The sequence below is a fragment of the Massilia sp. UYP32 genome, assembly GCF_050434365.1.
In the GTDB taxonomy this organism is placed as follows: Bacteria; Pseudomonadota; Gammaproteobacteria; order Burkholderiales; family Burkholderiaceae_D; genus Telluria; species Telluria timonae.
The window spans coordinates 1-57,671 of record NZ_JBNDIK010000034.1 but is presented as its reverse complement, the minus strand read 5'-3'; the positions used below and the strand labels follow the sequence as shown (position 1 = coordinate 57,671).

The window sequence follows — 57,671 nt, the reverse complement described above, 5'->3', positions numbered from 1 at the left end:
CGAACGAATCGCACCGGCTACTAATGCCGAGAGCACCACCATCTTCAAGGAACACCTGCAATGACGCCCCTGCAAAATCATCGTAAGAAAAATCTGCCAATCATTGCCGCAATCGTGGCCGTCGGTGTCGTGCTGGCCCTGGCCATCCTGTTCTGGAACAAGGGAAGCGCTGAAGGTAGCGCCGGCGAAGATGCCCATGGCCATGCCGAGAGCGGTCAGAAGGAGGGCGCAAAAGAAGCCGGTGGAGCAGGCGACGAACGCGCCGAGGATGAGCACAAGGACGAAGGAGTGGTCAAGCTGCCGGTCATGCAGGCAGAAAAGGCCGGAATTACGACCGCCGTTGCCGGTGCGGCCACGATCGAGAACATTGTCAAACTGCCTGGCGAAGTCCGTGTCAACGACGATCTGACAGCTCACGTAGTGCCGCGCCTGGGCGGCGTCGCCGAATCAGTGCCGGCGCAGCTGGGGCAAACGGTCAAGAAGGGCCAGGTGCTAGCCGTCATTTCAAGCCCGGAGCTGGCTGACCTGCGTAGCGCCGCGAGCGCGGCACAGGTAAGGCTCGGCCTGGCCAAAACCATCTATGAGCGGGAAAAGAAACTGTGGGAGGACCGTATCTCTGCCCAGCAGGACTTTCAGCAGGCCGAACAGGCACTTCGCGAGGCCGAGCTTACCTTGCAGGCAGCGCGCTCGAAATTGGCAGCTCTTGAAGTGGGCTCCGGAGGCGGCGCATTGAACCGGTACGAGTTGCGTGCGCCGTTCGACGCTGTCGTCGTTGAAAAGCACATCACGCGGGGCGAAGCGGTGCAGGAAAACACCAATGTTTTCGTACTAACCGACCTCTCGCGCGTCTGGGTCGATGTCGCAGTCACACCGAAAGACTTGGCAAGCGTGCGCAGCGGCGCAACGGCGGTTGTCAGTGCCACCGGCTCTGATATGAAAGCCGTTGGGAAGGTAAGTTATGTCGGCTCACTAGTCGGGGCACAGTCCCGCGCCGCCACAGCGCGCGTCGTGATCGACAACCCAGGCGGCGCGTGGCGCCCTGGCCTGTTCGTGGACGTCGCACTGGTGCAAGGGACTAAACAGGCTGCTGTGGCGATTCCGGCCGATGCTATCCAGACGGTGGAAGACAAGCCAGTAGTGTTTGTAGTGACGGAAGGGGGCTTTCGCACGCAGCCGATCGTGGCCGGCATTAGTGACGGCAAAGGGGTGGAAATCCTGAAGGGCCTGGCAGCAGGAACGCGCTACGTTAATCGCGGCAGCTTCGTGCTCAAGGCCGAACTTGGCAAGGGCAGCGCCGAGCACGACCACTAATAGGGGATTTCCATGTTCGAACGCATCATTCGTTTCGCCATCGACAGCCGATGGCTGATCATGGGTCTAGTCCTGGCCATGGCGGCAATTGGCGTCTACAACTATCAGCGTCTGCCGATCGACGCTGTGCCAGATATTACTAACGTGCAGGTTCAGATCAACACCTCGGCACCAGGCTATTCGCCGCTCGAGGTCGAGCAGCGCATTACCTATCCGGTCGAGACCGTGATGGCGGGCCTGCCTGGACTGCAGCAGACTCGCTCATTATCGCGTTACGGGCTGTCGCAGGTCACAGTCGTTTTCCAGGATGGTACTGACATCTACTTCGCGCGCCAGCTGGTCAACCAGCGACTGCAGGAAGCCCGTGAAGGGCTGCCGGAGGGCGCAACGCCCATGATGGGGCCAATTTCCACTGGCTTGGGCGAGATCTACCTCTGGACGGTCGAAACAGAAGCAGGCGCAAAGAAGCCTGACGGGACAGCCTATACGCCAACTGACTTGCGCGAAGTGCAGGACTGGATCATCAAGCCGCAGTTGCGTCAGGTCCCGGGCGTGACCGAAATCAATTCGATCGGTGGCTTCGCTAAGGAATACCACATCACGCCGGATCCGAACCGGCTCAGTTCCTATGGTCTGACCCTGGCCGACGTCGTCACTGCGGTTGAGCGCAATAACGATAACACCGGGGCAGGCTACATCGAGCGCTCGGGCGAACAGCTTCTCATCCGCGCGCCGGGGCAGGTGCGAACCATCGAAGACATCCAAAACACCATCCTGAAAAATACCGATGGCGTCGCGGTTCGGATTCGTGATGTCGCGGACGTCGCCGTCGGCCGCGAACTGCGCACGGGCGCCGCGACCGACAACGGTGCCGAAGTTGTGCTCGGTACCGTATTCATGCTCATCGGCGAAAACAGCCGGCAGGTCTCGCAGCTCGTTGCAGAGAAGATGGTCGAGATCAACAAGACTTTGCCTGCTGGCGTCAAGGCCGTCCCCGTGTATGACCGTACGGTGCTGGTCGACAAGGCGATTTCCACGGTACGTAAGAATTTGCTCGAAGGTGCGATCCTGGTGATCGTGATCTTGTTCCTATTCCTGGGCAATATCCGCGCAGCGATTATTACCGCGATGGTCATTCCACTGTCGATGCTATTCACCTTCACCGGCATGGTGACCTACAAGGTCAGTGCCAACTTGATGAGCTTGGGTGCTCTCGACTTCGGCATCATCATCGATGGCGCGGTCGTGATCGTGGAGAACTGCGTGCGGCGCCTGGCGCACGCGCAAGAACAGACCAAACGTGACCTAACCTTGGAAGAGCGCTTCCGTGAAGTGTTTGCGGCCGCAAAGGAAGCGCGCCGGCCACTGCTGTTCGGGCAGTTGATCATTATGGTTGTGTACCTGCCGATTTTCGCTTTGAGCGGGGTCGAGGGCAAAATGTTCCACCCGATGGCGTTCGCTGTCGTCATAGCTTTGCTTGGCGCGATGATTCTGTCGATCACGTTCGTGCCCGCGGCCGTTGCCCTGTTCATCGGCAAGCGCGTGGCCGAAAAGGAGAACCGCTTAATGACAATGGCGCGTAATGCCTATGCGCCTGCATTGCGCGCTGTCCTGCGTAACGGACCGATCGTGCTGACGGCATCGATTGTCACCGTGGTCCTGTCTGGACTGCTGGCGACACGACTCGGGAGCGAATTTATTCCCAACTTGAATGAGGGCGACATTGCGATCCAGGCGCTACGCATTCCCGCGACCAGCCTCACCCAATCAGTCGATATGCAGAAGAAGCTGGAGGTCGGCCTCAAAGCGAAGTTCCCCGAGATCGAACGGATATTTGCCCGCACCGGTACCGCCGAGATTGCATCCGATCCGATGCCGCAAAACATCTCGGACGGCTACATCATGCTCAAGCCGGAGGCCGACTGGCCGAAACCGAAACGCAGCCACGCCGAACTTGTGGAAGCCATCCAAGAGGAGGCGGAAAAATACACCGGCAATGCCTATGAGTTCTCGCAGCCTATTCAACTGCGTTTCAACGAGCTAATCTCCGGCGTGCGTAGCGACGTCGCAGTCAAGCTGTATGGCGACGACATGGAAGTGCTGGCATCGACCGGTGCTCAGATCGCCGCGGTGCTACAACGCGTGCCGGGCGCAGCTGAAGTTAAGGTAGAGCAGACTACCGGTTTGCCGATGCTGACAGTCAATATTGACCGGGACAAGGCAGCGCGCTACGGGCTGAACATCACTGATGTGCAGGCCACGATCTCTGCGGCCACAGGTGGACGCGAGGCCGGCACCATGTTCGAAGGCGATCGCCGCTTCGCCATCGTGGTACGGCTACCAGAGGTGCAACGCGCAGACTTGGATGCACTTCGTCGCCTGCCGATCGCAGTGCCACCACCCTCAGGCACAAGCGCTGGAGGCAATGAAGACGTTCCCGCCTTCATTCCCTTAGGTGAACTGGCAACGCTCGATCTAGCACCGGGTCCGAACCAGATCAGCCGCGAAGACGGCAAACGCCGTATCGTGGTCAGTGCCAATGTACGCGGCCGCGATATCGGCAGCTTCGTGCCGGAAGCGGAGGAGGCTCTGGCCAAGGGCGTGAAGATCCCTGCAGGCTATTGGACCACTTGGGGCGGGACATTCGAACAGCTTCAGTCGGCTACCCAGCGCTTGCAGATCGTTGTGCCGCTGGCGTTGTTCCTGGTGTTCATGTTGCTATTTATGATGTTCCGAAACGTCAAAGACGGGCTGTTGGTGTTCACCGGCATCCCGTTTGCCTTGACCGGCGGGATCGCGGCCTTGGCTTTACGAGGCATTCCGCTGTCGATTACCGCTGCGGTCGGCTTCATCGCCTTGTCTGGGGTGGCCGTGCTGAACGGGCTGGTAATGATTTCGTTCATCCGCTCGCTGCGAGAAGACGGCATGTCGCTCGACGAAGCGATCACCCATGGAGCGCTAACGCGTCTGCGGCCGGTCCTTATGACGGCGCTAGTTGCGTCCTTGGGATTTGTGCCAATGGCGATTGCCACTGGCACCGGCGCCGAGGTACAACGCCCGCTGGCGACGGTGGTTATCGGCGGCATCCTGTCGTCCACGGCGCTAACGTTGTTGGTACTGCCTCTTCTATATCGACTGGCGCATCGTAAGGATCCAGATGGCCCCCTGCGTGAGACGCGCGTGGTCACCCCCGTCTAAAACCCGCGTGAAGCTGTGTATCCGGCGGTGTGAACAGCACACCGCCTCTTGAGGGGCGAGTCAGCGGTATGTGCCGGCACTCATGTTTGGCTCGCCCATGCACTTCGTGCGGCCCATCAGGGAGAGGTCGATTATGCGTTTGACACCAAGTGGGATTGAAGTGGTTTTGCCGCATCTTGTGCTGGGAACGAATGTCCTGTCACTGGCGTGGACCGCTTACGGCGCCATATTTTGGGAGAGCTTTTCGCTCGCTGCGAGTGCCCTGTACCAAATTGCCGTCATCATGCTTTATAGCAATAAATGCGAGCGCGCAGTTGGCAAAGAAGAGGAGGCAGGTCGGGACGAAAATATGCGATTCGCCGTTGTCGTCGTTCTGCTAATTCCAAGTCCGTTTATCGCAGGAGGGGCCATACATGCTCTTAACCATGCCTCTAACCTCTTGCCAAGCGATTTGATGCCGCTTGCAATGTGCGCGTTCACGGCCGGCGCATTGCGTGCGCTATACAGTTGTTTATTGTGCGAACAGCACGGTGCGATGTTCGTGATCAAGGCAGCGGTCGCTTTGTTACCCTTTATCGCCCCACTGGTGGCGGTAGGTTTGATTGCAGCAGGGTTCGACAACGTAGATGCCGTAACTGGCATTGCACTGGTGCTGATCCTGCTCTTGGCCGTGCTTGCGCCGCAAGTGGTTCACATCAGGCGGCTTTTCTACTGAGGTAAGGATTGGCCTGTACGCAAATAATTGCGCGCCGCTGCGCGATGCGATGCAAAGACCGGCGGTCGGTCCAGTGCCAACTTAAAAATGTAAGATATTGAGGAGATATCATGGGTTCAGGGCATTCACATTCGCACGCCATTTCACCTACACAGAACGCTCGTCCTCTGTGGATAGCACTAGGGCTGACATCGTCGTTTCTGGTCGCTGAGCTCATTGCCGGGATCATGACGAATAGCCTCGCCTTGATTTCCGATGCGGCGCATATGTTCACAGATGCCGCCGCACTCGCGATATCGCTGGCCGCAATTCACATCGGGCGACGTCAGGCCGACGCAAAGCGTAGCTTTGGGTACTATCGTTTCGAGATCCTGGCAGCAGCCCTCAACGCGATTCTGTTGTTCATGGTGGCCATTTACATTCTTGTTGAGGCCTGGAAGCGGCTGCAGGATCCGCCCGAGATAGCCTCTGGCGCCATGCTCATCGTGGCGGTGCTCGGCCTGGTGATCAACTTGATCAGTATGCGGCTCCTTTCTGCCGGTAAGGATGCTAGCCTGAACGTGAAAGGCGCTTATCTGGAAGTATGGAGCGACATGCTCGGATCGATTGGCGTGATCGTCGGTGCGCTTGTGATTCGCTGGACCGGCGCCACCTGGGTCGATTCGTTGATCGCTGTGGCCATCGGACTGTGGGTGTTGCCGCGCACTTGGATTCTGCTCAAAGCAAGTTTGAACGTCTTGCTCGAAGGTGTACCTGAAGGCATCGATTTAGCTGATGTGAAAACCAAGATTCTTGCAGTGCCAGGCGTTGCAAGCGTCCACGACCTGCACGTGTGGGCCATCACAAGCGGCAAGGTGAGCTTGAGCGTGCACATCGTTTGCGATCCGGGGCATGTGGATCTCGAAGCGTTACTGATCTCGGTCCGTCATGAAATCGCAGATGAATTTCACATCTACCATTCGACAGTGCAAGTCGAGCGCACGCCTTGCGAGCAGGCCACCGAGGTCCATGGCTTCGAGCCATCGGCAAGTCACTGATTTTATAGAGAAGAGCATATGATTGAACATATCAAGAATGGGCTGACCGAAGCGCGGCACGCTCTGGACTTGTTCGTGAACGACGCAACCAAGCTGCAAACCGTGGCTGACGCCGCACAGGTACTGGTGACATCGTTCGGCAAGGGAGGAAGGGCTTTTTCTTGCGGGAATGGCGGTTCAATGTGCGACGCCATGCATTTCGCGGAAGAACTGACAGGACGCTTCCGTCGTGATCGGCCCGGGATCGCCGCAACCGCAATTAGCGACCCAACTCATATCACCTGCGTTGCAAACGACTATGGATACGATCAGGTGTTCGCCCGTTACATCGAGTCCCATGGTCGTCCGGGCGATGTACTGCTCGCGATCAGTACGAGCGGGAAAAGCCCTTCGATTCTGGTCGCGGCCCAGATGGCGCAAAAGCTTGGTATGGTCGTGATCGCTTTGACAGGGACTGCTGGCTCGCCATTGGAGGACTTCTCAGACGTCTGCATCAGCTGCCCGGGCGGTAATTTTGCTGACCGTACTCAAGAGCTACACATCAAGATCATCCATATAATGATCGAGTTGGTCGAGCGCGAACTGTACCCGGCCAATTACTAGCGTAGGCATGGGCGAGTTCCAGGGCCAACGCGAGTGTACAGCGCGTCCCGCTGCCGAGGCGAACGGACGCCTTGAGCATGAGGGGGTCATTGTCCTGGTTAAGAACGTCGGCTAATGCTGCCAAAGCTAAGAATCGCTGTGTCTTTTCTGCCGACGCTACCAATTCGCTCGATGCTTGTCTTCAGTATCGTTGTGCCGCGTGTCGTCCGGTGCGTGCAGATAACCACTAGTGGTGCTGATCGAAGCGTGACCCAGATTGTCTCTGACATGCCGCAAGTCTACGGAGTTGTTCGCCATGTGTGACCCCGCGGTATGCCGCAACCAGTGCGCCGATGCCTGACTGACTCGATGAGCAACATGCACGAATTGTGGTCCCTTGAGCTCGATTCGCTCGGCCGTCATCGCGAAAACAGCCTTGATGATATCGTGGATCCCGCCGCGACTCATCGCCTTAGGCTTCCCGCCGATGGGCAGTAGCAGCGGCGTCGACTCTCCAGGTACAGGCAGCGCAGGGAAGCTTAGTTCACGCCTATATCGGCCGAGTTCGTTCATCAATTCATTGGTCGCCGGCACTAGGCGTACCTTACTTCCTTTGCCGAGGATCTCGAGCCACCACCGTTCGCTGCCATCGCGGTCGCGCCTGCAGAAGAAACTGCCCATATTGTTCTCGGCAATCTCCGAGATGCGTAGACCGCACACATAGAGCAATGTGAACAACCACCGCAGTCGCAGATATCGCTCACGCTCCCTCGGCGTTTCGCGCGGCATGGCGTCAATCGTGGCCTTTACTTCTAGCCAGAGTTCATCGTCAAAATAGCGTTCAATACGAGGCGCCCGTGCGCGACCTCTTTGGCGGGAAAGCGAGAGCGGATTGCCTGCCAGGTAGCCTGCACTGACAAGCCAGGCGAACATCGACGTCAATATGATACCCGCCTGCCTTTGACTTGACGCTGACAATGCCCCTGCGAACGGGCGCCAACGCGGATCATTGCGAGGATGTCTGCGACTCTGTTCACTCACCCATCGGTCTCGGGGCAAGGGGTTGCCCAAGAATGCCTGATAGGCCAACCAATCTTCGTGCGTCAGGGAAGACAGCGGCTTGGCACGCTGAAGCACACACCAGAGAAGCAGCCGCTCAGCCTCTTTTCGATAGGCGTCGAACGTGGCCTTTTTATGGACAAAGTTCGCGAGCCAAGCCAGCACCGCCGCGACATCGGTGTTCGCGCTGATCTGCCTCGGCACATGCCACTCGCGATTAGACCCAACGGACCCATCCAGGTCGCGTGATACCGTCATCACCTCCATAGGCGGAACGGAAATTTCTTCGAGGACGGCGGCTATCTGTTCAGACATTGAAACGTACTGTTTTACGGGAATTTAACTCGGTTGAGATTTCCCGGTGCCGCTCTGAATGCGCACCTCTTGGCGAATCTCGACTGGTTGCAGCGTCTGGTAGCGCTGCCGAATATTATTGTAGACGCCAGGCGTGTCTTCAGCGGCGACTGTTACAACCATCGCATATGGCAAAGCGGGGAGGGCGGCGTTGTCGACGCTTTGTCCGTCCTCACGCGCGCCGTACGTGATGTCGAAAAGCGGATCGTCTAGCGTGTCGACGTTGAACCGATGTTCATGTTTGAGCGTCGTCTCCCACTTTTGCTCGTCAGTGCGCGCTTCGAGCTCGGTCGTGTACATCTTCGATGACGAGAAAAATGGCATCGTTTTCTTCGACGTCTTCTTCGGACGCAACAGCACCGTCAGCCCGGCACGCGTGTAATTCACAGCGTGTTCAGGATCGGTATGACTGGCAAAGCACAGCGTCGCGCGAAGAGTGACTTTCCCATTCAATGGCAGGGAGGGGAACGGGATGAGCGCGCGCAGATTCTGTCCGGCCTGCAGGGTGCCCTGATAGATTACTCGCACTTCGTTGTCCTCGCACGTCAAGACTTCATCGACACTTTGAGGAAACCGGCCGTGTCCGATGTGGCTCATCAGCATGTGCTTTGGCCGGCTAGCGTGGTGCGACATCAAGGCGCGAACCGCTAAAACGCTCAACGGAGAATTGAGGGAGACCTTCACGCCGATCGCTGTTCTAAGGGTCGCTGGAGAGCTAAAACTGGTGCCTGTCGTGTGAGCGTAGTGACCACTGAGAGCGTTGTAGACGACGAAGGGTTCCTCTTCCGAACCACCGAAGGCTACGCCATCGGGTTTGATCATGCCAGGGCTGCGGCCGGGACCGTGTGAGCTATAGGGCGCGCGCTCCCAGGACAAACCTGTGCCGTCGCAGGCGCCCACCGCCAGGGCATTGACCATATCGGAAGGAGGCTGCACCCGGCTCTCCGGCCATTCCTTTTCGCCATCATTACCGACCGCGATAGCTGCCAGCGTGTTGCCAGAGGCGAGATGACTGTCGATTAGCGCCGTCCATGGATGGACCTCGTCATCATCCATCGGCATATATGGCCCGATGCTGAAGTTCACAAAGTCGTATTGCTCAGTTTTGAGGACATGGTCGATATTCTTGAGCACATCGTAGAGGTCGACATCGGGCACATTATCGGAAAGCTGCAACGACGGGCTGATGCAGCGGTAGTGATGCACGTCTGCATAAGGGCGCGGGAACTGCTCGCTATCTTCGTCAAGTGGTCCGAACAGCAGAGCGCTGGTCACACCGTTGCCATGATTGAGATAGGCCGCCGAGGTCGTCTCTGCACCTGGCAAGATTGTCTCTTGTACCCACCGGCCCAGGTCGGTGTGACCGATGCCGCCGTCGAACACTGCAACCTTCAGCTTGGTGTCGATCGCCGGCTGCTCAGTTAAAGCAGGCGCGACGACGCTCGAGCTACGCATGTCCCTGCCGCCGATACGTAATGACGGCATCACCCGCACCGCCCGCACAAATTGGAACGCTGCCAGATCCTGCGCTTTAGCGGCCGCCAGGCGCACTGGAATGAATGTCAGGGCAGATACGCTCAGCGCACGTGATACTTCAGCTGTTCCACCTAGCGAGGCGACGTAGGATGCGAACGCTTTGATGATGTCGGCATCTTCGACAGCGGCATGCAGGACAACCTCAAGAGAGGCCAGCGCTTGATCCGAATTCCTGGCGAAGTTCTTGTCCGCAGCGCTGAACTCCTCCAGGAGTTCGAATCGACAGAGTGCCTTCTGCTGCGTTTCGGAAATCTCTTCCGAAAAAAGCATTCTCTTCAACTTACTAAATGCTACCTCGGTACCTGCGACATACAAAGCTGCGGTGAAGGTCGCTTCACCTGCACGTTGGCGGCTGCTTGCGACGTCGCGCGGCACTACGCGAGCTGAGCGACTTCCCACGCAACGCAAGCCGCTTGCCTTGAGCAGGTTATTGGGATGATGTGTTTTAGCGAGGAAGGCAGGATGTAACGTAAACCTGGCAACGGACTCGCCGCGAGGCTTGAGCGCCGGCGGCTGTGCATGATGGGTGTGCAATAACAGATCAAGTTGCTTGCCCAAGAATTCTCGCTGCTGCGCGATGTTATACGGGTACTTTTTAAGTCCCGATCCGCGCTTGAGCGTGAAAGGCTGCGTGAGCGTCTCGCCGTATCCCAAAATGATGTTCGTTGCCGCCATTCCTGATTACTCCCCGAGGTAACGTTTGATGACACTGCTCACTGTAGGATGGGTTTTCCCCAGCCGAGATGCGATTTCCCGTCGCGATAGGCCTTCCAGATGCAACAGAAGCATCTCGCCTTCATGCGGTTTAACCATGTCGCCTTTTCTCATCCTGAGCTGCAAGGCATTCTTGACCAGAATCGGTACGAGCGCCGATTGCTCGAGGAGGGCGGTTTTACGAGACGAATGGATGAGGTGGCCGATCGAGCTGAACGATTCCCCGTGCAGCAGGGCAGCCAGATTCCGGCGGATGTTCTCGCCCATCGGCAGATCCTGCAAATACTCCACAATCAACTCCGGTGAAGGGGGCTCGAACTGGACGACGTGATCGAACCGGCGCCACACTGCAGGGTCGAGGAGTTCACCGTGATTCGTTGCCGCAATTAACAGCGAGTTCGCTGGCCAGTCGTCGAGGGCCTGCAAGAGCACGTTGACCAAGCGCTTGAGTTCGCCGACATCGCTGTCGTCATCGCGCCGCTTTGCGATCGCGTCGAACTCATCGAGTAGCAAGACGCATGGTCGAGAGATTGCATGATCGAACACAGCGCGTACATTGTTGCCAGTTTTCCCAAGATAGCTGCTCATGACCGTCGCCAGATTCAACGTCAGCAGAGGCAACTTGAGTTCTTGTGCCAACCAGTGCGCAGCAAGCGTCTTGCCGACGCCAGGCTTGCCGCAAAATAGCAACATCCTTGCCGGCGCCAAGCCTTCCTGCATTAGCAGTTCGAGGCTGCGCCATTCTTTCATCACGCCTGACAGCACGCCGTCAACCGTGTTGCTAAAGACAGGCCGTTTTGGCAAAACCACTGGGAAGATGGTTTCTACAAGCTCCATTCGCGAATCGGCATCTACTGGCGTCGGGACGAAGTCCCCGGCGCCGCGCATGACATTGTCAACAGAGAGGAACTGCGCAAGCTCTTGGGCTAGCGCCAAGTCGGTTTGTTTAAGCTTTGAAGCAAGCCGGCCAACTGCGAGCGCGAACGCGCTACGCGAACCGGTCATTCCCGATTGAACCACCTTCACCAACTCTTTTCTCGGGAAACTTTCCACGACAATCCTTATCAATCAACTAGTTAAGACACTTGGAAAATCTCTATGCGTCGATTTTATACGAATCTTTCCACCAAAGCCATAATTTTTACCGTACCTGGGACGGGACGGTGTGGCGGGCGAACTAGTGCGGGAGCCGTGATGGAATCAGCCGACATAATGATAATAATGTCTGATGCGTGTCAGCACGTGAGCAGGTAAAGAAGGCCATCGAAGGCTGCTAGAACAAATGATGAATCGCCACCGCTTGGACGGTGGCGCAATGAAATCAGAATGTGGCAGGCACATGCACGGGCAGGTACACATCGGGCATATCGCGCGTTACCCCGACGCGTACCGATACGCTGAGGTTGCGATTGTCGCGCAGTCCATACACCAACGGCTGCCGATCGGACGTTTGTGCTTGCGAGCCATTTTCTCGATGAGTAGGAGGAAGGGAATCGCCCACCGATTGATGATTGAATGGTCAACCCATACGCCGCGCTCTTCCATCACTTCTCCAATGTGCAGGTAGCTCAGCGGGTAAGCCGCATATTAACGGATGCGCACCAGGATGACGCCGATCAGGAAACGCATTCCTTCGAAGTGGAGCCTGGTCATCGTTCACAGGCTTGGGCGTAAAAGTCTACCCGATCCCAGTGGCGGTTCCGTTAATTCGACAGAACCGTATATAACCCCCGAGTTCCTGCTCACACGAACTCTCTCTCCTTAACGATCTGCGTAGTAAACTTTCCGAACGATGATGTAATCGCGTTCTTCGACCAGGTTGTGGCGCAGCTGCACGAGGTCCCACGAATCGTCTTGATTGACAACGCCAGCATCCACAAGGGCGACCATATAAACAAGAAGCGGAGCCAGTGGGCCAAGGATGGCTTGTATCTGTATTATCTGCCGCCCTATAGCCCTGAACTCAATTGAATCGAGATTTTGTGGAAGCGCGCCAACCATTACTGGCGCCGCTTCGTTGCCAAGAACGGCACAGATCTGCTTGATGAGGTTCAGTCCTTGATGAGCGGCTTCGGGAGCAAACTCACGATGAATTTTGGGTGACTACTTAGCGTTAACTACCAGACAGGCGCCCTTAGCGTTCGTAGTGCTTCGGAAACAGTTTGTGGACGCTACAGCAACGTGGGTAGTGCATGCCACGGAAGAGGTCAGTGGCTTCAAGAATCGGCGGCACTTCTCGGAACAGCACGATGCCATGGCAAGCAAAACTATTGAAGCCAATATCCGTTTCGCTTCACATTGAACTGGTAGAGGTCGATCTCTTGCCGGGTAATAGCTGAGTCCGATGTGACGGACAGTGTCGAGTCGTAGCCGATCGCCCCCGCCGCGGGGCTAGGGACGCCGTCTTTTGGAACCTCTACGCCGAAGAAATTGAGCGAGAAGCCCTGATTGTCTCTGCGGCACGCTATCGTAAAGCGCCCGAGGTAGCTGCCTGAGAGGTAGCTTTTCGCAAAGGTGCTGCCGCTGATGTCGCGCGTTTCGCCGTCGACCGCCAAAGTCATCTTGCCGCGCTGCTCGGTGAGCTTGAGTTCACGGTCTTGGCACTTACCCTCAAGTATCGAACGCTCGATCTGCGGGACGTGGTAACTGTCGTCCGAGCTTACGATAACGGTAGTAGTCAAGGCGGCGGCAAACAACAAGGCTGTAAGCATGAACGGAGTCCCAGGGTTGTGCGTGATCGATTATTGCATCACCGAGAGGCGTCGACAATCACAGATGTTTCATTCGGAACCAGTATACCGGTTGCGTTGACCAAATAGCAAATCCGTGCTTTCCAGGACGCCAGCGGACGACGGGATCTTGCAGTGATTCAGCCCGGTACGCGTCCCATGCACAGGGCCGCGCACCGGCACTACCTACAGTTTCATATCCTTAGTTGTGATCTCCCGATGAGGCACCAACATTGCGCGCTTCATGCAGGGAGCGTTCGTGTAACAGACGCCACGCTGCCGGGATGACGAACAAGGACAGCAGCGGTGCAGTGACCATTCCGCCGATCATCGGCGCCGCAATGCGCTGCATGACTTCTGAGCCGGCCGCGCTTCCGAACATGATGGGAAGCAGCCCGGCCACGATGACTGCAACCGTCATCGCCTTGGGACGTACCCGCAGGAGCGCACCTTCCGTGATCGCTTCCATCACCAGTTCGCTGGTCAAAGCACGCCCGGCATCGAGCCGGCTCTGGAGCGCATTGCGCAGATAGACCTGCATGACGACACCAAACTCTGCCGCGAGCCCTGCGAGCGCGATAAACCCGACCGCAGTTGCAACGGACACGGCGTGGCCAAGCAGCCAGACCAGCCAGAACCCGCCGACGAGTGCGAACGGCACGGTCGCCATCAGAAGGAGCGCTTCCGCCGTGGAGCGGAAGGCCAGGTATAGCAATAGGAAGATGACCAGCAAGGTAAGCGGGACGACGGTCTTCAAGCGCTCGGAAGCGCGCTCGAGATATTCGAACTGTCCCGACCAGCCGACGGAATAACCCGGCGGCAGCGTGACCTTTTCCCGGACGCGCTCCTGCATTGCGCGAACGGCAGTCAAAAGGTCGACACCGCGGACATCGACATACACCCAACCGGACAGGCGCGCGTTTTCGCTGCGGATCATCGGAGGCCCGTCCATCACGACAATCGTCGTCACGTCGCCTAGGCGGATCTGCGCGCCCCGCGCGGTGACGACCGGCAGTTCGCGCAAGGCCTGAACCGAATCGCGGTAGTCCTGCGGATAGCGCACGTTGATCGGGAAGCGCTGCCGCCCGTCGACGACTTCGCCCACGTTGTCGCCACCGATCGCCGTCGATACGACCGTCTGGATGTCGGCCACGCTCATGCCATAGCGCGCGGCGCGCAGCCGGTCGATGGTCACGTCGATATAGCGGCCGCCGCTGAGCCGTTCGGCAAGCGCGGAGCTGACGCCGGGGACCGTCTTGACGGCGGCTTCGATGGCCGTCGTCACCTTATCGATCTGGCCCAGGTCCGGCCCGGAAACCTTGATGCCTACCGGCGTCTTGATACCGGTGGAGAGCATGTCGATGCGGTTGCGGATCGGCGGCACCCACACGTTCGATAGCCCAGGCACCTTCACGATGCGGTCAAGCTCCTCCACCAGCTTTTCGGTGGTCATACCCGGCCGCCACTGGTCCTTCGGCTTGAACTGGATCGTCGTTTCGAACATTTCCATCGGCGCCGGGTCGGTCGCGGTCTCCGCGCGACCCGCCTTGCCGAAAACGGTCGCCACCTCGGGCACTGTCTTGATCAAGCGGTCGGTCTGCTGCAACAATTCGCTTGCCTTTGCGGCGGACAGGCCTGGCAGGGCCGAGGGCATGTAGAGGAGGTCGCCCTCGTTCAGGGGCGGCAGGAACTCGCCGCCCAGCCGCGAGATAGGGATGGCCGTCAGCAGAAGCGCGATCATGGCGATACCCAGCGTGGTTTTCGGGTGCCGGAGACTGGCGTCGAGCAGCGGGCGGTAACCCTTGATGAGCAGGCGATTGATCGGGTTGGCGGACTCCTTCGGGATCCGGCCCCGGATGAGATAGCCCATCAGTACAGGAACCAGGGTAATGGCCAGTCCGGCGGCCGCCGCAAGCGTGTACGTCTTGGTGTAGGCAAGTGGCGAGAACAGCTTGCCCTCCTGGGCTTCGAGCGCGAACACGGGGATGAAGGAGAGGGTCACGATCAGGAGCGAAAAGAACAGTGCCGGCCCGACTTCGACCGATGCCTGGGCAATGATTTCCCAGCGGGTCCTGGCGTCGGGCGCGCTGGCCGCGTTGGTTTCCGCATAGCTCTCGAGGTGCTTGTGGACGTTCTCGACCAGGACGAGCGCGGCATCGGTAGCGGCGCCTACGGCGATCGCGATGCCCCCAAGTGACATGATGTTCGCATTGACACCCTGGTAGCGCATGACGATGAATGCCGCCAGCACGCACAAGGGCAGGGTGAGCACGGCCACGAGCGCGCTACGCACATGGAACAGGAAGACCGCGCACACGATCGCGACTACGATGAACTCTTCAACGAGCTTGCTCCCCAGGTTCGCCACCGATGCCGAGATCAGCGTCGACCGGTCATAGGTCGTGACGATCTCCACACCTTCCGGGAGCGAATGCTTGAGCGTTTCGAGCCTGGCCTTGACGGCGTCGATGGTGTCGAGTGCGTTCTTCCCGGACCGCATGATCACGACGCCGCCGGCGACCTCGCCCTGGCCATTGAGCTCGGCGATACCGCGCCGCATCTCGGGCCCCAGGCGCACCGAGGCGACGTCCCCCAGTAGGACCGGCGTGCCGGCTTCGTTCGCGTTCAAGACGATGTTGCGGAAGTCCTCCAGAGAACGTAGGTAGCCGTGCGAGCGGACCATGTACTCGGTTTCCGCGATTTCGACGACGGAGCCTCCGGATTCCTGGTTGGCCTGAGCGACCGCATCGAGCACCCAGGTGTGTGACATGCCGAACGCGCGCAAGCGGTCCGGGTCGAGGACGATCTGGTATTGCCGGACCATGCCGCCGATGCTGGCGACTTCCGCGACGTCGCGCACCGTCCTGAGCTCGAACTTCACGAACCAGTCGTTGAGGGCGCGCAGCTGGCTGAGGTCGTGCCGGCCGGTCCTGTCGACCAGCGCATACTCGAATACCCAGCCGACGCCGGTACCGTCGGGTCCCAGTTCGGCCCGCACGCCGGCGGGAAGGCGGTTCTGTACCTGGTTGACGTATTCCGTCACACGCGAGCGCGCCCAGTACAGGTCGGTCGCGTCATCGAACAGCACGTAGACGAACGAGTCGCCGAAGAAGGAGTACCCCCGCACCGAGGTCGCTCCGGGCACGGACAGCAGGGCAGTGGTCAATGGATACGTCACCTGGTCTTCGACCAGCTGCGGCGCTTTGCCGGGAAACTGGGCGCGAATGATGACCTGGGTGTCGGAAAGGTCGGGCAGGGCGTCGAGCGAGGTCGTGCGCAGCGAGTGGACGCCCCATGCCGCTAGCAGGGCGGCGGCAAGGAGAACCCAGACCCGGGCGGCGATCGACGCGCGGATGATGCGCGCGATCATTGCTTGCCGTCCTTCGCTACCACGACCCGCTTGAGCAGGTAGCCATCGGCACCCTCGACAAAGTCGAATTCGACGGTCTGGCCAGCCTGGATGTCCTTGAATGCATCAGGCGCAGGCTTCATGAAATCCATCGTCATGGGCGGCCATTGCAGTGTCGGGACGGGCCCGTGCGACAGCGTGATGGCATCTTCCGAGACCTGCTCCACCTTGCCGACCGCCGTATGTACCATTGCCGCTTTGCCTGGCTTGTCTGGCTGTGCAGCGGCGTTCGGCGACTTCTTCATGGCGTCCATACGGTTGGGTGCAGGCGTCTGGGCCCCGCCGCCATTGGTGGGTGCCGCCGGCATTTCACTTTCGAACTTGGGGAGGACCGATTTCAGGTTCGCTTCGGAATCGATCAGGAACTGCCCCGAGATGACGACTTTCTGGCCTTCGTCCACGCCGCTCAGGATCTCGGTGTCATTCCCGATCTCGCGGCCGGTTGTCACGACCACAGGACGCAGGCTGTCGCCCTGAGCGACCAGTACGATGGAACGTGTACCCGATGCGATCACGGCCTCGGTCGGAACCATCAGGCGCGGCTGTGCTGCAGCAGCGCTCAGCCGGACGCGCATCAGCATGCCAGGCATCAGTGATGCGTCGCGGTTGTCCAGTTCGATGCGGGCCTGGGCAGTCCGGGTAGCGGCGTTCACGCCTGGCAGGATTTCACGCACCTTGCCTTCATAGGTTTGCCGGGCATTGCCTTCCGCCGTCGCGCTCACCCGCATGCCGGCTCGAGCGGAGCCGATCAGGGCTTCCGGCACCTCGGCAAGCAGCCAGACGGTTTGCATGCCGACTACCTTGGCGATGGTCATGCCCGGTGTTACCTGGGCGCCTTCACGCACCCCGAGTTCGCTGACGACCCCGGAAACGGGGGAGGTGAGCAGCTGGTGCGTCTGCACACGCCCGGTACGCTCCAGCTCCGCGACAAGAGAGTCGGGGATCGAGAGTGCGCGCATGCGCTGGCGAGCGGCGGAGGCAAGCGCTGTGTCGCCGCCCCGTCTGAGCGCAAGATACTCCTCCTGGGGGGCGATCCATTCCGGGACGAATACCGAAGCGACGGACTGACCGCGCTTGATCTGCTGGAGTGGCGTGCGAACGTGAAGCCTGTCGATGTAGCCGGCGGTACGACTCTGGATGACCTCCTCGCGGCTGGCATCGAACTGGGTCGTGCCGACCAGATCGAGCGACTCGGTGACTACCTCGCGCCGCACGGTCGCGAACCGGATACCGAGATTCTGCTGGAGGGTCGGCGAGATCCTGACCCCGGTCGTTTCACCGCCGTCGGCGTACACCGGGACCAGCTGCATGTCCATGAACGGGCTTTTCCCGGGCTTGTCGAAGCGTTTTCCGGGAACCATCGGATCGTGCCAATACAGGACGCGCCTGCCCGGATCCGATGGGGAGGCGGTGGCCGGCGCGCTCCTGTCGCCGTGTCCGCCGGAGCCGCCTGGAGACCTGTTCGCGCCCAGCCAGTAGCCCCCATACCCGATCAGGGCACCCGCAGCAGTAAGGATCAGAGTCTTCGTTGCAAGGGAGCGCTTCATTTGCCAGTCCTCCCGGCACTTGCCAAGTCCTGCGGAAGCAGGCGCAGTTCCAGTCCCGCCCACACCAGTGCGGCCTCCAGCTCGAGCGCATTAACCTGCAGCCTGCGCGCGAGAGCGGCACGCCGGGCTTTGAATACCGAGGTCAGCGTTCCCATCCCGCCGCGATAGTCGGCCAGCGCGGTCTCGACCTGCCGTGCCGCCGTCGGCAGCAGTTCCTTCTCGAGCCGGGCGATGCGGCGCTTCAGGCTCTCGAGCTGCCCCAACTGGGCCTCGATAGCCGACCGTGTCTCGAGCAAAGCCTCCTCGTACTCCAGCCTTGCCCGTGTGCCCAGTTCGGCTTTCTCCGCGATCTCGCGGTCCTGGCGCTGCGCCCGGTGGATGGTCAAGGGGATGCTGACGCCAAACGAAACCATGTTTGAAAACTGTCCGCCGCGCTGGGCGAAGCCGGCTTCGAATGACCAGTCGGGCCGGCTTTCTTGTACGGCCGCGCCCGCGTCGGCGTCGGCCAGGTCGACGGCGCGGCGTGCGCCGAGGATGGCCGGATGCATGCTTTCCAGGTTCGACATCGCCAAGCGGGTTGCCGCAGTGTCCAGATTCGGCCCCTCATCAGACACGGCCCTGGAGTCGGTGCGGGTCCAGCGGCGCAGCTGGAGGAGCGCGGTCTGCAGGTCCTGCTCGGCCGCATCGACGTCGTCGCCGCTGAGCACGAGCTCGGCTCTTGCCTGAAGGACGTCGCTGGCCGAGGCCTTGGCCCCGCGATGCGATGCCTGGAGGGCCGAAAGTTCGCTTTCCATTTCGTGCGCAATCGACCTGGACAGGCCGACCGCTCGCTGCTTGTACAGCACGGTCAGCCACGCTTTTCCGGTCTCGACACGGATATTCGCGACCTTGTCGAGATGCGCCGCCTCGGCGGCCTCGACCGTGCGGCGTGCCACCTGCGTCCGGGCCTCCCGCTTGCCGCGGGAAACCCATTGCTGTTCGATGCCGATCCGGCGCATTGTCATGAAATCGGCTTTGGGGCGGAAGCGGTCCGGGCCCGTTACGGGCAGGTTATCGATGCCCAGTTTCAGGGTAGGGTCGGGCAACTGGTCCGCGCGCGCGGCAGCATGCTCGCTTGAGGCGACCGAGGCCTGTGCCGCCTTTGCTGAGGACGAAACGGACGTTGCAAGTGCCAGGGCTTCGTTCAGGGAAAGCCCAACGGGGGCAGCAGATGCGCCCCTCGGAACAAGTAGGAACAAGGCCACGACCAGAGCGTGGCCAAGGCGTGCGGGCTTGGCCGGCACGCCATGACGTGACATGAGATAAGAATACATACATCCTCCGCGAATGAAAACGAGCGCCGGCAACTGGCCGGGCACATGCCAGACGGGAGGTGGTCAGACTCGGATACGCAGAGTTCGCAGGTAGGGCGGGTCAGCGTCCGGCGCGGGGAGGTCGCCGAGCCAGGGCAGGGAGACCGCAAGCGTCGAGACGGGTGCGACGATCCGAACGAGGCCGGCGGGAGACAGCAGGCTCAGCGCAGGAGCCGGGTTATGGTGGTCGACGGACGCCTTGGTGTCAGCCGAGAACTCGGCACAATGGACGGGGCGCTCCATGTCCATGCCGGCGCAGAGCTCCCCATCCATCATCTGCATGGGCGCCTGCTTGCCGACTATCTCCGGGCACACGTACGATGCCATCGCCATGCCCGACGTCATGAAGGTCATGACGAGGAGAAGTGCAATGCATCTGAACAGTGCGGGGAAGGAGCGTCGCATCGGGTTTGGAAAGGTAACGGCGGTCCGTGACATTCTAGCCGTATTTCACAGCTTGATACGTGAGACGGATGAAGAAAAGTCTCACTTCTTAACTAGGCAGCCGACTAGTCGTGATCTTCGCTTAACACGGATGTGGCCTTCCCCCACCTCGCTCGAATGTTACCTATGCGGCCCTCCAGCAATGCTCAACGCTACATGCAGAATGCCGCGCGAAGGGAATAGACGACCGCAACGTCTCGTTCGACGATTTCAAGGTGTAACGCGACCGCAGTAGGGAACGTTGTGTTTACCTTGCGTGTTCGCTTAGGCAAGTACCGATTGACTCAAAGCAGCTTTACATCGCATTCGAACAAGTGGCCCGTCGAGTGTGGCGTGCTTGGTGCCCGTGCGAAACGTGTGGAATGGTGTTCGATGACCATGCTAAGGTTGCCATATGCACCACCGGTTAAAAACCTTCTTGCTTTGCCTATTGTTCGTGACCCTGCCGATACAGAGTATCGCCGGGGTCGCGCAGTTCGCTTGTAGCATGGCGCATCATCAAGTTGACCCCGACAGCGCTCAACAAGTTGTATATCCCACGCCTGAAATCTCGGCGAACCTTAGTGATATCGTCACCTCTGGAGACGACGCTGCGTCTGGCGATTGTGAGCGCATGCGTAGTCACAAGGGCGCGAATTGCGGAACATGTTCCGGGTGCTGTATTGGTAGCTATGCGCCTCCACCAGTTTTCAGCCTCGCTGCTGTGCAAGATTCGGCTGTAACTGCCAAGCCAAAAGCCACTTTCTCCTTCACTGGTCATTTCCCGCCACGGCTGGAGCGACCGCCACGATCCTCTCATTCCCTCGCATCATAGTAGGCTGGTCCGCGGCGTGCCTGTTCCTCGATTCAAGCATGCCAGGGCAGCGCTGGCCGTTGGACAATCTGTTCCATCAAGCTGATGCCGAATCACGCCGTACTTGCTACTTCATTAGTGGCAGTATTGGCTGGCCTACTTTGCGCACCCATAGCCAAAAATTTTTGACGAAGCCCGATGCGTTGCATTCCGCATTCTGGGTCGTCAAATGATCTATCGATTAATCGGAGAACCAGATGAATTCGTTCGATATCGACGCTAGCTGCAATAGCAACTGGCGCCGCCGCTTCCTGCAGGGTGCCGGTGCAGCGATCGGTCTTGCAAGCTTGAATCCCCGTTCACTCTTTGCGCAGCCTAGCGACCGGGGGACTCTGCGCGGGACCGACTTTGACCTAGTGATCGCTCCCATGCCCGTCAACTTTACGGGCGCCGCGCGGATCGCTACCGCGGTAAATGGCCAGGTTCCTGCCCCGATTTTGTGTTGGAACGAGGGCGATACCGTGACCATCCGGGTCACCAACCAACTGCAGACCGTTAGCTCCATCCATTGGCATGGAATCTTGCTTCCGGAGGAAATGGACGGCGTTCCGGGAATAAGCTTTTCAGGCATTGCGCCAGGTCAGACCTTCACCTACCGGTTCAAAGTGCAGCAAGCAGGCACATACTGGTATCACAGCCACTCAGCCTTCCAGGAGCAGACAGGATTGTACGGTCCGATCGTTGTGCTCCCAAAAAACGGTGAGCTAGTTTCGGCCGACCGTGATTACGTAGTCATGCTGTCGGACTGGACCGACGAAAAGCCTGAGCGCGTACTCGCTAATCTTAAAAAGATGAGCGACTTCTTCAATAACAAACAGCCGACGTTCGGTGAGTTTATGCAAGATGCCCAGCGCATGGGTGTTTCGGGCGCGGTTGAAAAGCGCAAGATGTGGAATCAGATGCGCATGATGCCGACTGACTTCAGCGATGTCACGGCTAGCCGGAACATCAGTAGCGCACTAAGGTACCTGATCAACGGCTCGACCTCAGAGAGCAACTGGACTGGAATATTCAGCCCTGGCGAGAAGGTTCGACTTCGGATCATCAATGGTTCGGCAACGACTATCTTCGATCTGCGCATTCCAGGTTTGAAAATGACCGTCGTTACCGCCGACGGGCAGGATGTGGAGCCGGTGACGGTCGACGAGATTCGTGTTTCGGTAGCTGAAACCTACGATGTCATCGTCGAGCCGACTGAAGAGCAGGCTTACACAATCTTCGCTCAGTCCATCGGCCGCTCCGGATCGGTACGCGCAACCCTCGCACCCCGCCAAGGGATGCAGGCACCTGTTCCGGAAATTGACGAGGCACACTGGCTCACTATGGTTGACATGATGGGAGCAATGGCCATGTCGGGCGCAAATGGCGGCCACGGCGGCCATGGAGCAATGCAAAACTCGTCCTCATCCAGTACGGCAAGTCGTGAGGCCATAGCGACGCACCAAAACCATGCACAGGATGCGCCGACAGCGGCTGACTCGCATGCAGGCCATGGCCAGTCGACAACAGCATCGACGTCCAAGCCAGCTCAAGCGCCGAAGGTACGTCATGCGCGAACTGAGTATGGCCCGGGCGTTGACATGCGTGTTGACATGCCCAGGACGAATCTGGACGACCCTGGCGTGAATCTGCGGGATAACGGCAGGCGGGTACTGACCTATGCAGACTTGCGTACGGTTGGAGGACCAGTTGATCCTCGGGAGCCCACGCGGGAGATTGAACTGCACCTGACAGGGAACATGGAGCGCTTCATGTGGTCGTTCGATGGCCAGAAATTTTCGGAGTCCCTGCCAATTCATTTCAGGTATGGCGAGCGGTTGCGCGTTGTGCTTGTCAACGACACGATGATGAATCACCCGATCCACCTGCACGGGATGTGGAGCGAGCTTGAATCTGCAACCGGACAATTCCAGGTGCGCAAGCACACCATTAACGTTCAGCCCGCGCAACGCGTCAGCTTCCGGGTGACCGCAGATGCGCCGGGCCACTGGGCTTTTCACTGTCATCTGCTTTATCACATGGAAGCCGGAATGTTCAGGGAGGTAGTAGTGTCATGAAGAATCAACTGAGGAAGCCGATTCCTTATGCCTTGGTGATCGCCTCGCTTTTTTCGCAGAATGCTGCCGCGCAAGCGACTGCGTCCGTCCAGCAGGTCCCCTCGGTGCAATCATTGACGGGGGACACTCACTCGACAATGGATCATGCGGCCATGGGTCACGTGACACCGCCGAGCTCTCCAGCTAAGCCTGTTCTGCAACCAGCAGTGCCTGCAAAACCAGATGCCAGACAAAGTTCTGGACAAGCAGCTCATTCTGTCCCAACGGAAGCAAAGACATCACGGGCGGAACAGCAGAATCAGCAACAAGGACAAGGATCTGAACATACTGGCCATCATACGACAGCTCCAGCCAATCGCTCAGGCACGCCTACGGCTCCGGAACCAGGAAACGTTGGGCAGCCGGTAAGAGAGCAGAGCCCGGCTTCAGGGCACGCAGGACACGCGATGCCAGCGCAAGCAAGTCCGACAGTGCAGGGGCAACGCAACGCGCCTCAAGCGCAGAATATGGATCACTCGGCGATGGGCCATGCACCGCCCCCCGGAGCGTCCGCCAGTAACGCCCATGCTGGGATGGATCATGCCGCCCAAGCCATAGTTTCGCCCGCCGCCGGCGGACAGGACATGCAGATGGGGCGCATGCAAGGCGGTCCACCGCCGGCCGACGCGCGCGACCCGAACGCGTATAACGAGGGCACGAAGTTCGCGCACCTCGGTAATCATGAGATGAACGACAACGCGCCATTCTGGAAAGTCCTGTTCGACAAGGCCGAGGCGGCGAAAGGCGACGGTGAGCAAGGCCAGAATGTGGAGTTCGAGGCCTGGTATGGCAACGACTACGACAAGGCCTGGGTGAAGGCGGAAGGCGAGCGCCGTGGCGAGGCACTTGAGTCGGCGCGCACTGAGCTCTTATGGGACCGGGCGTTTGCAACATTCTGGAGCACGCAAGTAGGTGTCCGGCACGATAGCGGCGAAGGCAAAAGCCGTAACTGGTTAGCCTTTGGCGTGCAGGGCCTGGCTCCCTACTGGTTCGAGACCGAGGCGACAGCGTACTGGCGTCCTGGCAGCGGCTTGGCAGCACGCCTGAGTGTCAAGTACGAGGTTCTATTCACTTCCCGACTGATCCTTGAGCCCGAGGTGGAAGCGAACCTTTACAGCCGTAGCGATCCGGAACGTGAGATAGGCAGCGGCCTGTCCGACATCAGCGCGGGCCTGCGGCTGCGTTATGAAGTCACACGCCAGTTTGCACCTTACATCGGGGTGACATGGAGTCGGCAATTCGGCGAAACCGCCGACTTCACGCGCATTCGTGGGCGGGGCCAAAGCGAGGTGCAGGCTGTTGCCGGCATCCGGTTCTGGTTCTAGTTCTGGATTGAGTAAATAAAGAAGCGAATTCGTATGAGACACGCTGAAAAGCGTGCGGGATTAATGGAAGAGGCAACCTTTCAATGAACGCTTAAGGAGAAGATCATGATCCAAAATCAGTTCCAATCGTGCATTCAGGCTTGCTACGAATGCGCTCAAGCCTGTGACACATGCGCTGCGGCCTGCCTTCAGGAACCGGATCCAAAGATGATGGCTCGCTGCATCGAACTGGACAACGAGTGCGCTGCGATCTGCCGTCTTGCTGCGCAGCTCATGAGCCGCTCGACCGAGCACGCAATTCAAGTGTGCCAGCTGTGTGCCGACATTTGCGAAGCTTGTGGGGACGAGTGCGCGCAGCACCAGGCGCAGCATTGCCAGGATTGCGCTGCCGCATGCCGCCGTTGCGCACAAGAGTGCCGAAACATGAGTCAGTCGGCCGCTGGAGCCGCATCGATGTCTGGATCGCAAATCGGATCCCACTAAGCGTATGGGCTGCAGTCATCGATGGGATGAAAACCGACTGTAGCCCCTTTTTGGAACAAGTATTGCATTCGCGGAGAGCAGATTATGGCAAATAACATGAACAGGGCAAAGGATGCACAGGATGCGGGCGCCCGGGCATTGGAGCGGGTTGGAGCACAGCACGCAAAACGTGATGGCATCTCTTTTGATTTCGACGCTGGTAGCGCCCCTTATGACTATGCAATCCGTGTCGGCACTGGCGCAGTCAATACATTGTCGGGCAGCGAAACGCGTGATTATCTGTGGGGCCTGGGCGGCGATGATGCGCTCGATGGCGGTGCTGGTGAAGACAATCTCTTCGGGGACGCAGGCGCCGATCTGCTCGTCGGCGGCGATGGTGGCGACCGGATGATGGGAGGGATGGGTAATGACCGGTTGTATGGAGGTGCTGAAGCAGACGGTCTGATGGGAGGAGCGGGTAACGACTTGCTTGACGAGGGCGAGGGCCATGGCGACCTCAACGGCGGCGCCGGCGACGACATCCTGATCGGGGGCTTGGGCGCGGACGCTTTCATGATCTCGCCCGACAGCGGCAATGACGTCATTCGCGACTTCACTGCTGGGCCAGGAATGTTCGATCACCTCGCGATCAACGGCCTGAGCTGGGCGGACCTTTCGTTTGCCGACACTCCCGACGGTGTCAAGATCAGCTGGGACGGCGGTTCGGTGCTCATGAATGGAGTGACAAAGGCGGATTTATCGCAAGACGATTTCATGTTTGCCGAGTCTCCTGAGCTTCCACCCTCCTCACGCCCGGCTGACGCTCCTACGCCTGAGCGGCCGACTATGAGCGAAGAAGGACCTGTGATTAACGGTTCGGACAGAAGCAATCCAGCGTTTGATCGCATCGCTGATGCAATGTTAAGGCGTGATACACCGGTGCAGTTCGGCTTTACCGGTGATGAAACCTACAGGGTGAAAGTAGGTACGGAGGTCGCAGACACCTTCGATGGGGCCGAGACATGGGATCACTTTTTTGGTCGCGATGGCAACGACCAGCTCTTCGGCAATGGTGGTGACGATATCCTCCAAGGCGACGCAGGCGACGATAGCCTGGAAGGTGGCGCAGGGTCTGATAGGCTCGACGGCGGGATGGGTAATGACCAACTTGACGGTGGCGATGCGGAAGACGAGGTCATGGGAGGGGACGGTAACGACGTCATCGATGCGGGCGCTGGTCACGACATGATTGAAGGCGGCATGGGTAACGATACCATACGCGGCGGTACTGGCGCAGACGCATTCATGGTCATGCCTGACAGCGGTAACGATGTCGTACTTGACTTCGAAGCGCGTGGTGCTGCCCAAGGGGCTTTCGATCACATCGCATTCATCGACATCATGCCAGACCAGGTATCTGTCCAGGATGCGACGGCTGGTGCCTTGATCTCGTGGGACACGAATGGGGATGGCGCGGCGGACGGTTCGGTCTTGCTGCAGGGTGTCTATATGGCGGATCTACGCCAGTCCGACTTCATGTTTAATGAAGAGCCTGCCTTTATCGCTGGGGTAAGTACGGTTGGCTCTAATTACGTCTTCCCGCTGTAAGGCCAGACGCCTTGCATGAGCTGTCAGTGACATCTTAGGCATCTTTTAATGCTTTAGATGTCACTGCTTAAAATTGCTATTAGCGTAGTATCGGGGAAGGTAAAAACACAACTTAAGTTTCCGTTCTTTGAGGTGACTGATGGTGGCATTGAAAACATTGCTTCTGGCGGCCGTGATAGTAATTGCCGCTGGATTCGCGTTTATATACTCTGGCTTATATAATATTGCGGCAAATGATATGCATACGGCGCCAGTCCGTTGGGCGCTTGAAACTACGCGCAACCAGTCAATTGATCGTCGTGACGACAGTATAAGGGTCCCTGCCGATCTCGCTGACATGCGACGAATCGAGAACGGCGCGAGGTCGTACGCAGCAATGTGCCAGATATGTCATCTCGGGCCTGGTGTCGAGCCAACGCCAATACACCTTGGGTTAAATCCGCAACCACCTTTATTTACCAAAGAAAATAGCCATCAGTCAGACGAGAGTTTGTTTTGGATTATAAAGAACGGTATCAAGATGACAGGGATGCCTGCGTGGGGAGCGACACACAGCGATAAAGAGCTATGGGATATCGTTGCTTTTCTCAAGAAGCTCCCTGAATATTCAATCGAGCAGTACGAAGATCTTAGTGGTCGCGCGGAGCACAACAGTAACCCGAGTTCGACACATGCGAATGGAGATTCCCCCGCTCATTCGCACTAGCAGTTTATTCCATAAAAAGCACTCGCACTGATGAATCTTCGAGCCTGAAGATTTTTTCACTCAACATGACAGGAGTAGCCATGAATAGTTATTTGCGGTTCGGTACGATGATTGCAGCATCTACGGTGGTAATGTTTGGCTTGATGTATTTGAACGTCTATGAGTCGGCGCATATATTTTTCAGCGAAACTCGGCTGTATATGGCCTTAGTGATGGGCGCGGCAATGGCGGTAGTTATGCTCGGATTTATGCTCGGCATGTACTCAAATAATAGGCTCAATGTAGGTATCTTTGTCGGCAGCATCGTATTGTTTGCGGTGGCGTTATGGCTGGCACGCAGTCAGAGCACAGTCGATGACGTGTCTTGGATGAAGGCAATGATTCCTCACCATTCGATTGCGATCTTGACCAGTGAGCGAGCGAATATTTCCGATCCACGCGTGCAGAAACTCGCTGATCAAATCGTCGAATCGCAGAGGAGGGAAATAGCGGAGATGAAAGCTCTTATTCTAGAGCTTGAGGGAAAATGAAACGCTGCGAGATCTGAATTTTTTGCCAAAAAAATATGTGTAAGACACCGTCGAGACACGGAATGTCTTTGTTCAGGTCCAATTTTTAAAAGCGGAAGTGATTCGAGGCAAACGAGGAGATAGAGCGCGGTAGAGGCTGATTTTCAGGTAAGCGCCATCTTGTTGTGCGTTGCGTACATCGCTGCGCGCGTATCACAACAGGGGACATCTGATGCTGAGTTCACTGTGTTTTGCTGGATTCGCCGTCAGATTTCGCTGTACAAGCGAGGAGCAATGCTCCTCGTTTCGAAGTATCAGGCGCAAGGCTTGCGATTACTTAGCCTTCCTAGAGGACCAATGCACGTGCACGATGGACCAGATATCGCCCTTCTTTTCGAGGACCGCCGTGCCTGTTCCGAATACGTGCACTGGTTTGCCTTTAGAAGTGCCCGTGGTTTCAGTTTCCTCCCACACGACGGCAGTATTGCCATCGACGCGTTCGGTCTGCTTCAGTACCTTCCGCGTCGAGTTCTTTGCGAATTCCATGTCGCCGCCCAGATGATGGCTCGCATATTCATCGCGCGAACGCTCGACGTAGCCCGATTCATAGATCGCAATTTCCGGGGACAGCAGGCTGAGTGCTTTCGCCTTGTCGCCGCTCGTGAGGGCATCATGGAAGGCTGCGAGCGCCTCTTTCGGTGACGCCGCCAGACTCGCTGCGGAGACCGCGAAGAGTGCAGCGCTCAGGACGAGCGCTGGAATGGTTTTCTTTTTCATTATTATTCCTTGGAAGATGAAGTCCTCACGACGCCGTCGGCGGTGAGGTGGAACTCAGGACGGCTGCTGCGACGAGTACGGCCACCAGGATGCATGCCTCGACCTGAAGGATGAGAGCAAACCTCCCATCGGCGCCGCCTTCCGGCTTTGGCTTGCGCAGTTGTGCCAGCAACTGGGGCATCACGACGAACCGGTTCAGGCCACCCAGTGCCGCTGCGGACAGCACCAGTCCGATCTTGATGAGCAGGGTCGTCCCATAGGGATTGCCGAATGCGTTCTCGAAGCTTCCCAGTCCGCGCCAGGCGCTCAGCACACCCGTGATGAAGATGCCGACGAGGGCGACGGTAGCCGATGTCGACAGCGACTTCACGAAGCGTGCGCATTCGCCGCGGTTCTTCGACTCCCATTCAGGCTGGGTGCGCAGCGTGACCAGGCCGGCCACGATGACTTCGCCGATCCAGATGCTGATCAACACGAGGTGGACCCAGTCGACGAGCACAGCCCAGGTGAAGTCGCCAGCGGCGCCGGCGTGGCTCACCATGCTGCGCGAATAGAGCAGTACGCCCAGGGCAACCGCACGCACCAGCGCGGCTGCGGCACCCGGCCGTTCGCCATGGTGTGCCCGGAGGGTGAAGACAACGACGAGCAGCGCCGCTGCGCCGATCATCCAGGCGAGTCCGTAATGCGTCGCGGTGATGACGGACCGCACTGCGGGAAAAGCCTCGCTTATCGGAACCTCCGCCATAGATGCCGCTTCGAGCCACAGGACCGCGACATACGCCACCGCTGCCGCCGAGACCGTAAGAAGCATGAGCTTGCGCAGTCGCGGAACCATGCCGATGCCCCATGCCGACCGTGCGCTGCGCAGCCAGATATGGGCTGCACTGGCGCCGACAAGTATGGCCATCGACAGGTTCAGGACGACCGTGACGAAGCGTTGTGCCAGTGCGAGGTCAGCCTCCATGTCACTTTACCCGGAAGTCGAATTGGCCTTTGACCTTGTGACCGTCCCGTGTAACCGTGGACCATTGAACCCGCCAGGCCCCGGAGTGCAGGGCCGGAACGGTGGCGACCAGCACCTTGGGATTCGCATCGTCGAGGGCTGTCTTGCTTGCCTCGACGACCGCGCCTTTCTCGTCAACCAGTTTGACCTTGCTGAATGGCAGCTCAAGTTGCTCGCTGAACTGCAGGCGCACTTGCGAAGGCGCCGGGCTCACTATCGCATTCGCTTGTGGCGACGACGACTCGAGTTTGGCGTGTGCGGACGCGGCGGAAGTCGCCACCAGTCCGGCTACCGCTACTGCCGCTGCAAAGAAAGATTTGATTTTCATGCTGGTCTCCTGGGAGGCTCGCCAAACGCGGTTCAAGCGTACCGAGCCTCCGGTTGATGGATGGGCTCGGTGGGCTTACTGGGCCGCCTGGAGCTGGACGATCGTGACCGCGCCGTTGACGCGGTCGGCTGCGAACTTGACCTTGTCGCCCGCCTTTACCTGGTCCAGCATGGCCGGGTCTTTAACCCGAAACACCATGGTCATCGCTGACATGTTGAGGTTCTTCAATTCGCCATGGCGCAGCGTGATTTTGCCGGCTTCCTTGTCGATCTTCTTGACTTCGCCATCGGTGAGTTCAGCCGTCGCCGGCGCCGCGTGGCCAGCATGAGCGTCATGAGCACCATGGGCGCTGTGCGCGCCGTTCTGGGCGGTGGCAACGGACGCTGCGGCGGCCAGGGTGATTGCGAGAGTCAGTTTCGAGAGTGCGTTCATGTTCATTCCTTTCGTTCGTGAGGAAATACTGTTCAGTTGTAGTGCTTGAATACTTTGGTACTGCCGTCGGCCTGTACCAGCAGGACGTTGTACGGATCCTTGCGCGGGCCCTCCATGCCCGGAGAGCCGAGCGGCATCGCGGGAACTGCCAGCCCTTTTGCCTTGGGCTTCTCGGCAAGGAGGCGCTTGATGTCGCTGGCAGGGACGTGGCCTTCGATGGCATAACCGCCTACCATCGCGGTATGGCAAGAGCCGAGTTCATTCGGGATCCCGCCACGTTCGCGGTAGTCCGAAGGATTGTCGACGTTGGCCACCCTAGTCTGGAAGCCGTTCGTTTTCAGGTGCTCCACCCAAGCGGTGCAGCACCCGCACGAGGCGCTCTTGAAGACGTCGATAACCGGTGCGGCCGCCATTGCGAGCGCCGGAGCGCACAATGCAGCGGCGAGCGCGATCTTGCTTGCTAGTCGTCGGATCATGGGTTCGTCCTTTCCTGTTGCGATCAGTGATGACCCTTGTGGCTGGTCGGCTTGCGGACGGTGACTTCGACGTCCCCAGGCTTGGCAGCGGGCATCGCCTGGCCGCCCGCGCTCTGGCTGCGCACTGCGGCCGGCGGCTCGCCTTTCCACTCGTAGGCGACGGTGCCGGCGGGGTGCTTGTACCAGCCCGGGTCCTTGTAGTCGCCCGGCTTCTGGTCCTTGCGCACCTTGAGCACGGTGAACATGCCGCCCATCTCGACGCCGCCGAAGGGACCCTGGCCGGTCATCATCGGCAGGGTGTTCTCCGGGAGCGGCATTTCCATGTCGCCCATCGAGCCGCCTTTCTCGCCCATCACCATGTAGTCGGGCACGAGCTTCGTGATTTTCTCGGCGACGCCGCGGTGGTCGACGCCGATCAGGTTCGGCACGTCGTGTCCCATCGCGTTCATGGTGTGGTGCGACTTGTGGCAGTGGAAGGCCCAGTCGCCCGGCTCGTCCGCGATGAACTCGATGGCGCGCATCTGGCCCACGGCGATATCGGTCGTCACTTCCGGCCAGCGCGACTCCGGACGGGTCCAGCCGCCATCGGTGCCGGTGACCTCGAACTCATGGCCATGCAGGTGGATTGGGTGGTTCGTCATCGTCAGGTTACCGGCGCGGATGCGCACGCGGTCGCCCTGGCGCACGTTCATGGTGTCGATGCCTGGGAAGGCGCGGCTGTTGAAGGTCCAGATGTTAAAGTCGAGCATCTCGTTCACGCGCGGCGTGTAGCTGCCCGGCTCGATGTCGTAAGCGTTGAGCAGGAACACGAAATCGCGGTCGACGCGGTGGTGGGCCGGATTCTTCGGGTGCGTGACCCAGAATCCCATCATGCCCATCGCCATCTGGACCATTTCGTCGGCATGCGGGTGGTACATGAAGGTGCCAGGGCGCCGGGCGACAAACTCGTAGACGAAGGTCTTGCCCGGCTGGATGCCCGGCTGATTCAGGCCTGTGACGCCATCCATCCCGTTCGGCAGGCGCTGGCCGTGCCAGTGGATACTGGTGTGCTCCGGTAGCTTGTTGGTGACAAAAATACGCACACGGTCACCTTCGACCACTTCGATGGTCGGCCCCGGGCTCTGCCCGTTGTAGCCCCACAGGTTCGCCTTCATGCCGGGCGCGATCTCGCGCACGACCGGTTCGGCGATCAGGTGGAACTCCTTGACGCCATTGTTCATTCGCCAGGGCAGCGACCAGCCGTTCAGGGTAACGACGGGGTTATACGGCCTGCCGTTGGGCGGCGGCGGTGGCGGCTGCGTGGCGGCGCTGGTCATGACCGGGGCTTCCGGGAGGGTGGCCGCGCCAGCGCGGCTGACCAGTCCGGCGCCGACCAGGGCGGCTGCGCCAGTGAAAAAATCTCGACGAGAACTCATTGCTGATTCAATCCTTGTTTAATGTTCGGCGGCGGCTTCGGTGGACGCGGCGGAGGAAGCCATGGAGAGCGACGAACCGCCGCTGCCGCTGATGGCGGCCTGCAGATCCGTTTCCGCGATCCAGAAATCACGCTGGGCATCGATGGCCGCGTTCACGCCCGCTATCTGTGCGCGTGCGTCGGCCAGCAGTTCGAACACGCTCATGAGCATGCCGTTGTAGCGAAGCAGACTCTCTTCGGAGATCTTCTTGCGCAGTGGTACCAGCTCATCGCGGTGCTGCCTGGCGACGTCATAGGTGGTCCGGTAAGCTGAATACGCTTCGCGGACCTGCGACCGGGCATTGATGGCGGTATCGGCGGTGCGGTGGACCGATTGCATGTACAGCGCCTCGGCCTTTGCGACACGTGCGCCTCCCCAGTCGAAGATCGGCAGGGCGAGCTCGATCTCGTAACCGTTCTCACGTGGCGCGCCGGATGTGCTCTTGTTGACGTAGCCAGCGTCGAGCACGTTGATGACGCCGGTTGCCTTCGTCAGTCCCAGGGCGCGCGCGGTCGACTCGGTCCCAAGCTTTGCCAGGCGCACATCGAGGCGCTGCTGCATGGCGAGCGACTCGATATTGCCTGCCTCACGTGGCGCCGCCGGCAGCTCCGGCAGCTTGTCGGGAAGCTGGAACGTCGTGTTCTCTCCCCACACACCCATCAGCCGCGCAAGCTGCTCGCGCGCAGCGGTCGCATTGTGGCGCGCGCGCGCAAGCTGGGTCGAGGCTTCGCTCGAGAATGCCTGTTCGCGCGCCTGGTCAAGGGCACTCAGGTGTCCGACCTTGGTCATGCGTTGCGCCAGCTCGGCACTCGCGCCGGCCGCCTCGCGGACCTGCTCTGCGTAGCGCGCCGACTGCACAGCGGCAACAGCATTGAAGTAGGCCTTGCGAGTGTCAAGCGCGAGCCGGACCGCTTCGGTTGCCGCGACCAGCTTGGCGCTCTCGAAGCGGCGCGACTCGATATCGCGGCGGATCGGAATGGTCACCAAACCGACGAGATCGAACATGACGCTGCGTTCGATCTCCGTTTCGCCGCCGCCGGACATGCGGCCAAAACTGAAACCTGGATTAGCCATTCGGCCCGCCTGCACCAGGTCCGCCTCGGCGACACCCAGCTCGGCGAGCGAGGCGCGCAGGCCCCGGTTGTTGATCAGGGCAATGCGAACGGCACTGTCGGCGGTGAGCGGCTGTTTCAGCAATTGGTTCAGCTCGTCCTGGATGGCCGCGCCATTGGCATTCGTCTTGGGCAGGCGAACGTCCTGGCCGGTGCGCTCGGCGGTCAAGGATGAGACCGCGTCCAGGCCGCCGTCCTTGGAGAACGTCGCGCAACCGCTCAACGCGAGGGCCATGGCAGCTGCCGCGACGGCACGCATTGTGGGAATTGAAAGCTTTGTTGTCATTATGTGTTCGGCTTAATGATGTTTGCTGTGATCCACAGGCGCAGGACTGGCCGGCTTCGCTGGCGACGTGGGCGCTGGTGCGGACGGAGCCGGCGCTTCTTTATGGCCGTGGTGATTCTGTTCACCGCCGTGGGCACCATGTCCCGCGTGTCCCGGCGCTCCGGCAACGGCATCGTTTGCGGCGCGCCAGGATTTGTCAGGCGTGGCCTGGTCGGCCTGCGGCGCCGGCGAAGATCTGGTGATGACCGATTCGTACACGGTCGGTGGCACTGCGACGGCGGGGTCTGCAGGGTCTGGCAGCGGACGGGATTGCTGGGCGTGCGCGTACATCGGCAGGACCAGCAAGGCGCCTATAGCGGCGGCCAAAAGCTTGGAGGTCATGGACAATCCTCAAAATCGGTAACAGGGCGTGCACGGGCACGCACGAGTGCTCAAGAGCGACGACGGCGCCGCCAAAGGACAGCGGGTCAGCTCTTGTTACGATTAAGCGGATTGGTGCCGGGGAGGGCGTTGAGGGCCGTCCTGGATGAAGCCAACGGCGAAGGCCGCAGGAGCAACGACGACTGCGTTGGAGCCGTCGAAAGCCGGGACAGCGAAATGAGTGGAGGGTGGCGCGACGGCGCCCAGGCAGAACGCGGAGCACGCACTGCAGGTGGAGTGCGGCTTTTTACCTGCCTTGGAGTCTGCCGGATCGGCGTCGACCAGGGAGTCGTCCGACTGGCTTGCATGCTCGCCACCGTGATGAGCGTGCGCATCGGCCATGTGCTCGTGGGACTGCATGCCCGGATCAATCGAAATCTGGCTGGACTGCTGGTGAGCCGGGCCGCACGACATACGGTTGGCCGCAAGCGCGTGCAGCGGAAGCACGGCCAGCAGGAGCCAAACCAGAAATGTCTTGAGTGCGCGGTTCATAGGTGTCGCGAGTATAGCACGACATTTTTTGGCCTGAAGCAGCTCTTAAGGCTGACTAAAGTCAGGGCGACAGGTACGCCGCATTGGCGAGATATGCAAACAGGGTGCGTCAGCGCACAGCATGGGTCGTCGGACTTCTTCCAGAATCGGAAATGGACGCGCAGTGTTTTCCTACGTCGCACGCGGCGCCGCTTCACCCTGGAAGGCATGCCGCTACCTGCGCCTTCGTTCAGCGGAAATTCCGCTTGACCTTTCCATCATTGGAAGGTTTACAGTGGAATAGTCCACTTTCCGGAGGCGTTTTATGTATGAATCCACCCGTCGCGAGGCCCACAGCTCAGACAAGCGCGTGGCCGCAATGCCAAGTACAGGCCTGCGCGACTTCGCGCGTGCGAAGCAGGCAGGGAGTGCCCTTTCCGATTCGGACGAGACGCCAGTGACACCACGCTGTCTGTTCTGCCGGTACCGCAGTCCAGGTGCCGGAAAGGAGTTGGCACATGCCTAGAATTACTGTGTTACCGCATCCTGAGTGCGCGCCTTCCGGCGCATCGATCGTGGCCGCTCCCGGCACCAGCATTTGCGACGCGCTGCTGGAGAATGACGTCGACATCGAGCATGCATGCGGCAAGGTTGGTGCCTGCACGACGTGTCACGTCATCGTAAGGGAGGGATACTCGTCCCTCGTCCAAGCGAGCGAGGATGAGGAAGACATGCTCGACCGGGCATGGGGCGTGGAGCACTTGTCCCGGTTGTCGTGCCAGGCCATTGTCGCGGAGGCGGATCTTACGGTCGAGATCCCACGGTATTCCCTGAATCACGCCAAGGAAAACGGATAGACATCACAGGTCGCGCACCGCTTGCGACAGGCGGGCCGCGCGAGGACAATGGTTTTTACTGGAGCTGCCATGAAACATGAAGTGCATGATCACGTCGGTCACCAGCAGAAGGGCCACGAATGCCACCACGCGCACGGGCATCATGCCGTCGACGCCTCCGGTGCAAGCATGGCCGGTGCATCCCAACATCATCCGACTGCTGCGTCCGATAAGCCCTATACCGATCCCGTATGCGGGATGAACGTTGCCGACCGGCCGGATCGGCGCGTCGAGCACGACGGCGTCCTCTATCACTTCTGCAGCGTGAAGTGCATGGACAGGTTTCGCGCCGATCCCACCAGCTATACGGAGAAAGGCGCCCCCGCGGCTATGCCCGAGGCGCCGCCAGGGACGATCTACACCTGCCCGATGCATCCGGAAATCCAGCAAGCCACCCCGGGTAATTGTCCGATATGCGGAATGTCCCTGGAGCCGATGCTGCCGTCGCTGGAGGATGAAGAGAATCCGGAACTGGAGGACTTCCGCCGTCGTTTCCGGTGGACGCTGCCGCTGACGGTCGTCGTCACCATCCTGGCGATGGCAGGGCACCGGATCTTCAGCGGAGGCCTTGCTTACCAGAGCTGGATCGAGCTCGTCCTCAGCACGCCGGTCGTCCTGTGGGCCGGGTGGCCTTTCTTTGTCCGTGGTGCGCAGTCGTTCAAGAATCGCAGCCCCAATATGTGGACCTTGATCAGTATCGGGGTCGCCGCGGCGTATGGTTACAGCCTGGTTGCGACCGTGTTCCCGGGCCTGTTTCCGTCGAACTTCGCGATGCACGGCCGTATCGGCGTCTACTACGAGGCCGCCGCCGTCATCGTTTCGCTGACCCTGCTCGGTCAGATCCTCGAGCTGCGTGCACGCTCGCAGACATCGGCTGCGATCAAATCCTTGCTCGGCCTTGCGCCGAAAACGGCCAGGCGGATCCGCGCCGATGGCACCGAGGAAGACATCGAGCTTTCGCACGTCCACATCGGCGATTCGCTGCGGGTCAGGCCTGGCGAGAAGGTGCCGGTCGACGGGGTGGTCCTGGAGGGCGAAAGCGCGGTGGACGAAGCCATGCTCACTGGCGAGCCGCTACCGGTGACGAAGCGCCCCGGCGACAAGGTCATCGGCGCAACCATCAACACTAGCGGCAGTCTCGTCATTCGCTCCGAGCGCGTGGGATCGCAGACCATGCTGTCCCAGATCGTGCAGATGGTCGCGCAGGCGCAACGTTCGCGGGCGCCCATGCAGCGCCTGGCCGACGTGGTGGCCGGCTATTTCGTCACCGTCGTCGTGGCCGTCGCGCTGCTTACCTTGATCGGTTGGGGGCTGTTCGGGCCCGAGCCCAGCTGGGTCTACGGCTTCGTAAACTCCGTTGCGGTCCTGATCATCGCCTGCCCGTGTGCATTGGGCTTGGCGACGCCGATGTCGATCATGGCCGCGACAGGCCGCGCCGCCACCCAGGGCGTGCTGTTCCGCGATGCCGCGGCGATCGAAGCGATGCGCAAGGTCGATACGTTCATCGTCGACAAGACCGGCACGCTCACGGAAGGGAAACCTGCGTTCGACCGGGCGATCGCTGCCCCCGGGTTCCAGGAAGTCGATGTTCTACGGATCGCGGCAAGTATCGACCAGGGGAGCGAGCACCCGCTGGCACACGCCATCGTCGCGGAAGCACGCAGGCGGAATCTGCCGCTGCACAAGCCTGAAACCTTCGAATCGTCCAGTGGGATCGGTGTACGGGGCACAGTGCAGGGCGAGCGGGTTGCGTTGGGCAATACGGCGCTCATGGACACCGAAAAGGTCGACTGGACGCCACTACAGAAGGCCGCGGAAGAGCTTCGACAAGTCGGTGCAAGCGTCATGTACCTGGCACTTCAGGGAAAGCTTGTCGGCCTGATCGCGGTGTCTGATCCAGTCAAGGCGACGACGCCGGAAGCGCTGGCGACGCTGCGCGATGCCGGCATGACGGTGGTGATGGCGACCGGAGATGGCGTGACCACGGCGAAGGCGGTCGCGTCGAGGCTCGGGATTTCGGAGGTCTACGGAGAGGTCACGCCACAGGATAAACTGGCCCTGGTCGAAAGGCTGCAGCAACAGGGCAAGGTAGTGGCAATGGCCGGCGATGGCATTAACGATGCCCCGGCGCTGGCGAAAGCGGACGTTGGGATTGCAATGGGTACCGGTACTGACGTCGCCATCAATTCGGCACACGTCACACTCATCAAGGGCGACTTGCGTGCCATTTCGCGATCGCGACTTCTTTCGTTGGAGACTGTGCGCAACATGAGGCAGAATCTCGCCTTCGCCTTTGTTTACAACGCCATGGGAATTCCGCTGGCCGCAGGTCTGCTTTATCCCTTCACCGGGCAGCTACTATCGCCGATGATCGCCGCGCTGGCCATGAGCCTGAGTTCGGTATCGGTGATCGGTAATGCACTGCGCTTGAGGGGAAGTACCACATGAACCTGGTTGTTACGGACGAGATGCGGGATCTGACGGTACTGGTCGGGGTTATCTTTGGCATCATCGCGGCCGGGTTCATCGCTTACGGCGAGGTTCAGCGACGTCGCGGCCGCAAAAGCCGGACGAAAGAAACCAATACGCGTGGCAGAAGGAAGCCTGGCAGGGCCGGCAAGAGCAGGTAGTGCGCAATTTCGCTGATCGTCTGGCTGCGGCGGACTCACAATGTGCTCAGGCGGGCGAGGACCACTCGTCCGGTCGTAAGGTCGGGTCGCTGGAGCCTAGGGGCTTAGCGCACAGCGAGGACCGACTTCCGGATACTCTCGGCCCCAGACGGCATTGCGCCGCACTCAAGCGCTAACTTGTGGAACTCTTCCGCGGCCTCGTGTGGATTAAGCCGAGCTGATCGCACAGCGGCACGTGCAGCAGGAGCCAGGTCGTTGATGTCCCCATAGGTCAAATGCCCGGAGAACGACATGGCCTCCGTGAATTTCGCGACGATATTCGGCGGAAGGGCAGGGCCATAAATGGGGCGAATAGGGAAAACGGAAAAAATCGGGCGCTAAGGCGATTTGGCCGAGCATATCGCCCGCAAACCATTCCGCGCAGTCGACTTGCAAACGCCCTGACCCTATACTGTATAGTCGACATTTATGACCGGGGGCGGTCTTTGCTTGGAAAAATAAAAGATGTCGAACGCGCAGCTGATGGCAGTAGTCGAGGTAGACAAAGGAGATCGGATAATTTGTCAGCGCGACGGCTGTCGCCACAGCGTGTACAAACGCATCCACATCGTGCGGGAGAATGGGCGGTTCACCGTCCTCGGCTCCGAGTGCTTCAAGCTCCTATACGGCTCCTATGACACCGGGGCGGTGCCCGTTTATGGATCAAGCGCTGGCCAGCTTCTTACCGACGCCGAGCGTCAGCTACTAGCCGAAAACACTGAACGCTTCATTGCCATGCTGGAGGTACAGCGGCTTCAACTGGAGCATGCCCGAGCACTGGATTTACGCGCTAGACAAGAAGAACAGCGAGAGCGCGAGGAAGCTGCACGAATTATCAGAGGCGCCTCGGATGCGCTGCGTGACGAAGAACGCAATGCTCAGTCGCCTGCCCTGGAAAACTGCCGCCGGCAATACCCAGGGCTCAATCTGGCCACACCAGGCTGGCAGGGCTTGGTTTATTTAGAGAAGCTAAGAATCTTGCGTGAGGGGCGGGGGAATCGATTCACGCAGCCGCGAACTGAATCTTCCCTTTTCTAGAATATTTCCTACTCTTGGGGCTTGCGCAGCTCCCTGAACCCGCCTTCGGCTATACGCTGCTGGCGCCACACATAGTCCCCGGTCAGGTTGATGTGCTCCCAGCCCAGCGGTGACAAAAATTGCAGCATACCGTCGTCTGGCAACTTGCCTTTCTCACGTAAGGCCTGCGTCGCCCGCTCCAGGTAGACCGTGTTCCACAGTACGATTGCGGCCGTCACCAAATTCAGGCCGCTGGCGCGGTACCGCTGCTGCTCAAACGACCTGTCGCGGATCTCGCCCAGCCGGTGGATGAATACCGCCCTGGCCAGCGCATTGCGCGCTTCGCCTTTGTTCAAACCGGCGTGTACGCGTCGGCGCAGCTCGACGTTCTGGAGCCAGTCCAGGATAAACAGCGTGCGCTCGATCCGCCCCAGCTCGCGCAGCGCGATCGCCAGGCCGTTCTGGCGCGGGTAGCTGCCTAACTTGCGCAGCATGAGCGACGCTGTGACGGTGCCGTGCTTGATCGAGGCGGCCAAGCGCAGCACGTCGTCCCAGTGTGCGCGCAGGTGCTTGACGTTCAGGCTGCCGCCGATCATCGAGCGCAAGGCGGGGTGATCGCCCACTTTGGCCGGCACGTACAGCTTGGTGTCTCCCAGATCGCGGATGCGCGGCGCGAAGCGGAAACCCAGCAGGTGCATTAGCGCGAACACGTGGTCGGTGAAGCCGGCGGTGTCGGTATAGTGCTCCTCAATGCGAAGGTCCGATTCGTGGTACAGCAGGCCGTCGAGCACATAGGTCGAGTCGCGCACGCCGACGTTGACCACTCTGGTGCTGAACGGCGCGTACTGATCGGAAATATGGGTGTAGAACAGCTTGCCGGGCTCGGCGCCGTACTTGGGGTTGATGTGGCCCGTGCTCTCGGCCCGGCCGCCCGCGCGGAAGCGCTGGCCGTCCGACGACGACGTTGTGCCGTCGCCCCAGTGCGCAGCGAAGGCGTGCTTGAACTGGGCGTTGACCAGTTCAGCCAGGCCGGCCGAATAGGTTTCGTCCCGGATGTGCCAGGCCTGCAACCAGGACAGTTTCGCGTAAGTGGCGCCGGGACTCGATTCCGCCATCTTGGTCAGGCCGAGGTTGATGGCGTCGGCCAGGATCGCGGACATGAGGAACGTCCGGTCCTTGGCCTGCTCCCCGCTCTTAAGATGGACAAAGTGGCGCGTGAAACCGGTCCAGTCGTCCACGTCCATCAGCAGTTCGGTGATCTTGATCCGGGGAAGCATGCCGCTGGCGAAGTCAATCAGCGCCTGGGCCTCGTCCGGCACCACGGCGTCCTGTGGGATGATCCTCAGTCCTGTCTCAGTAATGATCGCATTGGGCAGTTCGTTCGTCAGCGCGAGCCGGTTGGCGGTGGCCAGTTGCTGTTCGAGCAAGAGCAAGCGGTCGTGCAGGTACTGGTCGCAGTCCTGGTTGACCGCGATCGGCAGCTCGCGCGCTGATTTCATCGCCCCGAACTTTTCCGTGGGTAGCAGGTATTCCTCGAAGTCCCGGAACTGGCGCGAACCCTGCACCCAGATGTCGCCCGACCGCAACGAATTCTTCAGCTCCGACAAGACGCAAATCTCGTAGAAGCGGCGGTCAAGACCGTCGTCGGTGATGACCAGGGGCTTCCACCGCGCCTTCACGAACGCGATCGGCGCATCGTCCGGCACCTTGCGCGCCCCGGTCATGTTCATCTCGCGCAGGACGTCGATCGCGTCCAGCACCGCTTGCGCCGCCGGCGCAGCTTTAAGCCGAAGCACATCGAGGAACTCAGGCGTATAGCGCCGCAGGGTGCTGTACTGCTCTCCCACCAGGTGCAGGTGGTCGAACGTCTCGGGCTGGGCCAGTTCTGCCGCCTCGGTCACGCTTTGCGTGAAGTCTGTCCACGGCAGCACGGCCTCGATCGCGGCATACGGGTCCATGCCGGATTCCTTGGCCTCGACCAGCGCGCGCCCGATTCGGCTGTACAGGCGCACCTTGTCGTTGATGGCCTTGCCCTGCTTCTGGAAGTCCTGCTGATGCTTGTTCTTGGCCGCGCTGAACAGCTTGATCATGATGCGGTCGTGCAGGTCGACCAGTTCGTCCGTCACGGTGGCCATGCCTTCGATGGCCAGCGCCGCCAGTGTCGCATAGCGCCGCTCATCCTCGAACTTCGCCAGGTCGCGCGGCGTCATCTGCGCACCCTCGCGCGCCATCTTCAGCAGGCGATTCTGGTGGATCTGGCGGCCAAGCCCCTCCGGCAGTGCCAGAGACTGAAACACCTTGAGCCTTTCGATGTGTTCGCGCATGTAGCGGGAATTGGGCTTGAGCGGAGACTGGCGCAGCCACACAAGCCAGGTGATGCTCATGTCAGGCGCCACGTTGAGCAGGTTGTCAAGCGAGCGCTTGTGGTGCCGCTCCAGCGGATCGATCAGCGCGCGGTAAATGCGCCGGTTGGCCCGCGTCACGGCCTCGGCGCAGGCCCGCTCGATGACAGTGAGCGCCGGCAGGATGATGCGCTTCTGGCGCAGCGTTTCAAGGGAATGCGCGGCGAGGACCATCGCCTTGTCGGTCTGCATAGCGAGGTCGGCCAGGCTGTCCACCAGCTTGCGGAAGTCCGGCAGGCCGAAGACTGACAGTCCCAGGTAGGCGCGCAGCTCGTGCAGGTGTTCGTTGCGCGTCTTCTCCCGCTCGCCGTATTCCGGCCAGGCGCCGGCGTCGCTGCGCACCTGCTTGGCGATCCAGTGCAACACCGAATCCGGCAGCGCGGTGTCGCTGGCAAGCGCGTAGCCGGGATAGCGCAACAGGCACATCTGGACCGCAAACCCAAGGCGATTCGCTGCCCCGCGCCGCTGCCGGATCAACGCCAGGTCGGCATCCGTGAAGCTGTATTGCTGAATCAAATCATCCTGACTTTGTGGCAATACCAATAAGCTGTCGCGTTCGGTATCGGACAGCAGTGAGCGGCGTGGCATTCGGTCCGATCCTTCGCTGAAAGGTTTGTGTGGTGCGCCGGTAGAAGGATCGCCCTGACAATGGTTCGCATCATTCGAACCCATTAAATTTAAAAAGGTAAAGCGCTTTACGTTTTTGTCTTCCGTGTTTTCGGACTGGCTGCGGCGGGTTTCTTTTTCAAATCCGCGTTCTCGCCCTCCAGCTCGCTAACGCGAGCCTCCAGCCGCTCATTCGCCTGGTGGGCATGCTCCAGGCGTTCCACCACCATTTCCAGTTCAAACTGCCTGCTGCTAGCTAACTCGCGCGTCGCCGTCAGTCCTTCCGTGGCCTCGTACAGCTTGCGGGCTTGCTCCCTGGCCGCGTCTCGCTGCTCGTGCAATGTGTGTTCCAGCTGGGCCTTCTCGCTCCGCAGCACGGCCAGCGCCTCGCGGCCGTCCTGGAAGTTGGCGCGCAGCGTGGCCGCCTCCTGTTCGGCGCGGGCAATCCGCGTTTCGTAGGCGTGCTTGTCATCCTGCCGCTGGGCCGCGCTCGCCTCCTGGAAGTGCTCGAACTGGCGCCGCGCCTGCGCCAGCTGGTCCGCCAGCTCCCGGACCTCGGCCGTGCGGTCGGCCAGGCGCTGGGCCTGCCCCGTCTTTTCTGATTCCAGGGCGGCGATCGCCACCGCATCTTGATGCCGGGCAGCCTGCTCGCGCGCGAACGCCGCCATTACGCTGTGCAGTTCGGCTTTCAGGGCTTCGCGCTCTATGCCAAGCTGGCGCACCTCTTCGCGCAGCGCCTCCGCCGCTTGTGCGACTTTATGTGCCGCCAGCTGGTGCTCAATGCGCAGCTGCTCGACCTGAACCTGCGCGCCTACCTGCACCCGGTCGTAGACGCCCTTGATCGCCTCCAGCAGATCGGCCGGCACGCCCGCGCCCGCCGCCGCGACCTCGCCTTCGTGCTGCGCCTTCCATTGTTTAAGCATTGGCGCGATCGTGCTCTTGCTGCCGGTGCCGCCCAAGGCCTCGCGCACGGTGTCGACGGTGGCGTTCTTGCCGGCGGCGGTCAGCTCGGCGGCCGCCTTGGCGACGTGGGAGTACAGGATACCGGCTCTGGCCATGATCGCTCCTTGGATAAGATAACGTGCGGTGTAATACGTAATGGTACGTTATAATACGATATAAAATCGATCCGAAATGAGTGAATAATTAGGCTCGATAATGTAGATTATCGACACCGATGCCGATCCGCAGCGTGCTATCCTGCCGTAACCCCCGTTACAAGCCCGACCGCGAGCAACACAGCCATGGCCACCCCCGAACCCGCCGACAACGGCGCCGAAAATAACGATGCACACCCAGCGTCGGCGCTGCACTCTGCCGTTACAGCTGTGGACGCCGTGCTCGCAGCCCAGCACCGCGCCGTCCTGGCCGCCGCCACGGCCGACAACACGCGCCGGGCGTACCGGTCCGCCGTAAACCACTACCTGGCGTGGGGCGGCGTGTTGCCGGCCGACGAAGCGGCGATCATCCGATACCTGCTCACCTACGCGCCGACCCTCAATCCCCGCACCTTGGCGTTGCGCCTGACGGCACTGTCGCAGTGGCACGTCCACCAGGGCTTCCCCAATCCGGCTTCGACACCGACCGTGCGCAAGACACTGACGGGGATCGCACGCACGCACGGCCGCCCGAAGAAGAGGGCCAAGGCCCTTCCAATCGAGGACCTGGAACGTATCGTGGTGCAGCTGGTCAGCGCCGGCACGTTGAAGGCGACGCGCGACAACGCACTTTTGCAGATCGGTTTTTTCGGCGGATTGCGGCGCAGCGAGCTGGTCGCCATCGAGGTCGGACATATTGGCTGGACACCCGAGGGCATCGAGATCATGCTGCCGCGCTCGAAGACTGACCAACTGGGCGAAGGGATCATCAAGGCGATCCCGTACAGCGACGGCCCTTGCTGCCCGGCGGCGGCGTTGCGCGCCTGGCTCGACGCCGCCGACATCATGGCCGGACCGGTGTTTCGGTCTATCAGCAAGTGGGGGACGGTGGCCAGCGCCGCTCTGGGCGTGGGCAGCGTGAATACGATCCTGGAGGATTGCGCGACACTGGTCAAACTCGACTACGTGCTAGACCTGTCTAGTCACAGTCTGCGGCGTGGCATGGCCACCAGCGCGCACCGCGCCGGCGCCGACTTCCGCGACATCAAGAAGCAAGGAGGCTGGCGCCACGACGGCACGGTCCATGGCTACATTGAGGAGGCCAGCCGGTTCGAGGATAACGCGGCCGGCAGTCTGTTGCGTAAGCGGGTCAAACCGGCCTGATTTGTCTCAGCGCCCGCTTGCCCGTTGTTGAAAAGCAGCACCGGCCGGCCCCCGGCTGTGCCGGGGCGAGCGACGGCATGGCGCGAAGCACGTCCCCGGCGGGCATGCTCAGTAAAGGCGTCTACAGGAAGGGGATGGCATCAAATTCATTGCGCCAGGACATAATGCGCCAAGGCCATCGCTTCGCCCTCGCTCAGTTGGGAGAAAGCTGGCATCGGTACAGGCCCCCATTTGCCAGCGCCGCCCGCTCGAATATTCCTCGCCACCAGTGATACCGCGTCTGCCTTGCCCTTGTACTTTGCCACCACTTCCTTGAATGCCGGCCCGACGACCTTTTTGTCGATCGAATGACATCCCATGCAAGCATTTGCGGCAAGCAACGCTTTCGTATCGATTGCTGCGGTGGCGCCGGCCTTCGGTGCAACTGCAGCTGGCTTTATCGCCGCGTTCGCAATCGGCACTGCGTTACTGCGTTCGGCACCGTAGGTCTTGACCAGGTAATCGACCATGTCCGGGATATCCGCGTCTGAGAATTGCGCACCGAACGGTTTCTTCATCTTTCTCACCGTGGCATCCCAGTAGCCGCGCGGTGATGTCGTGGGCTGCGACTGGATGTAATGGACCGAGTGACATGTCATGCAATTGCGCTGGGCCAGCGCATATCCCGGCAACTGGCTGGGTTTGAAGACAGCAGTTTCAGGCGGAAGCTGAATGTCGAGGGCGAAAGCTGGGGCCGCAGGCATCAGGCTGATGGTGAACAGAGAGCAAATCAGTGGATGTTTCAATTTAGTTCCCCTTATACCGCGACGACGCGCGTCGATTCGACCACATTGCGCATGTAGCCGGCAGGATTCCACAGGGCGCTCGCCGGTTGGCCTTGACCGATCCGGTTGACCGCTCGAACCAGCAGTTCGTGGTTTCCTTTTTGTTTCGGCGTGAACGCCGCGCTCCACTCTCGGAAAGAGTAGCGCCCCAGGTCCTTGCCCAGTTGTGCAGCTTGCCAATTCTTGCCGCCGTCAGATGAAAACGCCACTTCATTCACGCCGTAGCCGCCGTCGAACGCAATCCCGCGCACCACAGTCTGGCGCCCGACCTTGACGTGCATGCCGTCCGTCAGGCTGGTCACGAACGAGCGCACGTTGAGGCGGTTGATCGGGACGGTCTTGGTCGGCGCTTTTCCCGGTTCGGTACACGCGCACTGATTGTCCGGGATGCGATAGGCCGTGCTCATCCAAAACCCATCGAATACCTTGTCGGTCACGGTAATGTCGGACAAATGCTTGACCCAGTAGGTGCCGTAGTAGCCGGGCACCACCAGGCGCAGTGGGTAGCCATTCAACATGGGCAGATCGGCACCGTTCATTTGCCAGGCAAGCATGACTTCGCCGTCGAGCGCATGGTCGATATTGAGCGCCTTCATGAAATCGGGTCCGTCGCCGACGGGCGGCGTGTCAAGGCCATTGAACGAGACCTGTACCGACCCGGCCTTGACGCCCGCCTTTTCCAGCACCTTGCGTAGCGGGACGCCAGTCCAGCGCGCGTTGCCCATAGCACCATTCGATAGCTGGCCGCCGTTGGCGCGCGGCGACAGGTGGCCGCGGCTGTTACCGGAACACTGGTTCACGGCAACCAGTTCGGTGGCGTCAGCCATTTGCTTAAGGTCGGCGAGCGAGAGCTCCAGCGGCGTATTGACATTGCCGCCGACTTTGAGACGGTAGGTTTGCGCATCAACTGCGGTGGGTATGCCACTCCAGTGATAGCGTACGAAGAACGCATCGTTGGGCGTGATCACTGATTCGTTGAACACACTGAACGGCGTTTCCAGCTGCGGCGGACGGGCGGTCAGCAGGATCAGCGGCCGCTTTTGAGGATACACGACCAGTTCGCGCTCGCCGTTTTCAAACGGCAGCGTGACGTGGCCTGCCTCCGCCGCGAGCGCGCTCAATACCGGACTGCCGAACACGCCGGCGGCACCGAGCGTGCCGGCCTGCCTCATAAAGGAACGGCGCCGCAACGCCTCCGCCGTCAATATCAACGAGTTCTTCGCCATACTGGTCTCCGTTATTATTGTGAAATCGGTTAGCTCGATACTGCCACAGTATTGTCGTGATTTGCTTACTGCACGCTACTCAATACGGCTTTTTGTGGATCGACGGCCACGTCCCCTTCCATCACCAGGATGCGACTCGCCGTCGCGGCCTTGTCGTTGAGGCTGTTGCTCACGGCGCGCATCGGTCCGATCGCAGTGCCGTTCGCCATCCCCATCGGATTCGTCTTGAAACTGGCCACCGGCGCGGCCTGGCCGGTGACGTACACGCTGTACGCGGTCTGCGGCTTGAGTTTGAACAGCGACACTTCCAGCGCGTCCACCACGCCCAGGTTACGGGCCACAACGAATCCCTTGGCCTCGCCGGCAGCGGGTTTAAGCGCAATGTTGATTGGCTCGCTGTTGGCGCGCGGGACCAGGTTGGTCATGCCGTCGCCGTGCGGCACGGCGTTCGAAACGTACACCAGTGCCTGCGGCGCCTGGCCGACCGGTGCGCGCGCAATCACCTTGTTGGTGGCGCTGTCGATGACATCGACCGCGTCGCCGTTTTCAAGTCCCACATACAGACGTGTGCCGTCGTCGGAGGTCCAGATGCCGTGGGGCAACGCGCCGGTAGGGATCGTCGCAACCAGCGTCGGCGTGGCGTCGGTGGTGTACACCTTGACGACATTCTCACCGCCGATCGTTACGTAAGCACGGGTGCCAGCCGCAGTCTTCGCGAACGCCAAGTGGTTGGTAATGAAGCCGGTATCGATGACGCCCTTTACTTCCAGGCTGGCAGTATCGATGCGCGTCACTTTGCCGGCATCCTTGTGCGTCATCCACATTTCCTTGAAATCAGGGGTGAACTGAAGGAACGGCGAGAACGGGCTGACGACCTTAATGTGCTTGATGACCTTGTGCGACTTCATGTCGATCACGTCGACCACGGGATTGAAGCTGGAGACGACGAACGCCAGCTTGCCGTTCGGCAGGAACTGCACCATGCCGGGGCCGGCGGTCGTCTCGATCCGCTTTTTCTCCTTGAAGGTGACCGGGTCGATCACCGAGATGTAGTCTTCGCCGCGCACCACCGCCCAGACTTCGCGGCCGTCGGCAGTGAAAAACCCTTCATGGGGCGAGCGACCGATATAGGTGATTCCTTTGACCTTGTTGGTCGCCGTGTCGATGAATGCCACCGAGTTAGAGCCGTTTGAAATGGCAATCAGGGTCTTGTGGTCGGGCGAAAAGCCCAGGCCATGCACATTGATCTCGCCCTTGTACAGCGGCGAGAGCACATCCGGGCGCTGGTTGCCCAGTTTGATTTGGCCGAGCAGCCTGTTGGTCGCAGGGTTGATCACCGAAACGGTATTGGTATTCTGGTCAGCGGTGTAGACGCGGTCTTGCGCGCCTGGAGCGGCAAACGCGGAGGCGGTGAGCAGGCTGCTGAGGGTCAACGAGAAAACGAAGTGACGGATTTGCATGATTATTCTTTCTTGGTGATCGAAGTGGGAGCAACTTTTTCCTGAACCGATTGGTAGCGCTGCAGCCAGGCCTGCATAATCTTGATTTCGTTTTGCTGTTCCGTGATGATGCCTTGGGCGACGTTGCGCAATTCAGGATCCTTGGTGGTGAGCAGCAGCGCCTTCGCCATATCGATTGCGCCCTGATGGTGCGGAATCATCATCGTCACGAAATCATGTTCCGCAACGCCATTCATTGGCGCGCGCTTCATGCCGTCATCCATGACGGCCATGGCATCGTCCATCAGCGCGGCAAACGGCTTGGCCGTGCTGGCGATAAATACGGGGGGCTTTGCCGCTGCCGACTGGCCATGATGGTGGGGCATGGCCTGTCCGAGCGCACTAGCGCCAATGAGGGCGGCAACGGCGAACGTGCCCAAGCGTCGATAATACAAAGGCCGGTTGATCAGGGTCATGACGGTTTCTCCAGTTGGTCGTACACGGCGGTGGCAACGCGCGCCAGTTCGGCCTTGTTAGTTCCAGCCGACAGCGCATAGCCGAATTTGCCGTCGATCCAATAAAACACATTCACCGGTCCCTCCTGTGCGAAGCGAAAACCCGTGTCCTTGTTGTGCGCCTGGTCGGTCGACACGTACAAGGTGAGGCGCTGCCCGGTCGCGTCGTGGTACATGAACTGCGCCACCGCGCCTTGGGCGCCAGGGAGCAGGCGACCACCGATCAGCTCGTAGCCGAGTTTGCCCAGCCGGGGTGGCCGAATTGCCGTGCCGAGGCGTTTGGACAGCCATGCCACTAGCTGCTCTTCCTGGTCAGCCCCGATTTCCACCGGCCGCTTGACATCCGGGCTATAGACAACGTGGGCGATTGCGGCCTGATGGGCCAAGCCGGCAACGTACAGCGCCGGCCTGGCCTGCATGGAATCACCTTGGGCGTACTGAATCTCGCCTGCCTGCTGGCCATGCAGCAGCCACCCTGTCGTGCCGCTGAACAGGGCGATGGCAAGACCGGCTACCAGCCGCTGCCATTGCCACTGGCGCGGTCGCGCTGCGCTTAAGCGCTCCGGCACGGCTTCGTCGAGCACGGGATTGAAAAGCGCGCGCAGTTCATCGTTTTGCGCTGTATAGGCGCGCAGCCGCTCCGCCTCTTCCGGGCGCTGCGCCAGATAGGCGTCGACCTCGAGTCGGCGCGCGGCAGGCAGCTTGCCGTCGACGAAGGCGTGCAAGTCGGCTTCCGTGATGGGTAGGGTATTCATTTGACCACCTTCAAGGGTGCGATGTACGCTCTCCCTTCCATATTCGCGCGCATTTTTTCACGCGCGCGCGACAGGCGCGACATGACCGTACCGATGGGAATCTTGAGCGTTCGCGCGACGTCGTCGTAACTCATTTCTTCCAAGGCCACCAGCAGCAGGATTTCACGCTGTTCCTCTGGCAGCGCACGCAAGGCCGTTTCCATGTCGCGCAGTTCGAGTCCGCTTGAAGGACTGCCAGGTGCTAGTGCCATCGATGTCTCCTCGTTGAGCGCTTCCGTCGGCACTGAAGGCCGCCGCGCCTGGTCGATACGCAGGTTGTGCATGATGCTGAACAACCATGCGCGCATATCGCTACCACCCTCCCATGACGCCAGTCTCCCCCATCCGCGCTCGACCGTGTCCTGCACCAGGTCGTCGGCGCCGGCCCGATCGCCGACCAATGCCCGCGCATAGCGGCGCAGACGGGGAATGCAGGCCAGCAGCTGGTCGCGCGAATTGGGCATGGATGTCACTGGAGTATCGGTCGATTAATCAATAAGCTGCTGCGGTCAGTTTCGGATCGATCTGCCAGGTTTCGTTGACCAGCTTGCCATCGCGGTAGGTCAGCACATAGCGCACATTGACCTGTGCCTTGCCTTCGAACTGCACCTTGGCGACGATCGTCGCACCCTTTGGGTTCGCCGATTCCTCCAGAGCAAGCACAGTCACGCGCGCCGGCCCGACAGCCTTGCCGAACTTTTCCCAGGTGGCGCGAATGGCATCGGAACCGGCGTACATGCCGTCAAGCGGCCCGCCGACCCATGTCAGCTGGGCGTTGTCGGCATAGCCACGCATGATGACGGACGTGTCACCGGCGCCAATGGCGCTAAAGTGAATCTGCGCGGCATCGCTCATCGGGCTGGCGACAGCGCTGCCGATCGAAGCGATAGCGAGGATGACGGCGAAGGTCGCTTGTTTCATGAAATTCTCCCTGGTTGGGTCAGTCGGACGGAAAAAACCGGTGTTATCGAGGTGAACGGATCTGCGGATGATTTATTCCATCTATTTCAAATTAATTTTCGCAGGCGTTTCGTCGCGCGCTATTTGGGAGAGGCGGATCATCGCTTCCAGCGCCAGAGATGCCTTTGTCTTGTACCGTTCGGGATGGCGCAACATGTAGAACGCGCGCTCCGGCAAGTCGATGTTTGCTTTCGCCAGCAAACCTGCCCGCAGATGCGAGGCTACTACCAGTTCCGACATGGCGGTGGCGAACTTGCCGGCCATCACAGCGGAGCGGACCGCTTCGTTGGACGGCAATGTGAGTGCGATATCGAGTGCATCGAAGTCGACATGCATCGCCTGAAGTGCGCACTCGAGCGCCGAGCGCGTGCCGGACCCCTTTTCGCGCAAGATCCACTGTGCCTCAAGAAGATCCGCGTGCAGCAGCCTCCTCCCTGAAGCCCATGGATGGTGCGCTGCGACTACAGCGACGATCTGGTCGGATGCGATGGCATCGACCGATAGTGTCGGCTCGTCGATGGCGCCCTCGACAAAGCCAAGGTCGGCGCCCCCCTGAAGCACTGCTTGGGCGACATTATGGGTGTTATCGATGGTCACGCTCAGTGCGATCGCCGGATGCGCTTGGCGAAATTGCACGAGGTACTCGGGTAGCCAATAGCTGGCGATAGTCTGACTCGCATGAATGGTCAGCGTGCCACGTTTCATTCCACCCAGCTCGGCCAATGTCAGTTCGGCGGCGCGCGCGCTGGCGATCGTGCGGCGTGCTTCTATCAGGAAAATACGGCCCGCTTCGCTGATCTCGATGCCGCGGCCGACGCGATTGAATAGGGCAGTACCATAGCGTTCTTCCAGCACCTTGATCGAAGCACTTACCGCTGAAGGGGTGAGCGCCAACACTGCGGCGGCCTGGGTCAAATGCTGTCGCTCGGCGACTTCAACAAAAATCCGCAATTGTTCTAGTGTCATCTGATTGTTCAATTCTATTGAACGATATATTCGATATTGTAAGATGGACATAACAATCTGTCGACTTGATAATCGTTCTATTGAATTCGAGAATCAGGAGCGGCAAATGGTCAAGCAACCACTAAAACTCGTTCGCAACGCGCTGCCAGGCTTGGCACTTTGCGCTGTGGTTACTGCGATAGCTTACGCAATGGAAAACATCGAAAGCGCTTTATTTGGCCACGCATGGCTCGAAAGCCTGGTGCTGGCCATTCTTCTAGGCACCGCCGTGCGGACGGTGCATCGGCTCGATACTCGCTTCGAAGACGGCATCCAAGTCGGTGCGAAATTATTGCTGGAAATCGCGGTCGTGCTGCTGGGCGCTTCGGTCAGCGCCGGTGCGCTGCTCGAAAACGGCATCGGTCTGATGAGCGGCATCGCGGCAGTGGTCGCCATCGCGATTGCGCTCAGCTTTGCCCTTGGCCGTGCTTTTGGTCTGCCGCGCAAGATGGCCATCTTGATTGCCTGCGGCAATTCGATTTGCGGTAACTCTGCCATTGCCGCGGTGGCCCCGGTTATCGATGCGGATGGAAAGGACGTCGCTGCGGCGATCGCCTTCACTGCCGTGCTTGGCGTTGTCGTGGTGCTGGTGCTGCCGCTAATGGTGTCACTGTTGTCGTTTTCACCAACGCAGTTCGGTGTCTTTGCCGGGCTGACCGTCTACGCGGTGCCCCAGGTGCTGGCCGCGACCTCATCGATATCGCTTAGCAGCGTCCACATCGGCACCCTGGTGAAACTGGTGCGGGTGCTGATGCTGGGCCCAGTCGTGCTGGTACTGTCGCTGATTGGTCGGCGCGAAGGTGGTCGTCGTCCTGCGCTGTCGCATATGGTCCCGTGGTTCATCGTCGGCTTTTTGCTACTGCTGACCTTGCGCTCGTTCGGCGCCATTCCAGAGGCGGCAATTGCGCCGATGCACGTGACGGCGAATTTCCTCACCATTATGTCGATGGCCGCACTCGGACTCGGCGTCGATGCGCGCTCAGTCATGCGGGCCGGTTGCCGGGTCGCCGCAGTTGTCGTGTTGTCGCTGCTGGCGTTGGCAGTCATCAGTTTTTTCCTGATAAAAATGCTCGGCATCGTTTGAAGCACTGCCCGATTAGCGGCTACCGTTAGAAATCGAGGATCTGTATTTTTTTAATACGAGAAACTTGGTGGTATTGCAGAAAGTTACAGTCTGATACGCTTGGCAAGCAGTCGCGCAATGCGCTTGCCAGAGCGGTCTTGATTCATCGCTTTAGGTGATATGTGCGACCGCGGCTTAAACCTGGTGACGGGCGCCATCGTTCTTTGGCATGCGGTGTTTCTGGAGCGGGCGACACAGGTTGCGCGCGGTCCTGGCAGCTCCCCGACGCCAGTATGCTGCAGTTTCGTGTCCTCGTTGGCCTGGGAGCACATCTACGGGACCGGATATTACATTTGAAGGAAGAGCAAGAAGGTTGATGAGAAAAATATCGGCCGCTGCGGACTTCAAGAATCGGTAACAGGGCTTAGCGCCCGATTTTTTCCGTTTTCCCTATTCTCCCCTAAATGAAGTATTCGAGAAACTTCAGGAAATTCCCATGAGCATAGATTTCAGTACCTGAGATGCCGTTATTCTCGAAAACCTGCTGACGGGATTTCCCGCGCCCTCCTGGATTGCGCTCGGGATCGGTGAAGTATAAAAGCCGCACCTCGGGGATCGCACCGCGTTCCAATAACGACTCGGTCAGGCCTGCCATCGGCATAAGAGACGCACGGAGCTCATCATGCGATGTGTAGCGGAACCTGATTTGGTTCAGGAGATCGGTCTCTCGCTCGGTCAGTTCGATGTCGGGTACTCGCAAACCAGAACCCCCTTACAAGATGAAAAAGCGACCAGCTCGACCTATAGCCTGCTATTGCTGCCTGCCAGTGTAGCAAAGACTAATTTCTTACGGTAGCTGAGCAAAAGGCCTTTGCTTCGTCGATATCTCCATGTTGTGGCTGCAGTTTTAGATCCCGCGGCTGTTAGACGGAGAGTGGCAGCCCGCGACGCTTCTCCAGCCAGCGCTTGAGCATATTCGACATTATAGGAGTAATGTCATATTTTCAGAGGAGGGCGCCGGTTTCGTTACGTTTTACGTAGTATTACGGGACTACGAAAAGGGGGGGTATATGCTCGAGAATAGGCAAAGCACAGCCTCTATGCAGGCTGACATTGATTGCCTGCGTGATCGGTTTCCACGCACTGCGGATCTCTATAGGGAAGCTTGTGCCGTTATGTTCTTCAGGTACGGCGTGACTCCAACAACGAACGCTCTCTATCAGCTTGTTCGGAAAGGGAGTATGTCTGTTCCAAGCGAAGCATTGAAAAGGTTTTGGAGTGACTTGCGTGAACGGGCAAGGGTCGACCTTCAGCATGCGGACTTGCCCGATCAGGTAAAGCAGTCGGGCGGCCAGCTGATCGGTGAGATCTGGGCGCTAGCCCAAAAGGCTGCTGACGAGTCGATCATTGTATTGCGGCAGAGCGCAATGGTCGAACGCGACGCTGCCCTGGCCGAAAAGGACCGTCTGGAAGATGACATCGCTCAACTGTCTGCCCAGCTCAAGGACGGCCGCGATCAAATAGCAGCAGCTGAGGGGACGATCGTAAAACAGCGGGATGAACTTGGCGCGGCAGCAGCAGCCCAGCAAGAAACGGACTTGAGACTGAATGAGGCTAGAGCTGACATTGAAACGTTGCGCGACCAGATAAGTTCGATGTTAAGAGAGCGCGCGGCGGAGATTGAGAAATTAACTGACCGCATCCTTCAAGCTGAGCAGCGTTACACCGATCTGGCGAAAAGAACCCTGGTTGACCTGGACAAAGAGCGAACTGCGGCGACGAAACTGCAGAAGCAACTCGACGCCGAGCGCCGGACGTTCGCGTCCCGCATTGAAGAAATCCAGTCCGAGGCACAGCGGGCTCAGTTTCAGCTTGCCCGACAAGGCCAAGAGCTCAGCGCCTATATGACTAAGGCGGAACTACTTGCCGACGAGCGAGACCGAGCGGCTAGCCAGACCATGAGAACCGCATTTCAGTGCGGGGAACTGGAGAGCCAGCTCGCTGCAGAGCGAGCAAAGGTTGCTGAGTTGCGTGAACAACTCGAGCGATTCGCCAGCACATCGAAACCAAGCAGGCGGGAGCCGCGCTCGACGCCTGTAATCCCTCGCCAGCGGCGTCGACCCGGCAGCAAACAAGACAAATAGATTGCTAGCGTTGAACGAAGTTCGATACCGATCGAAACAGCAGACTGGCTGCGAGCTTGGAGTAGGCGGTGTAGCGTTTGCTCTCGGAATTCGCGCGCTCGAGGTGTACTTCTGACCGCTTTAGACGAGCTCAGGCTGCTTCTCGTTTTGGCCGAGCCCTGTAAAGCGATTTCATCTTCTGCTTCGCTTCTTCTCGAGTCAGACCAACGGCTTCACCGGCATCAGTAAAGTAGACGGGTATCTCGACATCATCTTCGACGTATAGCCGAATATTCAAAACCGATGTCCAGCGCCAAGTGTTGACTTTCTCCTTGCGGTAAGGCTCAAGTAGGGAAATCTCAACAATTTTAAGTAACTTGTTGCCGTTGCAAGTGCGGCAGAACTGTAGTACGTCGCGAGGATCCCAGAGGATCGTCGTCTGTTGGACCCAGCGACGCTCTTCTTTAAATGCGTAGGTGATGAACACGTAGAGCATACCTAGGCTTAGCGTAGCTGCACGCCAGGTCGCGATCCCTGGCCCCATCGAAAACATGGGCGCCTCATGTGCTTTGTCTGTAGTAATCACTTGAATGCCTCTGCAGTACGAAATGAACACTATAGATTGTAGTCCTAAAGTGTTCGCCATGAGTACATCGTGCATTTTATGCGGAGGTGCTCGTGGGGTTGCTCAAACAATTTGGAACAGGACTGCAGAAGGCGAGGAAGAGTCGAGGTCTGACACAAGAGGATTTTTCGGTAGTTTCGAGTCGAACCTATCTCAGCAGCCTGGAACGCGGGATCAAAGCCCCTACGATTACAAAGATCGACGACATCGCAGCGGTGCTGGGTGTACATCCGTTGTCTCTCGTTGCGTTCGCGTATCTGCCGAAGGACATTGCGGAGCGAAAGAAACTTTTTTCTCAGGTAATAGCTGACCTGAAATCGTTCGAAGATTAGGACGACAGTTGCGATTCGCGGTAAGCAAACGTATGGGATTCTGGATGGCTCGAAAGGCAGCAGTCCCGCCGTACTGCAAGAGAATCGAACGCAAATGAGGATCCTTGCAGGGTGGCATGGCAGTCGGCTGGTATCCCGGCCATACTTCCGACGCATGCGCGTATTACCTAACGGTTACCGCAAAAATCGGGACTGCACGACGAGTTACGTAAAGCTCGCCGGTAAAACCAAGAAAGCCACAGGTTAGACCGCTATGAGCCTAGGATGAAGCACAGGCGGCAAGATACGAAGTAAAACTTGGACACCTATGCGACGCGGCAGACTTCAAACAATTAGTTCCGAAAACTTCCACGATTTACTTCGGAGCGCTGCTATATAGCAAAGACCGAACTACTGGCCGACGAACGCGACCGAGCCGCCCGCCAGGCTGCGGAAAGCGCGCACCAGAGTGCGGAGCTGGGTAGCCAGCTTGCCGCCGAGCGCGCCAGGGTGACTGAGCTTCGCGGACGGCTTGAGCGAACAGCGCCGAAATCGGAATCGGCCAGCGAGGAGTTGGGTTTGGCACGGGCAGCGCGTCGTCAGCGGCGACCCTCACGAAGCAAGCCAGACAAATAGGCCAGGCCTGACGCCAGCGGCCCGAGTCCCACACGCCGATCCGCGAGCTGCAGCCAGTTGTCTCGTCTGTCATCACTGAACATCCGACGCGATTCCGTATCCATAAATACTTCCGTTGTACCTAAAGCTATTGACGTGATGAGTAGGCCATGAAGATTTACCTAAACATATAGACTCGACGGGGAAAACGGGGCTTTGACGCCGAGTCGGTAGATTAAGGTGCCCCGAGTACGGAGTTTTAGGTACGAGCGCTTCGGCGCGAGTAATCAGGCCTGCACGTCGATCGGAAGGCTGCCCAGGGAAAACTTCGCATAATCTATATTATGTTAAATGCGCGCCGTGGCGGGCAAGACCACGTGCGTTCAAACGCCGGGGCGCCCAAGCGCTCTAACCCAAATGTATCGGGGTGATATACGCAATCGCATCGGTTTGATGATTTCTGCACCTACCCGATATCGTTGCGTAAGCGACTCCAAGCCGGTCTACACCAACCCGATATCATTGCGTCAAAAAATCGGAGTGTTCGTCTTCTATTTGCCGATGCCTTTGAGTAAAGTCGTCGAAAAATGCCGCCCCGAATAGCATTCTCAGTATTGCATTGGTTCAACCCGACATCATTGGGTAGCTTGTAAGACGGCCTAGAATTACCGGCCATGTGCGAACTCACTGATGATGTTTGGTAACGCCGTAGAAAACTCAAGAAAGCTCGCCATGTGATACGTATAAGTCACGGCAAATTGCACAAATTGATGCGCATTTAGCGCCCAAGCGTTGTCATTGTTCTTTAGGAAGCATATGCGAGTTAGCTTGAAAAATTGCGGTAGCAGGCTAGTAGGGCGATTTATTTATAGGCTGGTAGGAGCCCTGTAGGATGGTGGCACGAAAGACGCACACCTAAGTTATGTGCAGTACCGGTATTTAATGCTTCTCTCGCCCTAAGTTCACCGTAACTCCTGGGATGCAACCAAGGTCTATTAAATGCCAGAAATCTTACTCGACATTAGCATATATATTGTCGAATAAAACTTCGGGTTTCAGTCGATTTGTGAAATGGTCGCGACTACGTCGTTCGCTTGCACGCTTCCTTGACAAGAAAACGACGTTTGACAACTATCGCAAAGAGGCCGAGCGCCTTTTGCTCTGGTCGACCATCCAAATGGGAAAACCCCTGTCCTCGCTCACGCATGAGGACTGGCTCGTGTATCAGGCTTTCCTGCTCGATCCGCAGCCGCGCGAGCGCTGGGTAACAAGCGAAGGCCGCAAGTTTCCTCGTTCGCACCCGGATTGGAAGCCATTTGCAGGTCCCTTATTGCCGGCGAGCCAACGGCAGGCGGGTGTCATCCTCAATTCCATGTTCTCATGGCTGGTCAATGCCGGCTATTTGGCAGGCAATCCGCTGGCATTGTCGCGCGAGCGCAAGCGCCGGCCCCCGCCCCGCGTCACGCGCTATTTGGACGAAGAAATCTGGCGGGCGGTGAAGGACACGGTCGACGCGCTGCCGCGCGAGACCAACAGGGAGCGGGAGCACTACTTCCGATTTCGATGGCTCATATCGCTTTTCTACATATGTGGGCTGCGCATTTCGGAGATCAGCGGCGCAACCATGGGTGCATTCTTCACACGGCGCGATCGTTCTGGCGAACAGCGCTGGTGGCTGGAGGTGATGGGGAAAGGCGACAAGATCAGAATCGTGCCCGCCACTGGCGAGTTGATGGAGGAACTATCCCGTTACCGCCGCGAACTGGGACTGACGCTTTATCCGATACAAGGGGAGCCGACTCCCCTCCTCCTGCCGATTGGGGGCAAGATGCGCTCCTTGAGTCGGGGTGGCATCCGGTAGTTGTCAACAAAGATGTCGCGTCAAGTCATGCGGCTTTTCTTAATTGCTCTGGCGGTTTCGGACCTGTCAGAAATTCTGTGTGCGGGGCCAGAATTCGTAGTTAGGTAATTGCGTTCGTGAAGCGTTCGCCGAACATGATGGCGAACTGGTTGGC

52 protein-coding genes and 1 pseudogene (1 of these 53 running past the window's edge) are annotated in these 57,671 nt (G+C 59.4%); 23 read left to right on the top strand and 30 right to left on the bottom strand.

All coding sequences use genetic code 11. The annotated features are described in order from the left end of the window. From ABIB42_RS23310 to ABIB42_RS23285, 6 genes are all read left to right on the top strand, one after another. Positions 1-64: the end of a TolC family protein gene (locus ABIB42_RS23310; RefSeq protein ID WP_005670931.1), read on the top strand. Its footprint begins 1,241 nt before the window's first position; only the last 64 of its 1,305 coding nucleotides appear in the window; its start codon lies off the left edge, out of view; it ends in the stop codon at positions 62-64. After that, positions 61-1,311 carry an efflux RND transporter periplasmic adaptor subunit gene (locus ABIB42_RS23305; RefSeq protein WP_005670929.1) on the top strand — a complete coding sequence of 417 codons (1,251 nt, stop codon included), beginning with the start codon at positions 61-63 and terminating at the stop codon, positions 1,309-1,311. Before ABIB42_RS23310 ends, ABIB42_RS23305 begins: the two co-directional genes overlap by 4 nt. A 12-nt stretch (positions 1,312-1,323) precedes the next feature. Next, the gene (locus tag ABIB42_RS23300) at positions 1,324-4,509 is read left to right on the top strand and encodes a CusA/CzcA family heavy metal efflux RND transporter (protein ID WP_005670927.1); all 3,186 of its coding nucleotides are present in this window, start codon (positions 1,324-1,326) and stop codon (positions 4,507-4,509) included. A 133-nt stretch (positions 4,510-4,642) separates the two neighbouring features. After that, entirely contained in the window at positions 4,643-5,224 is a 582-nt protein-coding gene (locus tag ABIB42_RS23295; RefSeq protein ID WP_157225733.1) for a hypothetical protein, read from the top strand. Between the two features lie 110 nt (positions 5,225-5,334). Beyond that, entirely contained in the window at positions 5,335-6,261 is a 927-nt protein-coding gene (locus tag ABIB42_RS23290) for a cation diffusion facilitator family transporter (protein WP_005670924.1), read from the top strand. 18 nt (positions 6,262-6,279) lie between these two features. Continuing rightward, positions 6,280-6,864 (top strand): SIS domain-containing protein, encoded by a 585-nt coding sequence (locus ABIB42_RS23285; protein WP_109343479.1) that lies wholly within the window; start codon positions 6,280-6,282, stop codon positions 6,862-6,864. Positions 6,865-7,020: 156 nt separating this feature from the next. Here ABIB42_RS23285 and ABIB42_RS23280 read toward each other — a convergent pair whose 3' ends face one another. The 4 genes and pseudogenes from ABIB42_RS23280 to ABIB42_RS23265 form a co-directional block, all read right to left on the bottom strand. Continuing rightward, the gene (locus tag ABIB42_RS23280) at positions 7,021-8,217 is read right to left on the bottom strand and encodes a tyrosine-type recombinase/integrase (protein WP_109343478.1); all 1,197 of its coding nucleotides are present in this window, start codon (positions 8,215-8,217) and stop codon (positions 7,021-7,023) included. A 24-nt stretch (positions 8,218-8,241) separates the two neighbouring features. Beyond that, entirely contained in the window at positions 8,242-10,467 is a 2,226-nt protein-coding gene (locus ABIB42_RS23275) for a S8 family peptidase (protein ID WP_184236230.1), read from the bottom strand. 6 nt (positions 10,468-10,473) lie between these two features. Then, on the bottom strand, positions 10,474-11,559 hold the full coding sequence (locus tag ABIB42_RS23270) for an AAA family ATPase (RefSeq protein ID WP_429249051.1): 1,086 nt from the start codon (positions 11,557-11,559) through the stop codon (positions 10,474-10,476). A 366-nt stretch (positions 11,560-11,925) separates the two neighbouring features. Further along, positions 11,926-12,159: pseudogene (locus tag ABIB42_RS23265) on the bottom strand (IS6 family transposase); the annotation flags it as partial. Between the two features lie 168 nt (positions 12,160-12,327). Between ABIB42_RS23265 and ABIB42_RS23260 the strand changes: the two are divergent. Beyond that, positions 12,328-12,477: a transposase gene (locus ABIB42_RS23260; RefSeq protein WP_370659805.1), complete on the top strand. Its 150-nt coding sequence runs from the start codon at positions 12,328-12,330 to the stop codon at positions 12,475-12,477. A gap of 296 nt (positions 12,478-12,773) precedes the next feature. On the opposite strand, the gene ABIB42_RS23255 is transcribed toward ABIB42_RS23260, so the two are convergent. The 5 genes from ABIB42_RS23255 to ABIB42_RS23235 form a co-directional block, all read right to left on the bottom strand. After that, the gene (locus ABIB42_RS23255) at positions 12,774-13,217 is read right to left on the bottom strand and encodes a hypothetical protein (RefSeq protein ID WP_184236228.1); all 444 of its coding nucleotides are present in this window, start codon (positions 13,215-13,217) and stop codon (positions 12,774-12,776) included. A 220-nt stretch (positions 13,218-13,437) separates the two neighbouring features. Beyond that, a complete protein-coding gene (locus ABIB42_RS23250; RefSeq protein WP_005670908.1) occupies positions 13,438-16,605 on the bottom strand; it encodes an efflux RND transporter permease subunit in 3,168 nt (1,055 codons plus the stop codon). Continuing rightward, entirely contained in the window at positions 16,602-18,191 is a 1,590-nt protein-coding gene (locus ABIB42_RS23245; RefSeq protein ID WP_005670907.1) for an efflux RND transporter periplasmic adaptor subunit, read from the bottom strand. The genes ABIB42_RS23250 and ABIB42_RS23245 overlap by 4 nt, the downstream gene beginning before the upstream one ends. Beyond that, a complete protein-coding gene (locus ABIB42_RS23240) occupies positions 18,188-19,504 on the bottom strand; it encodes a TolC family protein (protein ID WP_005670905.1) in 1,317 nt (438 codons plus the stop codon). The genes ABIB42_RS23245 and ABIB42_RS23240 overlap by 4 nt, the downstream gene beginning before the upstream one ends. Before the next feature lie 63 nt (positions 19,505-19,567). After that, a complete protein-coding gene (locus tag ABIB42_RS23235; protein WP_005670903.1) occupies positions 19,568-19,897 on the bottom strand; it encodes a hypothetical protein in 330 nt (109 codons plus the stop codon). A gap of 1,140 nt (positions 19,898-21,037) precedes the next feature. Between ABIB42_RS23235 and ABIB42_RS23230 the strand changes: the two genes are divergently transcribed. Then, entirely contained in the window at positions 21,038-22,897 is a 1,860-nt protein-coding gene (locus ABIB42_RS23230; RefSeq protein WP_109343472.1) for a copper resistance system multicopper oxidase, read from the top strand. Positions 22,898-23,520: 623 nt separating this feature from the next. Beyond that, a complete protein-coding gene (locus ABIB42_RS23225; protein ID WP_040778337.1) occupies positions 23,521-24,261 on the top strand; it encodes a copper resistance protein B in 741 nt (246 codons plus the stop codon). 60 nt (positions 24,262-24,321) lie between these two features. On the opposite strand, the gene ABIB42_RS23220 is transcribed toward ABIB42_RS23225, so the two are convergent. Then, positions 24,322-24,633: a hypothetical protein gene (locus ABIB42_RS23220; protein WP_307189510.1), complete on the bottom strand. Its 312-nt coding sequence runs from the start codon at positions 24,631-24,633 to the stop codon at positions 24,322-24,324. Between ABIB42_RS23220 and ABIB42_RS23215 the strand changes: the two genes are divergently transcribed. From ABIB42_RS23215 to ABIB42_RS23200, 4 genes are all read left to right on the top strand, one after another. After that, a complete protein-coding gene (locus ABIB42_RS23215) occupies positions 24,535-24,744 on the top strand; it encodes a four-helix bundle copper-binding protein (protein ID WP_307189495.1) in 210 nt (69 codons plus the stop codon). The genes ABIB42_RS23220 and ABIB42_RS23215 overlap by 99 nt on opposite strands. A 96-nt stretch (positions 24,745-24,840) precedes the next feature. Beyond that, on the top strand, positions 24,841-26,331 hold the full coding sequence (locus tag ABIB42_RS23210; RefSeq protein ID WP_109347848.1) for a calcium-binding protein: 1,491 nt from the start codon (positions 24,841-24,843) through the stop codon (positions 26,329-26,331). 139 nt (positions 26,332-26,470) lie between these two features. Continuing rightward, complete coding sequence (locus ABIB42_RS23205) at positions 26,471-27,037, top strand: c-type cytochrome (RefSeq protein WP_081590007.1); 567 nt, start codon at positions 26,471-26,473, stop codon at positions 27,035-27,037. 80 nt (positions 27,038-27,117) lie between these two features. Further along, positions 27,118-27,567: a DUF305 domain-containing protein gene (locus tag ABIB42_RS23200; RefSeq protein WP_005670891.1), complete on the top strand. Its 450-nt coding sequence runs from the start codon at positions 27,118-27,120 to the stop codon at positions 27,565-27,567. A 312-nt stretch (positions 27,568-27,879) separates the two neighbouring features. Here ABIB42_RS23200 and ABIB42_RS23195 read toward each other — a convergent pair whose 3' ends face one another. The 8 genes from ABIB42_RS23195 to ABIB42_RS23160 all read right to left on the bottom strand — a co-directional run bounded on the left by ABIB42_RS23195 (position 27,880) and on the right by ABIB42_RS23160 (position 34,326). Continuing rightward, entirely contained in the window at positions 27,880-28,323 is a 444-nt protein-coding gene (locus tag ABIB42_RS23195) for a YybH family protein (RefSeq protein WP_429249050.1), read from the bottom strand. A 25-nt stretch (positions 28,324-28,348) separates the two neighbouring features. Then, on the bottom strand, positions 28,349-29,287 hold the full coding sequence (locus tag ABIB42_RS23190; protein WP_109343468.1) for a copper resistance D family protein: 939 nt from the start codon (positions 29,285-29,287) through the stop codon (positions 28,349-28,351). A 1-nt stretch (position 29,288) separates the two neighbouring features. Next, positions 29,289-29,654: a copper homeostasis periplasmic binding protein CopC gene (copC, locus tag ABIB42_RS23185; RefSeq protein ID WP_005670885.1), complete on the bottom strand. Its 366-nt coding sequence runs from the start codon at positions 29,652-29,654 to the stop codon at positions 29,289-29,291. Positions 29,655-29,729: 75 nt separating this feature from the next. Then, on the bottom strand, positions 29,730-30,086 hold the full coding sequence (locus ABIB42_RS23180) for a copper-binding protein (protein ID WP_005670883.1): 357 nt from the start codon (positions 30,084-30,086) through the stop codon (positions 29,730-29,732). A 32-nt stretch (positions 30,087-30,118) separates the two neighbouring features. Beyond that, positions 30,119-30,562, bottom strand: a complete 444-nt coding sequence (locus ABIB42_RS23175; RefSeq protein ID WP_005670881.1) for a DUF411 domain-containing protein — start codon at positions 30,560-30,562, stop codon at positions 30,119-30,121. A 23-nt stretch (positions 30,563-30,585) separates the two neighbouring features. Beyond that, a complete protein-coding gene (locus ABIB42_RS23170; protein ID WP_109343467.1) occupies positions 30,586-31,977 on the bottom strand; it encodes a multicopper oxidase family protein in 1,392 nt (463 codons plus the stop codon). Positions 31,978-31,995: 18 nt separating this feature from the next. Next, positions 31,996-33,363, bottom strand: coding sequence for a TolC family protein (locus ABIB42_RS23165; protein ID WP_005670877.1), 1,368 nt, complete (start codon positions 33,361-33,363; stop codon positions 31,996-31,998). A gap of 534 nt (positions 33,364-33,897) precedes the next feature. After that, positions 33,898-34,326 carry a hypothetical protein gene (locus ABIB42_RS23160; protein WP_040778120.1) on the bottom strand — a complete coding sequence of 143 codons (429 nt, stop codon included), beginning with the start codon at positions 34,324-34,326 and terminating at the stop codon, positions 33,898-33,900. A 497-nt stretch (positions 34,327-34,823) separates the two neighbouring features. Between ABIB42_RS23160 and fdx the strand changes: the two genes are divergently transcribed. The 4 genes from fdx (at position 34,824) to ABIB42_RS23140 (ending at position 38,908) form a co-directional block, all read left to right on the top strand. After that, complete coding sequence (gene fdx / locus ABIB42_RS23155; RefSeq protein ID WP_109343465.1) at positions 34,824-35,162, top strand: ISC system 2Fe-2S type ferredoxin; 339 nt, start codon at positions 34,824-34,826, stop codon at positions 35,160-35,162. Between the two features lie 69 nt (positions 35,163-35,231). Beyond that, positions 35,232-37,649, top strand: a complete 2,418-nt coding sequence (locus ABIB42_RS23150; protein WP_370659806.1) for a heavy metal translocating P-type ATPase — start codon at positions 35,232-35,234, stop codon at positions 37,647-37,649. Further along, positions 37,646-37,831: a hypothetical protein gene (locus ABIB42_RS23145; RefSeq protein WP_040778113.1), complete on the top strand. Its 186-nt coding sequence runs from the start codon at positions 37,646-37,648 to the stop codon at positions 37,829-37,831. Before ABIB42_RS23150 ends, ABIB42_RS23145 begins: the two co-directional genes overlap by 4 nt. A gap of 504 nt (positions 37,832-38,335) precedes the next feature. Next, positions 38,336-38,908: a hypothetical protein gene (locus ABIB42_RS23140; protein ID WP_051516974.1), complete on the top strand. Its 573-nt coding sequence runs from the start codon at positions 38,336-38,338 to the stop codon at positions 38,906-38,908. Positions 38,909-38,916: 8 nt separating this feature from the next. On the opposite strand, the gene ABIB42_RS23135 is transcribed toward ABIB42_RS23140, so the two are convergent. Both ABIB42_RS23135 and ABIB42_RS23130 read right to left on the bottom strand, forming a co-directional pair. After that, positions 38,917-41,877 carry a Tn3 family transposase gene (locus ABIB42_RS23135; RefSeq protein WP_290419606.1) on the bottom strand — a complete coding sequence of 987 codons (2,961 nt, stop codon included), beginning with the start codon at positions 41,875-41,877 and terminating at the stop codon, positions 38,917-38,919. A 107-nt stretch (positions 41,878-41,984) separates the two neighbouring features. Further along, entirely contained in the window at positions 41,985-42,953 is a 969-nt protein-coding gene (locus ABIB42_RS23130) for a DNA-binding protein (RefSeq protein ID WP_312485436.1), read from the bottom strand. Positions 42,954-43,139: 186 nt separating this feature from the next. On the opposite strand from ABIB42_RS23130, the gene ABIB42_RS23125 reads away from it, so the two are divergent. Then, complete coding sequence (locus tag ABIB42_RS23125) at positions 43,140-44,156, top strand: tyrosine-type recombinase/integrase (RefSeq protein ID WP_429249049.1); 1,017 nt, start codon at positions 43,140-43,142, stop codon at positions 44,154-44,156. A 146-nt stretch (positions 44,157-44,302) separates the two neighbouring features. On the opposite strand, the gene ABIB42_RS23120 is transcribed toward ABIB42_RS23125, so the two are convergent. The 8 genes from ABIB42_RS23120 to ABIB42_RS23085 form a co-directional block, all read right to left on the bottom strand. Then, on the bottom strand, positions 44,303-44,941 hold the full coding sequence (locus ABIB42_RS23120) for a c-type cytochrome (protein ID WP_262836180.1): 639 nt from the start codon (positions 44,939-44,941) through the stop codon (positions 44,303-44,305). An 11-nt stretch (positions 44,942-44,952) separates the two neighbouring features. Continuing rightward, on the bottom strand, positions 44,953-46,152 hold the full coding sequence (locus ABIB42_RS23115; protein ID WP_429249054.1) for a molybdopterin-dependent oxidoreductase: 1,200 nt from the start codon (positions 46,150-46,152) through the stop codon (positions 44,953-44,955). Between the two features lie 119 nt (positions 46,153-46,271). Continuing rightward, positions 46,272-47,666, bottom strand: coding sequence for a beta-propeller fold lactonase family protein (locus ABIB42_RS23110; protein ID WP_429249048.1), 1,395 nt, complete (start codon positions 47,664-47,666; stop codon positions 46,272-46,274). A 2-nt stretch (positions 47,667-47,668) separates the two neighbouring features. Then, positions 47,669-48,121, bottom strand: coding sequence for a DUF305 domain-containing protein (locus tag ABIB42_RS23105; RefSeq protein ID WP_136223449.1), 453 nt, complete (start codon positions 48,119-48,121; stop codon positions 47,669-47,671). Further along, positions 48,118-48,915 (bottom strand): anti-sigma factor family protein, encoded by a 798-nt coding sequence (locus ABIB42_RS23100; protein ID WP_136223445.1) that lies wholly within the window; start codon positions 48,913-48,915, stop codon positions 48,118-48,120. Before ABIB42_RS23100 ends, ABIB42_RS23105 begins: the two co-directional genes overlap by 4 nt. Continuing rightward, positions 48,912-49,418 (bottom strand): RNA polymerase sigma factor, encoded by a 507-nt coding sequence (locus ABIB42_RS23095; RefSeq protein ID WP_429249047.1) that lies wholly within the window; start codon positions 49,416-49,418, stop codon positions 48,912-48,914. Before ABIB42_RS23095 ends, ABIB42_RS23100 begins: the two co-directional genes overlap by 4 nt. A 28-nt stretch (positions 49,419-49,446) precedes the next feature. After that, positions 49,447-49,875, bottom strand: coding sequence for a nuclear transport factor 2 family protein (locus tag ABIB42_RS23090; protein ID WP_091874566.1), 429 nt, complete (start codon positions 49,873-49,875; stop codon positions 49,447-49,449). Positions 49,876-49,956: 81 nt separating this feature from the next. Continuing rightward, positions 49,957-50,931, bottom strand: coding sequence for a LysR family transcriptional regulator (locus ABIB42_RS23085; protein WP_228892619.1), 975 nt, complete (start codon positions 50,929-50,931; stop codon positions 49,957-49,959). 55 nt (positions 50,932-50,986) lie between these two features. Here ABIB42_RS23085 and ABIB42_RS23080 point away from each other — a divergent pair, with 55 nt between their 5' ends. Together ABIB42_RS23080 and ABIB42_RS23075 are read left to right on the top strand one after the other, a co-directional pair. Next, positions 50,987-52,003, top strand: a complete 1,017-nt coding sequence (locus tag ABIB42_RS23080) for a YeiH family protein (RefSeq protein ID WP_075791083.1) — start codon at positions 50,987-50,989, stop codon at positions 52,001-52,003. Between the two features lie 159 nt (positions 52,004-52,162). Beyond that, complete coding sequence (locus tag ABIB42_RS23075; RefSeq protein WP_136223706.1) at positions 52,163-52,339, top strand: Tn3 family transposase; 177 nt, start codon at positions 52,163-52,165, stop codon at positions 52,337-52,339. A gap of 103 nt (positions 52,340-52,442) precedes the next feature. Here the strand turns inward: ABIB42_RS23075 and ABIB42_RS23070 are convergent, their stop codons facing one another. Next, a complete protein-coding gene (locus tag ABIB42_RS23070; RefSeq protein ID WP_429249046.1) occupies positions 52,443-52,742 on the bottom strand; it encodes a hypothetical protein in 300 nt (99 codons plus the stop codon). A gap of 310 nt (positions 52,743-53,052) precedes the next feature. On the opposite strand from ABIB42_RS23070, the gene ABIB42_RS23065 reads away from it, so the two are divergent. Next, complete coding sequence (locus ABIB42_RS23065) at positions 53,053-54,126, top strand: DNA-binding protein (RefSeq protein WP_109343463.1); 1,074 nt, start codon at positions 53,053-53,055, stop codon at positions 54,124-54,126. Positions 54,127-54,256: 130 nt separating this feature from the next. On the opposite strand, the gene ABIB42_RS23060 is transcribed toward ABIB42_RS23065, so the two are convergent. Continuing rightward, positions 54,257-54,658, bottom strand: coding sequence for a hypothetical protein (locus ABIB42_RS23060; RefSeq protein ID WP_184236222.1), 402 nt, complete (start codon positions 54,656-54,658; stop codon positions 54,257-54,259). 125 nt (positions 54,659-54,783) lie between these two features. Here ABIB42_RS23060 and ABIB42_RS23055 point away from each other — a divergent pair, with 125 nt between their 5' ends. Together ABIB42_RS23055 and ABIB42_RS23050 are read left to right on the top strand one after the other, a co-directional pair. Further along, positions 54,784-55,062 carry a helix-turn-helix domain-containing protein gene (locus ABIB42_RS23055; protein ID WP_184236219.1) on the top strand — a complete coding sequence of 93 codons (279 nt, stop codon included), beginning with the start codon at positions 54,784-54,786 and terminating at the stop codon, positions 55,060-55,062. A 1,627-nt stretch (positions 55,063-56,689) separates the two neighbouring features. Next, on the top strand, positions 56,690-57,517 hold the full coding sequence (locus ABIB42_RS23050) for a tyrosine-type recombinase/integrase (protein WP_429249045.1): 828 nt from the start codon (positions 56,690-56,692) through the stop codon (positions 57,515-57,517). The last annotated feature ends 154 nt before the right edge of the window (positions 57,518-57,671 follow it).

Coding starts and splice junctions, on each gene's coding strand:
- ABIB42_RS23305 (WP_005670929.1), top strand. CDS start 61: ATGACGCCCCTGCAAAATCATCGTAAGAAAAATCTGCCAATCATTGCC.
- ABIB42_RS23300 (WP_005670927.1), top strand. CDS start 1,324: ATGTTCGAACGCATCATTCGTTTCGCCATCGACAGCCGATGGCTGATC.
- ABIB42_RS23295 (WP_157225733.1), top strand. CDS start 4,643: ATGCGTTTGACACCAAGTGGGATTGAAGTGGTTTTGCCGCATCTTGTG.
- ABIB42_RS23290 (WP_005670924.1), top strand. CDS start 5,335: ATGGGTTCAGGGCATTCACATTCGCACGCCATTTCACCTACACAGAAC.
- ABIB42_RS23285 (WP_109343479.1), top strand. CDS start 6,280: ATGATTGAACATATCAAGAATGGGCTGACCGAAGCGCGGCACGCTCTG.
- ABIB42_RS23280 (WP_109343478.1), bottom strand. CDS start 8,217: ATGTCTGAACAGATAGCCGCCGTCCTCGAAGAAATTTCCGTTCCGCCT.
- ABIB42_RS23275 (WP_184236230.1), bottom strand. CDS start 10,467: ATGGCGGCAACGAACATCATTTTGGGATACGGCGAGACGCTCACGCAG.
- ABIB42_RS23255 (WP_184236228.1), bottom strand. CDS start 13,217: ATGCTTACAGCCTTGTTGTTTGCCGCCGCCTTGACTACTACCGTTATC.
- ABIB42_RS23250 (WP_005670908.1), bottom strand. CDS start 16,605: ATGATCGCGCGCATCATCCGCGCGTCGATCGCCGCCCGGGTCTGGGTT.
- ABIB42_RS23245 (WP_005670907.1), bottom strand. CDS start 18,191: ATGAAGCGCTCCCTTGCAACGAAGACTCTGATCCTTACTGCTGCGGGT.
- ABIB42_RS23240 (WP_005670905.1), bottom strand. CDS start 19,504: ATGTATTCTTATCTCATGTCACGTCATGGCGTGCCGGCCAAGCCCGCA.
- ABIB42_RS23235 (WP_005670903.1), bottom strand. CDS start 19,897: ATGACCTTCATGACGTCGGGCATGGCGATGGCATCGTACGTGTGCCCG.
- ABIB42_RS23230 (WP_109343472.1), top strand. CDS start 21,038: ATGAATTCGTTCGATATCGACGCTAGCTGCAATAGCAACTGGCGCCGC.
- ABIB42_RS23225 (WP_040778337.1), top strand. CDS start 23,521: ATGCAGATGGGGCGCATGCAAGGCGGTCCACCGCCGGCCGACGCGCGC.
- ABIB42_RS23215 (WP_307189495.1), top strand. CDS start 24,535: ATGAGCCGCTCGACCGAGCACGCAATTCAAGTGTGCCAGCTGTGTGCC.
- ABIB42_RS23220 (WP_307189510.1), bottom strand. CDS start 24,633: ATGCTGCGCCTGGTGCTGCGCGCACTCGTCCCCACAAGCTTCGCAAAT.
- ABIB42_RS23210 (WP_109347848.1), top strand. CDS start 24,841: ATGAACAGGGCAAAGGATGCACAGGATGCGGGCGCCCGGGCATTGGAG.
- ABIB42_RS23205 (WP_081590007.1), top strand. CDS start 26,471: ATGGTGGCATTGAAAACATTGCTTCTGGCGGCCGTGATAGTAATTGCC.
- ABIB42_RS23200 (WP_005670891.1), top strand. CDS start 27,118: ATGAATAGTTATTTGCGGTTCGGTACGATGATTGCAGCATCTACGGTG.
- ABIB42_RS23195 (WP_429249050.1), bottom strand. CDS start 28,323: ATGAAAAAGAAAACCATTCCAGCGCTCGTCCTGAGCGCTGCACTCTTC.
- ABIB42_RS23190 (WP_109343468.1), bottom strand. CDS start 29,287: ATGGAGGCTGACCTCGCACTGGCACAACGCTTCGTCACGGTCGTCCTG.
- copC (WP_005670885.1), bottom strand. CDS start 29,654: ATGAAAATCAAATCTTTCTTTGCAGCGGCAGTAGCGGTAGCCGGACTG.
- ABIB42_RS23180 (WP_005670883.1), bottom strand. CDS start 30,086: ATGAACGCACTCTCGAAACTGACTCTCGCAATCACCCTGGCCGCCGCA.
- ABIB42_RS23175 (WP_005670881.1), bottom strand. CDS start 30,562: ATGATCCGACGACTAGCAAGCAAGATCGCGCTCGCCGCTGCATTGTGC.
- ABIB42_RS23170 (WP_109343467.1), bottom strand. CDS start 31,977: ATGAGTTCTCGTCGAGATTTTTTCACTGGCGCAGCCGCCCTGGTCGGC.
- ABIB42_RS23165 (WP_005670877.1), bottom strand. CDS start 33,363: ATGGCCCTCGCGTTGAGCGGTTGCGCGACGTTCTCCAAGGACGGCGGC.
- ABIB42_RS23160 (WP_040778120.1), bottom strand. CDS start 34,326: ATGAACCGCGCACTCAAGACATTTCTGGTTTGGCTCCTGCTGGCCGTG.
- fdx (WP_109343465.1), top strand. CDS start 34,824: ATGCCTAGAATTACTGTGTTACCGCATCCTGAGTGCGCGCCTTCCGGC.
- ABIB42_RS23150 (WP_370659806.1), top strand. CDS start 35,232: ATGAAACATGAAGTGCATGATCACGTCGGTCACCAGCAGAAGGGCCAC.
- ABIB42_RS23145 (WP_040778113.1), top strand. CDS start 37,646: ATGAACCTGGTTGTTACGGACGAGATGCGGGATCTGACGGTACTGGTC.
- ABIB42_RS23140 (WP_051516974.1), top strand. CDS start 38,336: ATGTCGAACGCGCAGCTGATGGCAGTAGTCGAGGTAGACAAAGGAGAT.
- ABIB42_RS23135 (WP_290419606.1), bottom strand. CDS start 41,877: ATGCCACGCCGCTCACTGCTGTCCGATACCGAACGCGACAGCTTATTG.
- ABIB42_RS23130 (WP_312485436.1), bottom strand. CDS start 42,953: ATGGCCAGAGCCGGTATCCTGTACTCCCACGTCGCCAAGGCGGCCGCC.
- ABIB42_RS23125 (WP_429249049.1), top strand. CDS start 43,140: ATGGCCACCCCCGAACCCGCCGACAACGGCGCCGAAAATAACGATGCA.
- ABIB42_RS23115 (WP_429249054.1), bottom strand. CDS start 46,152: ATGAGGCAGGCCGGCACGCTCGGTGCCGCCGGCGTGTTCGGCAGTCCG.
- ABIB42_RS23110 (WP_429249048.1), bottom strand. CDS start 47,666: ATGCAAATCCGTCACTTCGTTTTCTCGTTGACCCTCAGCAGCCTGCTC.
- ABIB42_RS23105 (WP_136223449.1), bottom strand. CDS start 48,121: ATGACCCTGATCAACCGGCCTTTGTATTATCGACGCTTGGGCACGTTC.
- ABIB42_RS23100 (WP_136223445.1), bottom strand. CDS start 48,915: ATGAATACCCTACCCATCACGGAAGCCGACTTGCACGCCTTCGTCGAC.
- ABIB42_RS23095 (WP_429249047.1), bottom strand. CDS start 49,418: ATGCCCAATTCGCGCGACCAGCTGCTGGCCTGCATTCCCCGTCTGCGC.
- ABIB42_RS23090 (WP_091874566.1), bottom strand. CDS start 49,875: ATGAAACAAGCGACCTTCGCCGTCATCCTCGCTATCGCTTCGATCGGC.
- ABIB42_RS23085 (WP_228892619.1), bottom strand. CDS start 50,931: ATGTCCATCTTACAATATCGAATATATCGTTCAATAGAATTGAACAAT.
- ABIB42_RS23080 (WP_075791083.1), top strand. CDS start 50,987: ATGGTCAAGCAACCACTAAAACTCGTTCGCAACGCGCTGCCAGGCTTG.
- ABIB42_RS23075 (WP_136223706.1), top strand. CDS start 52,163: ATGTGCGACCGCGGCTTAAACCTGGTGACGGGCGCCATCGTTCTTTGG.
- ABIB42_RS23065 (WP_109343463.1), top strand. CDS start 53,053: ATGCTCGAGAATAGGCAAAGCACAGCCTCTATGCAGGCTGACATTGAT.
- ABIB42_RS23060 (WP_184236222.1), bottom strand. CDS start 54,658: ATGTTTTCGATGGGGCCAGGGATCGCGACCTGGCGTGCAGCTACGCTA.